Annotated in this window: 49 protein-coding genes (1 of these 49 only partly in view); 19 read left to right on the top strand and 30 right to left on the bottom strand. The window is 60.1% G+C overall.

Translation table 11 applies throughout. From position 1 onward, the window contains the following. Position 1 precedes the first annotated feature (1 nt). Positions 2-814: a tRNA cyclic N6-threonylcarbamoyladenosine(37) synthase TcdA gene (gene tcdA / locus ACWKV5_RS05075; protein ID WP_483840440.1), complete on the bottom strand. Its 813-nt coding sequence runs from the start codon at positions 812-814 to the stop codon at positions 2-4. A gap of 218 nt (positions 815-1,032) precedes the next feature. Here tcdA and ACWKV5_RS05070 point away from each other — a divergent pair, with 218 nt between their 5' ends. The 4 genes from ACWKV5_RS05070 (at position 1,033) to ACWKV5_RS05055 (ending at position 6,266) form a co-directional block, all read left to right on the top strand. After that, a complete protein-coding gene (locus ACWKV5_RS05070; protein WP_059181551.1) occupies positions 1,033-3,624 on the top strand; it encodes a glycosyltransferase in 2,592 nt (863 codons plus the stop codon). A 219-nt stretch (positions 3,625-3,843) separates the two neighbouring features. Continuing rightward, a complete protein-coding gene (gene dapE / locus ACWKV5_RS05065; RefSeq protein ID WP_027924964.1) occupies positions 3,844-4,995 on the top strand; it encodes a succinyl-diaminopimelate desuccinylase in 1,152 nt (383 codons plus the stop codon). Beyond that, on the top strand, positions 4,995-5,804 hold the full coding sequence (locus ACWKV5_RS05060) for a putative RNA methyltransferase (protein ID WP_483840439.1): 810 nt from the start codon (positions 4,995-4,997) through the stop codon (positions 5,802-5,804). The genes dapE and ACWKV5_RS05060 overlap by 1 nt, the downstream gene beginning before the upstream one ends. A gap of 84 nt (positions 5,805-5,888) precedes the next feature. Further along, the gene (locus ACWKV5_RS05055; protein WP_483840438.1) at positions 5,889-6,266 is read left to right on the top strand and encodes a hypothetical protein; all 378 of its coding nucleotides are present in this window, start codon (positions 5,889-5,891) and stop codon (positions 6,264-6,266) included. A 136-nt stretch (positions 6,267-6,402) separates the two neighbouring features. Here the strand turns inward: ACWKV5_RS05055 and ACWKV5_RS05050 are convergent, their stop codons facing one another. Further along, on the bottom strand, positions 6,403-6,612 hold the full coding sequence (locus ACWKV5_RS05050; RefSeq protein WP_483840437.1) for a cold-shock protein: 210 nt from the start codon (positions 6,610-6,612) through the stop codon (positions 6,403-6,405). A 165-nt stretch (positions 6,613-6,777) separates the two neighbouring features. Between ACWKV5_RS05050 and plsB the strand changes: the two genes are divergently transcribed. Further along, positions 6,778-9,282 (top strand): glycerol-3-phosphate 1-O-acyltransferase PlsB, encoded by a 2,505-nt coding sequence (gene plsB, locus ACWKV5_RS05045; protein ID WP_483840436.1) that lies wholly within the window; start codon positions 6,778-6,780, stop codon positions 9,280-9,282. A 56-nt stretch (positions 9,283-9,338) separates the two neighbouring features. Next, positions 9,339-10,028, top strand: a complete 690-nt coding sequence (locus ACWKV5_RS05040; protein WP_483840435.1) for a DUF4197 domain-containing protein — start codon at positions 9,339-9,341, stop codon at positions 10,026-10,028. A gap of 64 nt (positions 10,029-10,092) precedes the next feature. On the opposite strand, the gene ACWKV5_RS05035 is transcribed toward ACWKV5_RS05040, so the two are convergent. The 3 genes from ACWKV5_RS05035 to ACWKV5_RS05025 form a co-directional block, all read right to left on the bottom strand. Next, the gene (locus ACWKV5_RS05035; protein WP_483840434.1) at positions 10,093-11,460 is read right to left on the bottom strand and encodes a Fic family protein; all 1,368 of its coding nucleotides are present in this window, start codon (positions 11,458-11,460) and stop codon (positions 10,093-10,095) included. A gap of 95 nt (positions 11,461-11,555) precedes the next feature. Continuing rightward, positions 11,556-14,621: an efflux RND transporter permease subunit gene (locus ACWKV5_RS05030; protein ID WP_483840433.1), complete on the bottom strand. Its 3,066-nt coding sequence runs from the start codon at positions 14,619-14,621 to the stop codon at positions 11,556-11,558. 6 nt (positions 14,622-14,627) lie between these two features. Further along, a complete protein-coding gene (locus ACWKV5_RS05025; RefSeq protein ID WP_483840432.1) occupies positions 14,628-15,728 on the bottom strand; it encodes an efflux RND transporter periplasmic adaptor subunit in 1,101 nt (366 codons plus the stop codon). A 93-nt stretch (positions 15,729-15,821) separates the two neighbouring features. Here ACWKV5_RS05025 and ACWKV5_RS05020 point away from each other — a divergent pair, with 93 nt between their 5' ends. Further along, positions 15,822-16,466, top strand: coding sequence for a TetR/AcrR family transcriptional regulator (locus ACWKV5_RS05020; RefSeq protein ID WP_483840431.1), 645 nt, complete (start codon positions 15,822-15,824; stop codon positions 16,464-16,466). Between the two features lie 97 nt (positions 16,467-16,563). Here ACWKV5_RS05020 and ACWKV5_RS05015 read toward each other — a convergent pair whose 3' ends face one another. Next, positions 16,564-17,346, bottom strand: a complete 783-nt coding sequence (locus ACWKV5_RS05015) for a class I SAM-dependent methyltransferase (protein WP_483840430.1) — start codon at positions 17,344-17,346, stop codon at positions 16,564-16,566. A 93-nt stretch (positions 17,347-17,439) separates the two neighbouring features. Here ACWKV5_RS05015 and ACWKV5_RS05010 point away from each other — a divergent pair, with 93 nt between their 5' ends. Beyond that, positions 17,440-18,060, top strand: coding sequence for an energy transducer TonB (locus ACWKV5_RS05010; RefSeq protein ID WP_483840429.1), 621 nt, complete (start codon positions 17,440-17,442; stop codon positions 18,058-18,060). A gap of 17 nt (positions 18,061-18,077) precedes the next feature. On the opposite strand, the gene ACWKV5_RS05005 is transcribed toward ACWKV5_RS05010, so the two are convergent. The 7 genes from ACWKV5_RS05005 to ppc all read right to left on the bottom strand — a co-directional run bounded on the left by ACWKV5_RS05005 (position 18,078) and on the right by ppc (position 25,364). Further along, the gene (locus ACWKV5_RS05005) at positions 18,078-18,767 is read right to left on the bottom strand and encodes an extensin-like domain-containing protein (protein WP_483840428.1); all 690 of its coding nucleotides are present in this window, start codon (positions 18,765-18,767) and stop codon (positions 18,078-18,080) included. A 2-nt stretch (positions 18,768-18,769) separates the two neighbouring features. Then, the gene (locus tag ACWKV5_RS05000; RefSeq protein ID WP_483840427.1) at positions 18,770-19,591 is read right to left on the bottom strand and encodes an isocitrate lyase/PEP mutase family protein; all 822 of its coding nucleotides are present in this window, start codon (positions 19,589-19,591) and stop codon (positions 18,770-18,772) included. A gap of 34 nt (positions 19,592-19,625) precedes the next feature. Next, complete coding sequence (locus ACWKV5_RS04995; protein ID WP_483840426.1) at positions 19,626-20,486, bottom strand: DUF72 domain-containing protein; 861 nt, start codon at positions 20,484-20,486, stop codon at positions 19,626-19,628. Beyond that, positions 20,486-20,791: a hypothetical protein gene (locus ACWKV5_RS04990; RefSeq protein ID WP_123433679.1), complete on the bottom strand. Its 306-nt coding sequence runs from the start codon at positions 20,789-20,791 to the stop codon at positions 20,486-20,488. Before ACWKV5_RS04990 ends, ACWKV5_RS04995 begins: the two co-directional genes overlap by 1 nt. Positions 20,792-21,035: 244 nt before the next feature. Continuing rightward, entirely contained in the window at positions 21,036-21,710 is a 675-nt protein-coding gene (tsaB, locus tag ACWKV5_RS04985) for a tRNA (adenosine(37)-N6)-threonylcarbamoyltransferase complex dimerization subunit type 1 TsaB (protein ID WP_483840425.1), read from the bottom strand. 87 nt (positions 21,711-21,797) lie between these two features. Then, positions 21,798-22,445 carry an adenylate kinase gene (gene adk / locus ACWKV5_RS04980; RefSeq protein WP_027924949.1) on the bottom strand — a complete coding sequence of 216 codons (648 nt, stop codon included), beginning with the start codon at positions 22,443-22,445 and terminating at the stop codon, positions 21,798-21,800. Positions 22,446-22,733: 288 nt separating this feature from the next. Continuing rightward, positions 22,734-25,364: a phosphoenolpyruvate carboxylase gene (gene ppc / locus ACWKV5_RS04975; RefSeq protein ID WP_483840424.1), complete on the bottom strand. Its 2,631-nt coding sequence runs from the start codon at positions 25,362-25,364 to the stop codon at positions 22,734-22,736. A 214-nt stretch (positions 25,365-25,578) separates the two neighbouring features. On the opposite strand from ppc, the gene ACWKV5_RS04970 reads away from it, so the two are divergent. From ACWKV5_RS04970 to lptF, 3 genes are all read left to right on the top strand, one after another. Then, positions 25,579-25,923 (top strand): pilin assembly protein, encoded by a 345-nt coding sequence (locus ACWKV5_RS04970; protein ID WP_123433675.1) that lies wholly within the window; start codon positions 25,579-25,581, stop codon positions 25,921-25,923. A gap of 367 nt (positions 25,924-26,290) precedes the next feature. Beyond that, on the top strand, positions 26,291-26,692 hold the full coding sequence (locus tag ACWKV5_RS04965; RefSeq protein ID WP_123433674.1) for a DUF4398 domain-containing protein: 402 nt from the start codon (positions 26,291-26,293) through the stop codon (positions 26,690-26,692). A 55-nt stretch (positions 26,693-26,747) separates the two neighbouring features. Continuing rightward, positions 26,748-27,536, top strand: a complete 789-nt coding sequence (gene lptF, locus ACWKV5_RS04960; protein WP_483840423.1) for a lipotoxin F family OmpA-related lipoprotein LptF — start codon at positions 26,748-26,750, stop codon at positions 27,534-27,536. Positions 27,537-27,732: 196 nt separating this feature from the next. Here lptF and ACWKV5_RS04955 read toward each other — a convergent pair whose 3' ends face one another. The 16 genes from ACWKV5_RS04955 to ACWKV5_RS04880 form a co-directional block, all read right to left on the bottom strand. After that, a complete protein-coding gene (locus tag ACWKV5_RS04955; RefSeq protein WP_483840422.1) occupies positions 27,733-28,062 on the bottom strand; it encodes a PA3694 family proteiin in 330 nt (109 codons plus the stop codon). Next, positions 28,059-28,973: an alpha/beta hydrolase gene (locus tag ACWKV5_RS04950; protein WP_483840421.1), complete on the bottom strand. Its 915-nt coding sequence runs from the start codon at positions 28,971-28,973 to the stop codon at positions 28,059-28,061. The genes ACWKV5_RS04955 and ACWKV5_RS04950 overlap by 4 nt, the downstream gene beginning before the upstream one ends. Before the next feature lie 147 nt (positions 28,974-29,120). Then, entirely contained in the window at positions 29,121-30,398 is a 1,278-nt protein-coding gene (locus tag ACWKV5_RS04945; RefSeq protein ID WP_483840420.1) for a flavohemoglobin expression-modulating QEGLA motif protein, read from the bottom strand. Between the two features lie 36 nt (positions 30,399-30,434). After that, the gene (locus tag ACWKV5_RS04940; RefSeq protein ID WP_483840419.1) at positions 30,435-30,989 is read right to left on the bottom strand and encodes a hypothetical protein; all 555 of its coding nucleotides are present in this window, start codon (positions 30,987-30,989) and stop codon (positions 30,435-30,437) included. A gap of 99 nt (positions 30,990-31,088) precedes the next feature. Beyond that, positions 31,089-31,805 (bottom strand): TetR/AcrR family transcriptional regulator, encoded by a 717-nt coding sequence (locus ACWKV5_RS04935; RefSeq protein ID WP_027924940.1) that lies wholly within the window; start codon positions 31,803-31,805, stop codon positions 31,089-31,091. Positions 31,806-31,904: 99 nt separating this feature from the next. Then, positions 31,905-33,407 carry a lysine--tRNA ligase gene (lysS, locus tag ACWKV5_RS04930; RefSeq protein WP_483840418.1) on the bottom strand — a complete coding sequence of 501 codons (1,503 nt, stop codon included), beginning with the start codon at positions 33,405-33,407 and terminating at the stop codon, positions 31,905-31,907. Positions 33,408-33,521: 114 nt separating this feature from the next. Continuing rightward, positions 33,522-34,617 (bottom strand): peptide chain release factor 2 gene (gene prfB / locus ACWKV5_RS04925; protein ID WP_111451403.1). Its coding sequence is split into 2 segments (ribosomal slippage): positions 33,522-34,544 and positions 34,546-34,617, totalling 1,095 coding nucleotides; the frame shifts between segments, so codons are not numbered across the junction. A 216-nt stretch (positions 34,618-34,833) separates the two neighbouring features. Further along, positions 34,834-35,835 carry a diguanylate cyclase domain-containing protein gene (locus ACWKV5_RS04920; RefSeq protein WP_483840417.1) on the bottom strand — a complete coding sequence of 334 codons (1,002 nt, stop codon included), beginning with the start codon at positions 35,833-35,835 and terminating at the stop codon, positions 34,834-34,836. 48 nt (positions 35,836-35,883) lie between these two features. Then, on the bottom strand, positions 35,884-36,894 hold the full coding sequence (gene cheB, locus ACWKV5_RS04915; RefSeq protein ID WP_483840416.1) for a chemotaxis-specific protein-glutamate methyltransferase CheB: 1,011 nt from the start codon (positions 36,892-36,894) through the stop codon (positions 35,884-35,886). After that, positions 36,891-39,161 carry a response regulator gene (locus ACWKV5_RS04910; RefSeq protein ID WP_483840415.1) on the bottom strand — a complete coding sequence of 757 codons (2,271 nt, stop codon included), beginning with the start codon at positions 39,159-39,161 and terminating at the stop codon, positions 36,891-36,893. Before ACWKV5_RS04910 ends, cheB begins: the two co-directional genes overlap by 4 nt. Beyond that, entirely contained in the window at positions 39,158-39,841 is a 684-nt protein-coding gene (locus tag ACWKV5_RS04905; protein ID WP_483840414.1) for a chemotaxis protein CheW, read from the bottom strand. Before ACWKV5_RS04905 ends, ACWKV5_RS04910 begins: the two co-directional genes overlap by 4 nt. Then, positions 39,838-41,100: a CheR family methyltransferase gene (locus ACWKV5_RS04900; protein WP_483840413.1), complete on the bottom strand. Its 1,263-nt coding sequence runs from the start codon at positions 41,098-41,100 to the stop codon at positions 39,838-39,840. The genes ACWKV5_RS04905 and ACWKV5_RS04900 overlap by 4 nt, the downstream gene beginning before the upstream one ends. Next, a complete protein-coding gene (locus ACWKV5_RS04895) occupies positions 41,097-41,633 on the bottom strand; it encodes a chemotaxis protein CheW (protein WP_483840412.1) in 537 nt (178 codons plus the stop codon). The genes ACWKV5_RS04900 and ACWKV5_RS04895 overlap by 4 nt, the downstream gene beginning before the upstream one ends. After that, on the bottom strand, positions 41,633-43,255 hold the full coding sequence (locus tag ACWKV5_RS04890) for a methyl-accepting chemotaxis protein (protein ID WP_483840411.1): 1,623 nt from the start codon (positions 43,253-43,255) through the stop codon (positions 41,633-41,635). Before ACWKV5_RS04890 ends, ACWKV5_RS04895 begins: the two co-directional genes overlap by 1 nt. A 297-nt stretch (positions 43,256-43,552) precedes the next feature. Further along, positions 43,553-46,240: a YncE family protein gene (locus tag ACWKV5_RS04885; RefSeq protein ID WP_483840410.1), complete on the bottom strand. Its 2,688-nt coding sequence runs from the start codon at positions 46,238-46,240 to the stop codon at positions 43,553-43,555. A 326-nt stretch (positions 46,241-46,566) separates the two neighbouring features. Further along, positions 46,567-47,250, bottom strand: coding sequence for a tellurite resistance TerB family protein (locus ACWKV5_RS04880; RefSeq protein WP_483840409.1), 684 nt, complete (start codon positions 47,248-47,250; stop codon positions 46,567-46,569). Between the two features lie 176 nt (positions 47,251-47,426). Here ACWKV5_RS04880 and ACWKV5_RS04875 point away from each other — a divergent pair, with 176 nt between their 5' ends. From ACWKV5_RS04875 to ACWKV5_RS04840, 8 genes are all read left to right on the top strand, one after another. Next, complete coding sequence (locus ACWKV5_RS04875; RefSeq protein ID WP_473655765.1) at positions 47,427-48,341, top strand: LysR family transcriptional regulator; 915 nt, start codon at positions 47,427-47,429, stop codon at positions 48,339-48,341. 100 nt (positions 48,342-48,441) lie between these two features. Further along, positions 48,442-49,929 (top strand): gamma-aminobutyraldehyde dehydrogenase, encoded by a 1,488-nt coding sequence (locus ACWKV5_RS04870; RefSeq protein ID WP_483840408.1) that lies wholly within the window; start codon positions 48,442-48,444, stop codon positions 49,927-49,929. 82 nt (positions 49,930-50,011) lie between these two features. Further along, positions 50,012-51,163 (top strand): putative ABC transporter substrate-binding protein YdcS, encoded by a 1,152-nt coding sequence (gene ydcS / locus ACWKV5_RS04865; RefSeq protein ID WP_483840407.1) that lies wholly within the window; start codon positions 50,012-50,014, stop codon positions 51,161-51,163. Positions 51,164-51,411: 248 nt separating this feature from the next. Next, complete coding sequence (locus ACWKV5_RS04860) at positions 51,412-52,449, top strand: ABC transporter ATP-binding protein (RefSeq protein ID WP_483840406.1); 1,038 nt, start codon at positions 51,412-51,414, stop codon at positions 52,447-52,449. A 1-nt stretch (position 52,450) separates the two neighbouring features. Further along, entirely contained in the window at positions 52,451-53,398 is a 948-nt protein-coding gene (locus ACWKV5_RS04855) for an ABC transporter permease (RefSeq protein ID WP_483840405.1), read from the top strand. Further along, complete coding sequence (locus ACWKV5_RS04850) at positions 53,388-54,197, top strand: ABC transporter permease (protein ID WP_483840404.1); 810 nt, start codon at positions 53,388-53,390, stop codon at positions 54,195-54,197. The genes ACWKV5_RS04855 and ACWKV5_RS04850 overlap by 11 nt, the downstream gene beginning before the upstream one ends. A gap of 78 nt (positions 54,198-54,275) precedes the next feature. Then, positions 54,276-55,700, top strand: a complete 1,425-nt coding sequence (locus ACWKV5_RS04845; RefSeq protein ID WP_483840403.1) for a gamma-aminobutyraldehyde dehydrogenase — start codon at positions 54,276-54,278, stop codon at positions 55,698-55,700. A gap of 226 nt (positions 55,701-55,926) precedes the next feature. Further along, positions 55,927-57,411 (top strand): APC family permease, encoded by a 1,485-nt coding sequence (locus tag ACWKV5_RS04840; protein ID WP_483840402.1) that lies wholly within the window; start codon positions 55,927-55,929, stop codon positions 57,409-57,411. Positions 57,412-57,455: 44 nt separating this feature from the next. Here the strand turns inward: ACWKV5_RS04840 and ACWKV5_RS04835 are convergent, their stop codons facing one another. Further along, positions 57,456-57,671: the final stretch of an RloB family protein gene (locus ACWKV5_RS04835; RefSeq protein ID WP_483840401.1), read on the bottom strand. 411 nt of this gene lie beyond the right edge of the window; the window shows 216 of its 627 coding nt (coding positions 412-627); the start codon falls outside the window, past its right edge; the stop codon is at positions 57,456-57,458.

Raw genomic sequence — 57,671 nt, 5'->3', positions numbered from 1 at the left:
CTTAAACCTCAGGCTTGACCCGATCAGCAGGGCGCCGAACCCCGGCAACGATCTTATCCACAGCCTTGGTCGCCGCGACCATCCCGAACGTAGCCGTCACCATCATCACCGCACCAAACCCGCCCGCACAGTCCAGCTTCACGCCATCGCCGACAAAACTCTTCTGCAAACAGATGCTGCCATCCGGTTTCGGATAGCGCAGTTGTTCCGTGGAAAACACACACGGCACGCTGTAATGGCGAGTCACGGTGCGCGAGAAACCGTAGTCGCGACGCAAGGTCGAGCGCACTTTCGACGCCAGCGGATCATTGAACGTCCGATTCAAGTCGCACACCTGAATCAGCGTCGGATCAATCTGCCCACCCGCGCCGCCAGTGGTGATGATCTGGATCTTGCGCCGCTTGCACCAGGCGATCAGCGCTGCCTTGGCGTTGACGCTGTCGATGCAATCGATCACGCAGTCAATGTTCGGCGTGATGTACTCGGCCATGGTCTCGCGGGTGACGAAGTCCGCCACCGCGTGCACCGTGCAGTCCGGGTTGATCCCGCGCAGGCGCTCGGCCATCACCTCGACCTTGGGTTTGCCGACAGTGCTGTCCAGCGCGTGCAACTGACGATTGGCGTTGCTGACGCAGACGTCGTCGAGGTCAAACAGCGAAATCTCGCCCACGCCACACCGGGCGACGGCTTCCGCTGCCCACGAACCCACGCCGCCGACGCCAACGATCGCCACATGCGCCGCGCGCAGGCGCTCCAGCCCCTCGATGCCATACAAACGGGCGATGCCTGCAAACCGCGGATCTTCTGTACTCATGACCAATACCCCAAAAACCGGCGCGCATTATAGGGCTTCGCTGCGCCAAGTTTTGAATTTCAATCTACAAGTGTAAGAACTTATGTGAAAGCAAATTGCCCAATGTCCGGCAATTCCCTGTCTGCTGTACGTAAAGAGAATGCCCGGTGTAGGATGCGCGCCCCTTGGCGACCGCCAACCGTTCCTTCGTTCCACAGTCTTTGGAACCTGAAATAGCTATGTCATCCCGCAAATTTGGACTCAACCTGGTCGTGGTGCTCGCCATCGCAGCCTTGTTTACCGGCTTCTGGGCGCTGATCAACCGCCCGGTCACCGCCCCCAACTGGCCTGAACAGATCTCCGGCTTTTCGTACTCACCGTTCCAGCAGGGCCAGTACCCGCAGAAAGAGCAGTACCCGACCGACGATCAAATGCGTCGCGACCTGGAGATCATGAGCAAGCTGACGGACAACATCCGTACTTACTCGGTCGACGGCACCCTGGAAGACATTCCCAAGCTCGCAGAAGAATTCGGCCTGCGCGTGACCCTAGGGATCTGGATCAGCCCGGACCAGGAACGCAATGAGCGCGAAATCACCCGTGCCATCGAAATTGCCAACACCTCACGCAGCGTGGTTCGCGTGGTTGTAGGCAACGAGGCAATCTTCCGTAAGGAAATTACCGCTGCGGAACTGAGCGTGATCCTCGATCGCGTGCGCGCCGCCGTGAAAGTGCCGGTGACCACGTCCGAGCAGTGGCACGTCTGGGAAGAACACCCGGAACTGGCCAAGCACGTCGACCTGATCGCCGCCCACGTTCTGCCTTACTGGGAATTCATCCCGGTGGACAAGGCCGGCCAGTTCGTCCTCGACCGCGCCCGAGACCTGAAAAAGATGTTCCCGAAAAAACCGCTGCTGCTCTCGGAGGTTGGCTGGCCGAGCAACGGCCGTATGCGTGGCGGCACCGATGCGAGCCCGGCGGATCAGGCGATCTACTTGCGCACCCTGGTCAACAAACTCAACCGCCAGGGCTTCAACTACTTCGTGATCGAAGCGTTTGACCAGCCGTGGAAGGCCAGCGACGAAGGTTCGGTGGGCGCCTATTGGGGTGTGTTCAACGCCGCGCGGCAGCAGAAATTCAACTTCGAAGGCCCGGTCGTTGCGATCCCGCAGTGGCGCGTGCTGGCGATCGGCTCGGCCGTGTTGGCGTTGTTGTCGCTGACCTTGCTGATGATCGACGGCTCGGCCCTTCGCCAGCGCGGCCGCACCTTCCTGACCTTTATCGCGTTCCTGTGTGGTTCGGTGTTGGTGTGGATCGGTTACGACTACAGCCAGCAATACAGCACCTGGTTCAGCCTGACGGTCGGATTCCTCCTGGCGCTCGGTGCGCTCGGGGTCTTTATTGTTCTGCTGACCGAGGCACATGAACTGGCCGAAGCGGTCTGGACCCACAAGCGTCGTCGTGAATTCCTGCCGGTGGTGGGCGATTCGGACTACAGACCGAAAGTCTCGATCCATGTGCCCTGCTACAACGAGCCACCGGAGATGGTCAAACAGACCCTCAACGCCTTGGCCAACCTCGACTATCCGGACTTCGAAGTCCTGATCATCGACAACAACACCAAGGACCCGGCGGTCTGGGAACCGGTGCGCGATTACTGCGAAACCCTCGGCCCGCGCTTCAAGTTCTTCCACGTTGCACCGCTGGCCGGCTTCAAGGGCGGCGCGCTGAATTACCTGATCCCGCACACCGCCAAGGATGCCGAAGTCATCGCGGTGATCGACTCGGACTACTGCGTCGACCCGAACTGGCTCAAGCACATGGTGCCGCACTTCGCCGATCCGAAAATCGCTGTGGTGCAGTCGCCGCAGGACTATCGCGACCAGAACGAAAGCACCTTCAAAAAGCTCTGCTACGCGGAGTACAAAGGCTTCTTCCACATCGGCATGGTTACCCGTAACGACCGTGACGCGATCATCCAGCACGGCACCATGACCATGACCCGACGCTCGGTGCTCGAAGAGCTCGGCTGGGCTGACTGGTGCATTTGTGAAGACGCCGAGTTGGGTCTGCGTGTATTCGAAAAAGGCTTGTCAGCGGCGTATTACCACACCAGCTACGGCAAAGGCCTGATGCCCGATACCTTTATCGACTTCAAGAAACAGCGTTTCCGCTGGGCTTACGGTGCGATTCAGATCATCAAGCGTCACACCGCCAGTTTGCTGCGCGGCAAGGACACCGAACTGACCCGTGGCCAGCGTTACCACTTCCTCGCGGGCTGGTTGCCGTGGGTCGCGGATGGCATGAACATCTTCTTCACCGTCGGCGCGTTGTTGTGGTCGGCGGCGATGATCATCGTGCCGCAGCGGGTCGATCCGCCGTTGCTGATTTTCGCAATCCCGCCGTTGGCGCTGTTCGTGTTCAAGGTCGGCAAGATCATCTTCCTGTATCGCCGCGCCGTCGGCGTGAACCTCAAAGATGCGTTCTGCGCGGCACTGGCCGGGCTGGCGTTGTCGCACACCATCGCCAAAGCGGTGCTGTACGGCTTCTTCACCAGCAGCATTCCATTCTTCCGCACGCCGAAAAACGCCGATAACCACGGCTTCTGGGTGGCGATTTCGGAGGCCCGTGAAGAAGTGTTCATCATGCTGCTGTTGTGGGGCGCGGCGCTGGGGATCTTCCTGGTCAACGGCTTGCCGAGCAACGACATGCGCTTCTGGGTGACCATGTTGCTGGTGCAATCGCTGCCGTACCTGGCGGCGCTGATCATGGCGTTCTTGTCTTCGCTGCCGAAACCGGCCGCCGAGCCGGAGCCGGCACCGGCGGTCTAAATCTGTACGGATGCACTAAACGGCGGCCAATGGTCGCCGTTTTGCTTTAAGATAACCGCCATTTTGCAGGGCTTGGCGTGATGTCCATCCCTGTGGGAGCGAGCCTGCTCGCGAAGGTGTTGTCACATTCAAGGGTTATGTTGACTGACATGCCGCATTCGCGAGCAGGCTCGCTCCCACATTTAGTCCGTGCCCACATTCATGATTCCGGAGTTTTCCATGACGGCCCACGCCGACCTTTCGCCGACCCTTCAACTCGCCATCGACCTGATCCGCCGTCCGTCCGTGACGCCGGTCGACGCCGATTGCCAGAAGCAGATGATGCAGCGCCTGGGCGATGCCGGTTTCATGCTGGAACCGATGCGCATCGAAGATGTGGATAACTTCTGGGCGACCCACGGTAAACACGACGGCCCGGTGCTGTGCTTCGCCGGACACACCGACGTGGTGCCGACCGGTCCGGTCACCGCGTGGCAGATCGACCCGTTCAATGCGTTGATCGACGAACACGGCATGCTCTGCGGCCGTGGTGCGGCGGACATGAAAGGCAGCCTGGCGTCGATGACCGTGGCCGCCGAGCGCTTCGTCGCCGATTACCCGGATCACAAGGGCAAGGTCGCTTTCCTGATCACCAGCGACGAAGAAGGCCCGGCGCACCACGGCACCAAGGCTGTGGTTGAACGCCTCGCCGCGCGCAAGGAACGTCTGGACTGGTGCATCGTCGGCGAACCGTCGAGCACCACGTTGGTAGGCGACGTGGTCAAGAACGGCCGTCGCGGCTCCCTCGGTGCCAAGCTGACCGTTCGCGGTGTGCAGGGCCACGTGGCCTATCCGCACCTCGCCAAGAACCCGATCCACCTCGCGGCCCCGGCCCTGGCCGAACTGGCCGCCGAGCATTGGGACCACGGCAACGATTTCTTCCCGCCGACCAGCTTCCAGATCTCCAACGTCAATTCCGGCACTGGCGCGACCAACGTGATCCCGGGCGATCTGGTGGCGGTGTTCAACTTCCGCTTCTCCACCGAGTCCACCGTCGAAGGCCTGCAAAAGCGCGTCGCCGACATTCTCGACAAGCATGGCCTGGACTGGCACATCGACTGGGCGCTGTCCGGCCTGCCGTTCCTGACCGAGCCGGGTGCCTTGCTGGATGCCGTGGCGTCGAGCATCAAGGACATCACCGGTCGCGACACCAAGGCGTCCACCAGCGGTGGCACCTCTGACGGTCGTTTCATCGCGACCATGGGCACGCAAGTGGTTGAACTCGGTCCGGTCAACGCGACGATCCACCAGGTCAACGAGCGTGTACTGGCCGCCGACCTCGACGTGCTGACCGAAATCTACTACCAGACCCTGATCAAGTTGCTCGCCTGATGCTCGCTTGCCCGATCTGCAGTGAACCGCTGAATGCGGTGGACAACGGCGTGGCCTGCCCCGCCGGGCATCGTTTCGACCGCGCGCGCCAGGGTTACCTGAACCTGTTGCCGGTGCAGCACAAAAACAGCCGCGACCCAGGGGATAACCTGGCCATGGTCGAAGCCCGCCGCGACTTCTTGAACGCCGGCCATTACGCGCCGGTGGCCAAGCGTCTGGCGGAACTGGCGGCGCAATACGCGCCACAGCGCTGGCTCGACATCGGCTGTGGCGAGGGTTACTACACCGCGCAAATCGCCGAGGCCTTGCCGAACGCCGACGGTTACGCGCTGGACATCTCCCGCGAAGCGGTCAAACGCGCCTGCAAACGCAACCCGCAGCTGACCTGGTTAATCGCCAGCATGGCGCGGGTGCCGTTGGCTTCCGGCAGTTGCCAGTTTCTCGCCAGCGTCTTCAGCCCATTGGATTGGGAAGAAGCCAAACGCCTGCTCAGCCCCGGTGGCGGCTTGATGAAAGTCGGGCCGACCAGCGGCCATCTGATGGAGTTGCGCGAGCGGCTGTACGACGAAGTCCGCGAATACACCGACGACAAGCACCTGGCCCTGGTGCCGGACGGCATGGCGTTGGCGCACAGTGAAACCCTGGAATTCAAACTGACGCTTGCAGAGGGTCAGGACCGTGCGAACCTGTTGGCCATGACTCCCCATGGCTGGCGTGCCAGTGCCGAACGCCGCGCAGCGGTCATCGAACAGGCCGAGCCGTTCGAGGTCACTGTGTCGATGCGCTACGATTACTTCGTTCTTCAATAAACCCTTAATTTTTTGGTCTTGAGCAATGGCTTGAGGCCGGCTAAATCCGCGAATGGATTTTTCAGACCCGCAGTGAGGACATCCATGCGCCAACCCGATATCGAGATTTACCTGAAAGACGCCGACGTCGACTACAAGGCCATCGCGGCCTGGCTCGGCACTGCGTTAGGCCCGTGCACCGACTGGGTCCAGAAAGGCCAGACGTACAAGTGCAAGGCCGGCACCGTGCCGGTCACCTGGCTGCCGAAAGCCGTGGGCAAGTGGAACAGCCTGTTCCTGGACAGCGACCAGACCCCGTGGGAAGACGACATCGCCTGCGCCCGCGCAGCCTTTGCTGCGCTGAACGTCGAAGTGCGTTGCGCACCGGGGACGTGGGTCGAGGAAGAAGGCGAAGAGACAGCGGATCGCTGGATGCGTATCAGTGCTGACGGTGAAGAAGAGATCACCTGGAAAACTGTTTAAAACCCATACAGGGACCCAATGTGGGAGCGAGCCTGCTCGCGAATGCGGTGTGTCATTCAACTTAGATGCTGACTGATAGACCGCATTCGCGAGCAGGCTCGCTCCCACAGTGGTTTGTGGCGACTGAAGATCCGGTTTACAAGCCTACAACGTCTTCAGCCTGCAAGCCCTTCTCGCCGGTCATCACGGCATATTCAACCTGCTGGCCTTCCGCCAGCGAACGGTGCCCTTCGCCGCGAATCGCGCGGTAGTGCACGAACACGTCCACCCCGTCCTCGCGTTGAATAAAGCCGTAGCCCTTGGCGTCGTTGAACCACTTCACGTTGCCGGTTTCGCGCGTAGCCATGAATCAGTACCCCCTTGTTTTTATTTTGAACGGCCGAGTATATGACAGCCGCCAAAACTCTCAACTCACTTTACTTAGGTGCTTTTTTGCCGATTTTCGGTGAATACGGCACACTATCGACCGCCCGAGCATTTGCTCGGTTTTACTCACTCACGCAGAAGCCGTATGACCCGCTCCCCGTTCCGCCGTCTTGTGTTTGGCACCCTGCGCCGACTGTTGTATATCTGGGTTCGCTCGGAGACGATCAACCAGTCGTCGTTCACCCTCAACCTCGACCGCAGTCGTCCGGTGTTCTACGTCCTGCAAAACCCTTCGCTGACCGACCTCGCCGTGGTCGACACCGAATGCAGCAAGGCTGGCCTGCCCCGCCCGGTGTTGCCGGTTTCAGTGGGTAACCTGCTGGAACCCGCAGCGTTCTTCTACCTGACGCCAGAGCCCGACTGGCTCGGCCGTCAGGACAAACGCGGCGCACCGCCAACCCTGACCCGCCTGGTCAGCGCCCTGAGCCAGAATGCCGCCGAAGACGCGCAAATCATTCCGGTCAGCGTGTTCTGGGGCCAGTCGCCGGACAGCGAATCGAGCCCTTGGAAATTGCTCTTCGCCGACAGCTGGGCGGTTACCGGGCGTCTGCGCCGCTTGCTGAGCATCATCGTGTTGGGGCGCAAGACCCGCGTGCAGTTCTCCGCGCCGATCCACTTGCGCGAGCTGATCGATCACAACAAAGGCCACGAGCGCACCGTGCGCATGGCCCAGCGGATCCTGCGGGTGCACTTCCGCAACCTCAAAGCCGCGGTCATCGGCCCGGACATTTCCCACCGGCGCAATCTGGTCAAGGGCTTGCTCAACCAGCCACTGGTCAAGCAAGCGATCCTCGACGAAGCCGAGCGCGAGAACATCTCCCCGGAGAAAGCCAAGGCCCAGGCCCTGCGCTACGGCAACGAGATCGCCTCCGACTACACCTACACCGCGATCCGCTTCATGGAAGTGGTGCTGAGCTGGTTCTGGAACAAGATCTACGACGGCATCAAGGTCAATAACATCGAAGGCGTGCAAAAGGTCGCGCCGGGTTACGAAGTGATCTACGTACCCTGCCACCGCAGCCACATCGACTACCTGCTGCTGTCCTATCTGCTGTTCCGCAATGGCCTGACCCCGCCGCACATCGCCGCCGGGATCAACCTCAACATGCCGGGGATCGGCGGCTTGCTGCGTCGCGGCGGTGCGTTCTTCATGCGCCGCACGTTCAAGGGCAACCCGCTGTACACCTCGGTGTTCAACGAATACCTGCACACCTTGTTTACCAAAGGCTTCCCGGTCGAATACTTCGTCGAGGGCGGCCGTTCGCGCACCGGGCGCATGCTGCAACCGAAAACCGGGATGCTCGCGATTACCCTGCGCAGCTTCCTGCGTTCGTCGCGCATGCCCATCGTGTTTGTGCCGGTGTACATCGGCTACGAGCGCGTACTGGAAGGCCGGACCTACCTCGGCGAACTGCGTGGGGCGACCAAGAAAAAAGAGTCGATCTTCGATATTTTCAAAGTCATCGGCGCGCTCAAGCAGCGCTTCGGCCAGGTGGCGGTGAACTTCGGCGAGCCGATTAAACTGGCGGAGTTCCTCGACAGCGAACAGCCGGACTGGCGCCAACAGGAACTCGGCCCGCAATTCAAACCGGCCTGGCTCACCGAAACGACTAACCGTCTCGGCGAAAAAGTCGCACAGCATCTGAACGAAGCGGCAGCGATCAACCCGGTGAACCTGGTGGCCCTGGCGTTACTGTCCACCAGCCGTCTGGCGCTGGATGATCGCGCCATGGCGCGAGTGCTCGATCTGTACCTGGCGCTGTTGCGCAAGGTTCCGTATTCGCCGCACACCACGCTGCCGGAAGGTGATGGTCGTGCGCTGATCGAGCACGTAAAGGACATGGACCTGCTGTCCGAGCAGAGCGATGCCCTGGGCAAGATTCTGTACCTGGATGAGCAGAACGCCGTCCTGATGACCTACTACCGCAACAACGTGCTGCACATTTTTGCGTTGCCGGCGCTGCTCGCGAGTTTCTTCCAGAGCGCGTCGCGCATGAACCGCGACCAGATCCTGCGTTACACCCGCGCACTTTATCCGTACCTGCAGTCGGAACTGTTCATTCGCTGGTCCATGGACGAACTGGACGCCGTGATCGACCAATGGCTGGAAGCGTTCGTCGAGCAAGGCCTGTTGCGTTTCGAAAACGATGTCTACCTGCGCCCGGCACCCAGCTCACGGCATTTCGTGTTGCTGACCTTGCTGTCGAAGAGCATCGCCCAGACTTTGCAGCGCTTCTACATGACCGTGTCCTTGCTGCTCAACAGCGGCCAGAACAGCATCAGCGCCGAAGAGCTGGAAGACTTGTGCACAGTCATGGCCCAGCGCCTGTCGATTCTCCATGGCCTGAACGCCCCGGAATTCTTCGACAAGAGCCTGTTCCGTCACTTCATCCAGACAATGCTCGATCTCGAGGTGCTCAAGCGCGACGAAGCCGGCAAGTTGAGCTACCACGAACTGCTCGGCGAGCTGGCCGAAGGCGCGGCCAAACGGGTATTGCCGGCGGAGATTCGCTTGTCGATCCGTCAGGTGGCGTTGCATCGCAGTGAAGATGCGGCGGACCAGGTCGTACCTGCGGCGCCGGCCGACTGAATCCATCTGCTTTGACGTAGTCCGCTAATTTCCATTTTTTGAACAAGGAAGCTGTCATGTTCCGCCCTACCCTTCGCTTCGCCGGCCTCTGCGCAGGCTTGATGATCTCCGCCAGCGCACTGGCGCTGTCGCTCAACGACCTGTCGCAAAAGGACGCCACTGGCGGCCTCAAGGATGCCCTGACCCAAGGTGCACAACTGGCGGTCAAACAACTTGGCACACCGGGTGGCTTCAGCAACAACCCGGAGGTGAAAATCGGTTTGCCGGGCAAACTCGGCAAGGTCGCCGGCAAAATGAAGCAGTTCGGCATGGGCGATCAGGTCGACGAACTGGAAGCCAGCATGAACAAAGCAGCTGAAACCGCCGTGACCCAGGCCCAGCCGATCCTCGTGGAGGCGGTGAAGAAGATGAGTGTGGAAGATGCCAAGGGCATCCTCAGCGGCGGCAACGACTCGGCCACTCAGTACCTGAACAAAACCAGTCGCGAACAGATCCGCGTGAAGTTCCTGCCGATTGTGAAGCAGGCCACCGATCAGGTCGGTCTGGCCAAGCAATACAACACGTTCGCCGGTCAGGCGGCGACCATGGGCGTGCTGGATGCCAAGAACGCCAACGTCGAAAACTATGTCACCGAACAGGCCTTGAACGGTTTGTTTGAGATGATCGGCAAACAGGAAGAAACCATCCGCCAGAACCCTGCTGCGGCGGCGACCAGCCTGGCGAAGAAGGTGTTTGGGACGTTGTAATTCCGAGCAACTGAACCCTGTAAAAAAGCCCGCTGACCTTTACTGGTTCAGCGGGTTTTTTTATTTAAACGGCTTCCATGATGGATGAGGCAACGGGCGCCGTCCGTAAAAAGAACACCCACTCGCGCCCCATCTTGCGTTTCTCGAACACCTTCAAGTCAACCAACCCATTCAAGGTCGACGAAGCCGTGTTGTAAGAGCAGTCGAGGTTTTCCTTCACATTGACGGCTGTGAACTCCTTGGCCATCCCGCTCTTGGCCACTTGATAGACGGCGCGCTGCTTCTCGGTGAGCTGGTCGAAAAAACCGGACGCCATCAACCAACGATCAAAGTGCTCGGCGTGGGCCAGACTCTTGCGATAGACCTCGGTAAAACCGCTGACGGCCCGCAGGATCACCGAACACTGGAAATCAATGAAGTAAGTCAGGTCCAGTTCATCGGCCTCGGTATTCAAATACGACCGCCCGTATTTCACGGGTGCGTTGCGCAGCAACACGCTGATAGCAATGTAGCGAAACGCCGAGAAATCATTCTTGAACATGAACCAGTAAAACAGTGCCCGCGCGACACGACCATTGCCATCGCGGAAAGGATGCTCGTAACCCAAGGCAAAATGCAGCGCGATGCCTTTCACCAGCGGATGGAGGTAGTCCTCACGGTTGATATCGTTGTGGGACCGATTGATCCACTTCGACAGCACCTGCAAGCGTGACACCAGCCCTGCCGCGGGCGGCGGTGTATGCACGGTGTTGCCCTCGCCGTCCTGCACCACTACATCATCGTTGCCTCTGAATTCGCCCGGCGAATACTGCGCGTCATCAATACCCTCGACGCCGACACGGTGCATCGCGGTGATGAGTTCCACACTCAGTGGTTCATAACGTTGTTCCCAGGCAAAGTTCATCATCTGGTAGTTGCCAATGACCATTCGCTCGTCAGGCGTACGCGGCAGGCGATGGCGCTTGAGCATGTCCTTGGCCGCCCGCGTGGTGGTTGCAGCGCCTTCGAGTTGGCTGCTGCTGATGGCTTCGTCTTCGATCAGGTCATTGAGCAGATAGCTGAAATGCGCACGCTCACCGATCTGGCTGGTCATGTATTCCAGCGCGGCGGTGGTGGTTTGCCGATCGACTGCCGAAATGGCTTTCTGCGCCAACGGCGTCAGCAAAAAATTGCCCCACTGGACTGGTTCGCCCAAGGGCAGAAGGCAGGAATACTGTGCCGTCCGGGCCTTTTTGACCAAGGCCCAACACACTCTTGAATCCAGACCCGGCGCCCAGCGGTAACGCAATTCATTAAATGGGAGGTAACGCCCCTGATCATCCAGCGGTTTCAGCAGGGCCAGATAGTCCGGGAGTCGTTCCTTGTGGGGAGATTTCATCAACAGGTCGAACACCGGATCGGTCCTGCCCGTTACAACCGGTGGCTTCTTCATGATGACTGTCTCAAAACTCGTAAAACTGAGTCGTGAGTACAGCATTCAGAGTCCTCTGACTCAATATCAGAGGATTCTGAAATACATGTAGGAAGTCAGACCGGCTCTTTCTTCACCCTGAACCAAGCCGCATACAGCGCCGGCAAGAACAGTAACGTCAGCGCCGTCGCCACAATCAACCCGCCCATGATCGCCACCGCCATCGGCCCGAAGAACACGCTGCGTGACAATGGGATCATCGCCAGCACCGCCGCCAGTGCGGTCAATACAATCGGGCGGAAGCGGCGCACGGTCGCCTCGATAATCGCCTGCCAGGGTTTGAGACCCGCCGCGATGTCTTGTTCGATCTGGTCGACCAGAATCACCGAATTGCGCATGATCATCCCGGACAGCGCGATGGTCCCGAGCATCGCGACAAAACCGAACGGCTGCCGGAACACCAACAGGAACAAGGTCACGCCGATCAACCCCAGCGGCGCGGTGAGGAACACCATCACCGTGCGCGAGAAGCTGCGCAGTTGCAGCATCAGTAACGTCAACACCACCACGATGAACAACGGCACACCGGCCTTCACCGAGTTCTGTCCACGGGCGGAATCCTCGACCGTGCCGCCAACGTCCAGCAAGTAACCGTCCGGCAGTTCGGCGCGAATCGGATCAAGCGTCGGCATGATCTGCTGCACCAGCGTGGCCGGTTGTTCCTTGCCGTAGATGTCGGCGCGAACGGTGACGTTCGGCAGGCGATTACGGTGCCAGATGATGCCTTCTTCGAAGCCATATTCCAGCGTCGCGATCTGCGACAGTGCCACGCTGCGGCCATTGTCGGTCGGCACGGCCAGGCTCGGCAGCAACGACAGTTCGGTGCGTTCGTGCAGGGTGCCGCGCAGCAGGATTTCGATCAACTCATTGTCTTCGCGGTACTGGCTGACGCTGGAACCGGTCAGCGAGCTTTGCAGGAACTTCGACAGGTTCGCCGTGCTCACACCCAGCGCTCGGGCGCGGTCCTGATCGACGTTCAGGTACACCACTTTGCTCGGCTCTTCCCAGTCGAGGTGGACGTTGACCACGTGCGGATTCTCGCGAACCTTGGCCGCCACTTTACGCGCCATTGCGCGGACCTCGTCGATGTGCTCGCCGGTCACCCGGAACTGCACGGGATAGCCCACGGGCGGTCCGTTTTCAAGACGCGTGACCCGCCCACGCAGGGCCGGGAATTGTTCGTTGAGAGTTTCGATCAGCCAGGTCCGCAGGCTTTCGCGATCCTCGATGGTCTTGGCCAGGACCACCACCTGCGCGAAACTCGCCGCCGGCAGTTGTTGATCCAGCGGCAGGTAGAAACGCGGTGAGCCGGTGCCGACGTAGGCCACGTAATTGTCGATACCGGCACGGTCCTTCAGCAAGGCTTCCAGGCGTTTGACTTCGTCGGCGGTGTTGCTCAGGGAGGCGCCTTCAGCCAGTTTCAAATCGATCATCAGCTCCAGCCGCCCCGACGCCGGGAAGAACTGTTGCGGCACGAAACGGAACAGCATGACCGAGCCAATGAACATCATGATCGTCAGCACGATCACCGTTTTGCGCCGCCGTACGCACCACTCCACCAGACGTCTGACACGCTCATAGAACGGTGTGCCGTAAGGGTCGGGCTGATCGGTGCCGTGTTTCGCCGCATGAATTTTCGCCAGATCCGGCAGGAGTTTTTCCCCCAGGTACGGCACAAACACCACCGCAGCGACCCACGAGGCCAGCAGCGCGATGGTCACCACCTGGAAGATCGAGCGGGTGTATTCGCCGGTGCTCGATTGCGCGGTGGCAATCGGCAGGAAGCCGGCAGCGGTGATCAGCGTGCCAGTGAGCATCGGGAACGCCGTACTGGTCCAGGCATAACTGGCTGCTTTTACACGATCGAAGCCCTGCTCCATTTTGATCGCCATCATTTCCACGGCGATGATCGCGTCGTCCACCAGCAAGCCCAGCGCCAGCACCAGCGCGCCAAGGGAGATTTTGTGCAGGCCGATGCCGAGGTAATACATGCAGGCAAAAGTCATTGCCAGCACCAGCGGAATCGCCAGCGCCACCACCATGCCGGTGCGCACGCCAAGAGAGAAGAAGCTCACCAGCAACACAATCGCCAAGGCTTCAACCAACACCTGAACGAATTCGCCGACCCCGGTTTTCACCGCGGCGGGCTGGTCCGAGACCTTGCGCAATTGCATCCCGGCCGGGAGGTTGTTCTGGATGCGGTCGAACTCGACTTCCAGCGCCTTGCCCAGCACCAGAATGTCGCCGCCGTCCTTCATCGCCACGGCCAGACCGATGGCGTTTTCGGCCATGAAGCGCATGCGCGGTGCGGGAGGATCGTTAAAACCACGGCGAACGTCGGCCACATCGGAAATGCGGAACGTGCGATCACCGACACGGATCGGGAAGTTCTTGATCTCATCGACCGTCTGAAAATTCCCCGAAACCCGTAGCTGCAAGCGTTCACTGGTGGTTTCGAAGAACCCGGCTGTCGACACGGCGTTCTGCTCTTCAAGCGCTTGCTGCACGGCGGCCAACGGCAAGCCAAGGGTGGCGAGTTTGACGTTGGACAGCTCGATCCAGATTTTCTCGTCCTGCAGTCCGAGCAAGTCGACCTTGCCAACATCCTTGACCCGTTGCAGCTGGATCTGGATGCGGTCGGCGTAGTCCTTCAACACCGCGTAATCAAAACCGTCGCCGGTCAGGGCGTAAATGTTGCCGAACGTAGTGCCGAACTCATCGTTGAAAAACGGCCCCTGAATACCCGGCGGCAAGGTGTAGCGGATGTCGCTGATCTTCTTGCGGACCTGATACCAGAGCTCGGGAATGTCCTGCGAGTGCATGGCATCGCGCGCGATAAAGGTGACCTGGGACTCACCCGGACGGGAGAACGAGACGATGCGCTCGTACTCTCCGGTTTCCATCAGTTTTTTCTCGATGCGTTCGGTGACTTGGCGCGACACTTCCTGAGCCGTGGCCCCCGGCCAATTGGTGCGAATCACCATGGCCTTGAAGGTAAACGGCGGGTCTTCGCTTTGGCCGAGCTTGGTGTAGGAAAGCGCACCGACGACGGCCAGCAAGAGCATCAGGAACAGTACGATCTGGCGATTACGCAGCGCCCATTCGGAAAGGTTGAAGCGCATCGGGAATTACTCCTTGTCCGCCAGATTGACCACGCGGTTGGAGCGATCCACCGGACGCACTTGTTGCCCGTCGTGAAGCACATGAACACCTGCAGCCACCACCCAGTCGCTGGCATTCAGGCCTTCGAGCACCGGCACGGTTTTCTCGCCGAACGGGCCAACGCGCACCGGGGCTTTTTTCAAGGTGTTGTTGGCGCCGAGCACCCACACGTAGGTCGCGCCGTTTTCTGCGGTGACCGCCGATAACGGTACCGACAGCGCAATGGTTTCTGCCGTCTGGATGAACACCCGGGCGCTTTGGCCGAGCTCTGCCGGGACTTTGCCTGCGGTAAACGCAATGCGGGCGGCGAAGGTGCGCGATTTTGGATCGGCGGCAGGCGACAGTTCGCGGATGCGGCCGGCGAAGCGTTGATCCGGTTGGGTCCAGAGCTCTACCGACACCGGCTGACCGACCTTGAAGCGACCGAAACTCTGTTCCGGCAGGCTGATCAACACTTCACGTTCGCCATCGGTGGCGATGGTGAACACGGTTTGCCCCGCAGCCACCACTTGCCCGACTTCCACGGCCCGCTTGGCCACCACGCCATCCTGAGGCGCGCGCAGCACCGCGTAGCTCGCCTGATTGGTCGAGACATTGAATTCGGCTTTGATTTGCTTGAGGCGGGCTTCACCGGATCGGTAAAGGTTTTCGGCATTGTCGTACTGCGAATGGCTGACCATCTGACGGTCCATCAGGGTCTTGTAGCGATCCCGCTCGGTGCGCACCAGGCTCAGGTTGGCCTCGGCGGCGGCGACTTGGGCGCGGGTGGCTTCCAGTTGCAGGCGAACGTCTTGAGGGTCGAGCTCTGCCAGCGGCTGGTCAGCCTTGACGCGCTGCCCTTCCTCGACCAGTCGTCGGCTGACTTTGCCGCCAATGCGAAACGCCAGGTCCGGCTCATAGCGCGCCCGCACTTCACCGGGATAGCTTTCCATCGCCTGCGCCGAAGGCTCTGGCTGAACCACCATGGCCGGGCGAATGGTGACTTGCGGCGCCTCTTCGTGACCACACGCCGTCAATAAAAACGCCAGACTGACTGGCAACGCGAGGGGCAAGGCATAGCGGAACATGGTGAACGACCTTTCGCTAATGGTGCTTGGAATAATTATACTGAGCAGTATGGTATTAATAGCAAACTCACCAGTCCAGTAATAAAAGCGAATATGTCGAACAATCTTTCAGCACCCAGCGGTCCGGGCCGCCCCAAGGATCTGGCCAAGCGCCAGGCCATCCTCGATGCGGCGAAAATTCTGTTTGTGAGCAAGGGTTACGCGAACACCAGCATGGATGCCGTGGCGGCTGAGGCTGGCGTGTCCAAGCTGACCGTCTATAGCCACTTCAACGACAAGGAGACGCTGTTCTCCGCCGCCGTGGTCGCCAAATGCGAAGAGCAACTGCCGCCGCTGTTTTTCGAACTGGCGGACGGGGTCGCCGTGGAAACCGTGCTGCTGAACATCGCGCACGGCTTTCACCAGCTGATCAATAGCGACGAATCAGTAAACCTGCACCGCCTGATGATTACCCTCGGCAGCCAGGACCCGAAACTCTCGCTGATCTTTTTCGAGGCCGGCCCGCAACGCATGCTGGATGGCATGGAGCGGTTGCTGACCCAGGTGGATCAAAGCGGTGTGTTGAGCATTGATAAACCGCGTAATGCGGCTGAGCATTTCTTCTGCTTGCTCAAGGGCGGGGGCAATTTTCGGTTGTTGTACGGCTGCGGCGGGCCGGTGACCGGGGTTGCGGCCGAGGAGCATGTGCAGGAAGTGGTGGGGTTGTTTATGCGGGCTTATCGGCCAGAGACAAGCTGATAGGTTTGGGGTGCTAATTCTGGCCCCTTCGCGAGCAGGCTCGCTCCCACAAGGGATCTCTGGTGTTGCACAGATCCAATGTGGGAGCGACGCGGTATCAGGGTTTAAGTGCTTTCTTCGGATAAATGTCATACCGGCTGGATTTCCCGTCCAGCGCATGACTCGGCTTCGGTCCCGCAATACACGGCGCCTTGCGCGGCCGCTTCACTACAACCCGGTGACTGGCCAACGCCAATGCCGCCTCAAGCAACGCCGGCGCGTCCGGGTCATCGCCCACCAACGGCCGGAACAAGCGCATTTCCTTCTTCACCAACGCGGTTTTCTCACGATGGGGAAACATCGGGTCGAGGTAGATCACCTGCGGCGGTTCACCTTCCCAATTGCGCATCACTTCAATCGAATTGCCCTTGAGCAACCGCATGCGCGCCACGATGGGTGCCACGTCGAAATCTTCCGCGCCGCGCGCCAGGCCATCCTCCAGCAAGGCGCCGATCAGCGGCTGACGCTCGATCAGGCTCATCTCGCAGCCCAGGCTCGCCAGCACGAACGCATCCTTGCCCAGCCCCGCCGTGGCATCCAGAACACGCGGACGCACGCCCTGCGCGATGCCAACGGCCTTGGCGATCATCTGCCCCGTGCCGCCACCGAACAACCGGCGATGCGCCGCCCCGCCTTCGACGAAGTCCACCCGCACCGGCCCCGGCGCATCCGCGCCGAGTTGTTGCAGCTGTAAACCCTGCTCGCCGACCTGCAAGGCAAACTCGCCATCATCCACCTGCAACGGCAAGCCCAGGCGCTCGGCCCATTGCTCGGCCTTGGGCTGAAAGGTCGTGCCCAGGGCCTCGACATGGATGCGGCAAACCGCCGGTTGATCAATCATCGGAAAACACGCTCAAAAAATTAATGATCGGCAAAAACGGCCGATAACAAAACTAACGGGCATTTTGCCAGAGCTGAGCGTCGACCGAGAGAAATGTCAGACTTTCAACCCACAATCACAGGTTTTATCTCGCCCTACGGCGATTACAACCTGCGAAACACCCAAGCGTTGGGCGGTGTCAGTCACCTGTGGCAAGATTTTTTTGCCCGGGCGCTGGCCGATCAGCCGGGTGACGGGGTTCCTGAGTCGCTCAAGTTTCTACCGGTCGATCTCGACAGCCCGGTCGAGCCTACCGTCGGCAGCGACCTGCTGGCGCACATCGTCTCCCAGCGCGAATGCAACGTGACGGACACCGTGGTCCGCCCGCCGGAGCCACTGTTTTTGCCGATTGCCGAGTTCGAAATGGACCTGGCCGACAAACCGGCCCCACCGTTCCCGCCGGAAGAAATCGTCGCTCAGCAGAAACAACAGGACTTCGAAAGCGGCTGGGTCCGTCCTATCGTGCTCACCGCCGGTCAACCCGTGCCGGAAGCCGGCCCGGCGCCACAACCACGTCCGCTGCACCTGCCGATCGCCGAATTCGAGATGGACCTGCTGGACAAGCCGTTCCCGCCGTTCTCCCCCGAAGAACTGGTGGAACAACAAAAACAGCTCGATTTCGATAACGGCTGGGCTCGCCCGATCGTACTGCAAAACCTGCGCATCGCCGCCTGACCTTCTGTAACAGGCCCTCAGCGACACACCCACCACGGCCCGACATCCACATGAAAATGATTGCGATGGGCGGCGTTGTAATCCGGGCTCAACACCACGCTGAACATGTCGCACGCACCGTCGCGGACCTGACGTAGAAACCGCGTGTCCTGATTATCCTTTGGCCAATCCTTGAGCACGCTGATGGTTCGCCCATCCGCCAGACGGAAACCGGCAATGTCCAGCGCATTGGCTGACGCGTGCTGACTGAGCCTGCCGTTGTTGCGGTTGTAAACGTTGCGACAGGCAAAACTGCCGAGATGGTCAACCCGCGTCACCGCCAGCCCGTAGACCGTCTGCGCCGCGGGTTGCAGGACATGCCGGTCAAACAGCGCGAACGACACCGCCAACCGGCAACTGGCGAGGAAGCTGCTGCTCAGGGCCACTTCACCGCCCTGCACACGCAACGTGTTGATCAGCGGGCACGTGGCGTCGGGGCTGTCGGCCTGGCGGGTCACGCGCAATCCGGAACTGCTCAAGGCCTGGTCGCACAACTGTGGATCATCGCCCAAGCGCATCAACTTGTAGCGGGTCAACAGGTTCGGTTCGGCCTTCACGTCCAGTGGCGCCCAAGGGTTCCACTGCGGTGGGAGGGAGATCCAGCCGCGCCAGACACCCAGGCCCAACGCGCCAATGAGCAACAGGATCAACAACAGCCACCACCGCATCGTCAGCCTTTGAACAGTTGATTGGCCTTCGCGTACGGCATGGAGCGCGAGGTAAACCCGAACGTGCCCGAAGTCTTGATCTCTTCAGCCGCACGGAAAAATTCGCCATACGCCGCCAAGGCCAGCGCCGATCCGACGCTGATGCGTTTGACGCCCATTTCGCTCAACTGCTCGACCGTCAACTTGAGCCCGCCAGACATCAACACATTGACCGGTTTGGGCGCCACGGCACGGACCACCGCCAACACATCTTCGGCACTGCGCAACCCCGGCGCATAGAGCACGTCGGCACCGGCCTCGGCGAACGCCTGCAAGCGGCGAATGGTGTCGGCGAGATCGGGATTGCCGTGCAGAAAGTTCTCGGCACGCGCGGTCAGCATGAAGGGGAACGGCAAGCTGCGCGCCGCTGCCACCGCCGCTGCAACCCGCGCCACGGCATGTTCGAAGCAGTAGATCGGCGCCGCTTCACGGCCCGTGGCGTCTTCGATCGAGCCGCCGACCGCACCGGCCTCAGCCGCGCGCAAAATGCTCTGGGCGCATTGCGCGGGGTCATCGGCAAAACCGTTTTCCAGATCCACCGCCACCGGCAGATCAGTGGCCGCGACAATCGCCCGAACATTAGCCAGCGTATCGTCGAGGGTCAGCGCGCCATCCGGGCGTGCATTGGAAAAAGCGTAACCGGCACTGGTGGTTGCCAGCGCCTCGAAACCGAGGCTGGCGAGCATCTTCGCCGAGCCGGCGTCCCACGGGTTGGGAATGACGAAAGCCCCATCGCGTTCGTGCAGCGCTTTGAACGCCTGGGCTCGAAGGGTTTGCGCATCCATTGGGCAGGCTCCTGAATAGGGGGACGAATCCGCCTCAGAGCAATCCAAGTTGCTCCGCTGCGGGTTCTCTGTATAGCTCAGGCAGCGGCGGCAGGCCAGGTAAACGCACCATCAGTTGTGCGTGAAAACGTTGCGCCAGCCGGGCGGCCAGCAGGTTGTCGGCGGTGTGCAGGAAGATGTAGGGCGTGCGCCCCTCTTCGATCCACGCGGCGATTTTCTCGACCCACGGAAGCAGAAACGGATCGTTGGCTTCCAGCTGTGGATGGCCGATGAAACGCACCTGCGGAAACTGGGTGAACGCCGCCGGACGTGGCGGTACCTTGGGCTTTTTCGACTGGGCGTGAAGCACCGAGGGATCGGTCGAGATGCAACTGAACAGCGCACGCGGATCGAGGCAGATGCGTTCGACACCGCGATCCAGTAGCAGGCGATTGAGCATGCGCTCGGCATCGCCCTTGGCGAAGAACGCATCGTGGCGCACCTCGACGGCCAGCGGGCGTTCCAGTGCATCAATGAACGCGGCCAGTTCGGGCAATCGCTGCGGCGTAAAGCTTTTCGACAATTGCAGCCACAACGGCGAAACCCGCTCACCCAAGGGGCTAAGCAATTGCACGAAGGTTTCGGCGGCGGTCAGTTGCTCGCGCAGGTCGCCGCCGTGGCTGATATCGCCAGGAAACTTGGCGGTGAAACGAAAGTGTTCGGGCATGGCCTCGGCCCAGCGTTCGACAGTGGTGGCAGCCGGGCTCGCGTAGAAGGTCGTATTGCCTTCTACGGCGTTGAATACTTGGGTATAGAGATTTAGAAACTCGGAGGCTTTCGCGTCTGGCGGATAAAGATAATCGCGCCAGGCGTTTTCACTCCAGGACGGGCAGCCGAGGTAGTAAGGCTGAACCATCAGATGTACAGGTCGAGACCCAGCACATCCGTATCCCAATCGACAAAAGTGGCCGTGCTCAGGTAGCTGGCGAGCGCGGTGGCGACGCTTTTGCTCATGGCGCGGTGGTAGATCATGTCTTGCTGACGCGCCGGCAGATTGCTCAGGCGTTGCGCCGAGGCTTTGGCGGCACGGGCAGCCATTTGCTCTTCGGACGGAATTTCCAGCTCGCCGTCGATATCGACGTAATCGTCTTCTGCCACAGGGCCTTTGCGAGCCTTGCGCTTGATGGGGTAGGACTGAGAGGAAAGGCCGTCTATACGCATGAGTACATGTCCGGTATCAATGATGGCAGTTTAGTGGCGCATTGGCCGCTTCGCAAACCGCTTGGTGATAACTAGAACACAGAATCGGGAAAAGGTTTAAAAGCTGGGGGTATAAATCGACGATTGGCTGCGTTACACAAAATGCCTTCGCGAGCAGGCTCGCTCCCACACTGGATCTGCGGCGTTCACCAATCCCCTGTGGGAGCGAGCTTGCTCGCGATAGGACCTACTCGATACAGAGAAATCAACGCGCCTTGGGTGTCGCCACTTTATCGCGCAAGTAAACCGGCTGCGCTTCATCCGCCACAATCGCCTCACCCCGTTCCCAGGCAAACCGTGCCAGCGTCAGGAGATCTTCGGCATGCGGCAACATGCCCGCGTCCTGCCCGGTCAGGTTCACGGCAATGCGCTCGGCATAACCCCAACCCGTGCCCGCGCCAAACCACTCGCCACTGGCATCCGCCGGCAACGCCGCCACTTCCGGCGGCAACACGGCTTCATTGCCTGCCAGGCGCATCTCCCCCGCCGTTTCGCGGTAGCAGCCCCAATACACTTCATCCATCCGCGCATCGATGGCGGACGCGACCTGGCTCACGCCGTGTTCGCGATATGCGCGTTGCGCCAGCACGGCCAGGTTCGACACCGGCAAGACCGGGCGATCCAGCGCAAACGCCAAGCCTTGCACCACCCCGATGGCAATCCGCACACCGGTAAACGCGCCCGGCCCACGGCCAAACGCGATGGCATCGACCGCTTGCAGCGTGGTCCCCGCATCGGCGAGCAGTTGCTGGATCATCGGCAACAGCTTCTGCGCATGCAGGCGCGGGATCACCTCGTAATGGCTCGTGACTTTGCCGTCATGCAGCAAGGCAACGGAGCAAGCTTCAGTCGCGGTGTCCAGGGCCAGCAAGGTGCTCATCGATGTTTCCGTAAGAGAGGTCAGAAAAAGTGCGCCAGTATAAACAACTACGGCCCGCAAGCGGGCCGTAGAAGATGAAGCGTTTTTTTAGCTCAGTGCTTCAAGCACTTTGCCGGTGATCGCTTCAACCGAGCCAACACCTTCAACGTGGCTGTACTTCGGTTTGCCTTGAGCGGCGGACAGCTCCTGGTAAAACTTCACCAGAGGCTCGGTCTGGGCGTGGTAGACCGACAGGCGATGACGCACGGTTTCTTCAGTATCGTCTTTGCGCTGTACCAGCTCGTCGCCGGTGATGTCGTCTTTACCGGCAATTTTCGGCGGGTTGTAGACGATGTGGTACACGCGGCCGCTGGCCTCGTGAACACGACGGCCGGCGATACGCTGGACGATGTCTTCGTCTTTGACGTCGATTTCCAGCACGTGGTCCAGCTCGACGCCGGCCTTCACCAGGGCTTCAGCCTGAGGAATGGTGCGCGGGAAACCGTCGAACAGGAAACCGTTGGCGCAATCCGCCTGACTGATGCGTTCCTTGACCAGGTTGATGATCAGGTCATCGGAGACCAGACCGCCGCTGTCCATGACGCTCTTGGCGATCAGGCCCAGCTCGGTGCCGGCCTTGACGGCTGCACGCAACATGTCGCCAGTGGAGATTTGCGGAATGCCGAATTTCTCGGTGATGAACTTAGCCTGAGTACCTTTACCGGCCCCGGGAGCTCCCAGCAGAATGACGCGCATCGATGTGCTCCTCAATTTTTTATATGGATAACGTCAGATTCGCCTCGTGGGGCCAATCTCAAAAATAGGGTCGTGACCGCCCAAACGGCCAAAGGCTGATCAAGATACACAGCAGGCCCGGACCACACAAGCCGCCGAAAGTCGGAGAAACCGCTGCCTGATGTGACCTTTTGATGGAGTGCCCCAAGTCGCAACCCCATCATTAACTGTCGCCTGACCGACCTTTTCCAGCCCTCGCCCAACGGCACCCGACGCCCGCGCCGAGTGCCTCGCCCCACGGCAAAAACCTTAGCCGGTATTTCGCAAACCGGCGGCAATCCCCGCCACAGACACCAGCAACGCCTGTTCTACCGGGCTGCCCTGCGCCACATCCTGTTGCCGCGAACGGGCCAGCAACTCCGCCTGCAATAGATGAAGCGGGTCGAGGTAGGTGTTGCGCAACCGGATGAATTCAAGGGTGTCTGGGCTATGTGCCAGTAGCTGCGACTGACCGGTCAGCCCAAGGACCACGGCACACGCCTGCGACAATAGGTCGCGTAAGTGCACACCTAAAGGAAGCAATTCCGGCTCGACCAGACGCTCATCGTAGGATTGGGCGATGTCCGCGTCCGCTTTGGCCAGGACCATTTCCAGCATGTCGATGCGGGTGCGGAAGAACGGCCATTGCTCGCGCATCTGCCCCAACAGCTCGCCTTCACCGCGCTCCAGCGCCTTGCTCAACGCGGCTTCCCAGCCCAGCCAGGCCGGCAACATCAAGCGCGTTTGCGTCCAGCCGAAGATCCACGGAATCGCGCGCAGGCTTTCGATCCCGCCGGCGCGGCGTTTGGCCGGGCGACTGCCCAGCGGCAAGCGTCCCAGTTCCTGTTCCGGCGTCGACTGGCGGAAATACTCGACGAATTGCGGGTTCTCGCGCACCACGGCGCGGTACGCCTTGACCCCATCAGCGGCCAATTCGTCCATCAAATGGCGCCACGCAGGCTCTGGTGGCGGCGGTGGCAGCAGGGTCGCTTCCAGCACTGCGGCCAGGTACAGATTGAGGTTTTGCTCGGCGATGTCCGGCAGGCCGAATTTGAAACGAATCATTTCCCCTTGCTCGGTGGTACGGAAACGCCCGGCGACCGAACCCGGCGGCTGCGACAGAATCGCCGCGTGCGCCGGACCGCCACCACGCCCCACAGTGCCGCCGCGACCATGGAACAACAGCAGTTCCACTTGCTGCTCGCGGCAGATGTCGACCAAGCGTTCCTGCGCTCGATACTGCGCCCAGGCCGCTGCCGTCGTGCCGGCATCCTTGGCCGAGTCGGAGTAGCCGATCATCACTTCCTGCGGGCCTTGCAAGCGCGAACGATAGCCTGGCAGCAGCAACAGTTTTTCGATCACCGGGCCGGCGTTGTCGAGGTCGGCAAGGGTTTCGAACAGCGGCACCACGCGCATCGGCCGCAGCACGCCCGCCTCTTTGAGCAGCAATTGCACCGCGAGCACGTCGGAGGCGGCACCGGCCATTGAGATCACATACGAACCCAGCGAAGCGCCAGGGGCGGCGGCGATTTCCCGGCAGGTCGCCAGCACTTCGGCAGTATCGGCCGACGGTTTGAAGTACGCCGGCAACAATGGTCGACGGTTGTTCTGCTCGCGCATCAGGAAGGCGATGCGCTCGTCCTCGCTCCAGTCTTCGTAGCGACCGAGGCCCAGGTAATCAGTGATTTCAGTCATGGCGGCGGTATGCCGCGACGAGTCCTGACGCACATCGAGGCGCACCAGGAACAGGCCGAACGTCACTGCCCGACGCAGGCAATCGAGCAACGGACCGTCGGCGATCACACCCATGCCGCACTCATGCAGCGACTGGTAGCAGAGCTCCAGTGGAGCGAGCAGATCACGGTTGTTTTGCAGCACATCGGCCGGTGCCGGGGTGGTCGTCGTCAGAGAGGCGTGCGCCCAATTGCGCGTGGCCCGCAGACGTTCGCGCAGTTGTTTGAGCACCGCGCGATACGGTTCGGCGCTGTCCCCGGCCTTGGCTTTCAAGGCCTCGCTGGCCTGCTGCATCGACAGTTCCGCCGCCAAATGGTCGACGTCGCGCACGTACAAATCGGCAGCCATCCAGCGCGCCAGCAGCAACACTTCACGGGTCACGGCAGCGGTCACGTTGGGGTTACCGTCGCGGTCGCCGCCCATCCACGAGGCGAAACGAATCGGCGCAGCCTCCAGCGGCAAGTGCAGGCCGGTGGCGTCAAACAGGGCTTTATCGGCCTTGCGCAGGTAATTGGGGATCGCCTGCCACAACGAATGCTCGATCACCGCGAAGCCCCATTTGGCTTCATCAACAGGTGTCGGGCGGGTGCGGCGGATTTCTTCGGTGTGCCAGGCTTCGGCGATCAGGCGCTGCAATTTCGCCTGTATCTGTTCGCGTTCGGCCGGGGTCAGGTCGCGGTGGTCTTGCGCGGCCAGTTGCGCGGCAATCGCGTCGTACTTCTGGATCAGCGTGCGGCGCGCCACTTCGGTCGGGTGCGCGGTCAGCACCAACTCGATCTCCAGTCGTCCCAGTTGCCGGGCCAGGGCGTCGGCGCTGTGGCCTTCGGCGCGCAGCCGTGCGAGCAGTTCCGGCAGCACGCGCGCTTCGAACGGTGCGGGCTGCGAGGCTTCGCGGCGGTGAATCAGCTGGTATTGCTCGGCGATGTTGGCCAGGTTGAGAAACTGGTTGAACGCCCGCGCAACCGGCAGCAACTCGTCATCGCTCAATTGGTTGAGGCTGGCGCTCAGTTCGGCGTCCATCGAACCGCGTCGGTCGGCCTTGGCGCCCTTGCGGATCTGCTCGATCTTGTCGAGAAAACCGTCCCCGTACTGTTCACGAATGGTGTAGCCCAACAACTCACCCAACAGGTGAACGTCTTCGCGCAAGCGTGCATCAATATCGGTCATCAGCAGTTCTCCAGCAAAAAATCCGGGCGGCCATGAACATCATGCTTTGACCCCAAGAGTGCCGCCGTAAGGCCGTTCTTACAAGCAAACGACGAAGGGACTTTAAACCCGGCGCGCAGAAGCTAGTCTGAAGAGGAAGCCGCACAACGGCTTTCGCCGGCCACTGCCGGACACTGAAACGGCCTGCCACGAGCAGGAACGCATTGAGGTCACTATGAAAATTCGCGAGCTTGCCCAGCATTGGGAAGAAAACGCCAAGGGTCGCCTGACCGAGACGGGCTACACGATTCACCTGGACGTGGAAGCCGCCGCGCGGCTGGCGGCCATTACCGAAATGTACCCCAAACGCCAACCTGAAGAGCTGCTCGGCGAGCTGATCGGCGCTGCCCTGGAAGAGCTGGAAAAAAGCTTTCCCTACGTGAAGGGCTCGACCGTTGTGGCCACTGACGAAGAAGGTGATCCACTGTACGAAGACGTCGGTCCTACACCGCGTTTTCTCGCGTTGTCGCGACGGCATTTGCATGATTTGTCGGGCGGCAGTGACAAGCAAAAACACTGATCCGGCCTATGTAAAACTGTGGGAGCGAGCCTGCTCGCGAATGCGGTACAACATTCAACATTACGGTTGACTGACTCACTGCATTCGCGAGCAGGCTCGCTCCCACAAAGGGATGTAATACCCATCAAAAAACGAGTGTTCCCGAGGGCAAAAAAGCCTGGGAATACCGCCTCTCGCCGCCAAAGTTCCCGATTTAGAGCCTTTCGTGCTTTTTCGCAGGCTCGGTGAATTTCTCTGAACTTTTAAAAAACGCCTCCGGTCGTAACCAGTAACCACGCCTGGTACGGTCGTTTCATTTCGCACAGCACGTCGGTCGGTTACGGCTCCATACCAGGATGGATATTCAAGTTTTACAGGAGTTATTCCAATGGAGTTGAAGACGATGAAAACCACCTCATCCACACACTTGCGCGGCCTGAAACTGGCTGCCCTGGCAATCGGCAGCAGTTTCATTCTGGCCGGTTGCGCCGGTAATCCGCCGACCGAGCAATACGCAGTCACCCAATCCGCCGTCAATGACGCGGTCAGTGCCGGCGGCACCGAGTTTGCCGCTGTGGAAATGAAGTCCGCGCAGGACAAATTCAAACAAGCCGAAATCGCCATGCACGACAAAAAGTATGACGAGGCGCGGATGCTCGCCGAGCAAGCCGAGTGGGACGCTCGTGTGGCCGAACGCAAGGCTCAGGCGGCGAAAGCTCAACAGACGCTGAAGGACTCTCAGCAAGGTGTTCAGGAACTGCGTCAGGAAAGTCAGCGCACCGTGCAGTAAGCGCGCATCCAGACCCCGGACCTGAAGCTCTTACCGATTAAAAGGACGAATGATTATGCGTACACAATTGATGATCCCCGCTCTCCTTGCCGCCAGCGTTGCCCTGGCTGCCTGCTCCACCCCGCCTAACGCGAACCTGGAACAGGCGCGCACCAACTACAGCGGTCTGCAAGCCAACCCGCAAGCGAGCAAAGTCGCGGCGCTGGAAACCAAAGACGCCAGTGATTACCTGGACAAAGCCGATCAGGCGTACCGCGACAAGCAAGACCCGGCCAAGGTCGATCAACTGGCATACCTGACCAACCAGCGCGTTGAAGTGGCCAAGCAGACCATCGCTCTGCGCACCGCTGAAGCCAACCTGAAAAACGCCTCGGCCCAACGTGCGCAGGCGCGACTGGATGCGCGCGATACGCAGATCAAACAGCTGCAGGCCAGCCTGAACGCCAAGCAAACCGATCGCGGCACTCTGGTGACGTTTGGTGATGTGTTGTTTGCCACCGACCGCGCAGACCTGAAGTCCAGCGGTCTGGCGAACATCAACAAACTGTCGCAGTTCCTCTCGGAAAACCCGGATCGCAAAGTGATCGTCGAGGGTTACACCGACAGCACCGGCACCGAGAGCCACAACCAGTCGCTGTCGGAGCGTCGGGCCGGTTCCGTGCGCACGGCGCTGGTGAAGATGGGCGTTGATCCGGCGCGAATCGTTGCTCAGGGTTATGGCAAGGAATACCCGGTCGCGGAGAATTCCAGCGTGTCGGGCCGGGCGATGAACCGTCGGGTGGAAGTGACCATTTCCAATGATAATCAGCCGGTGATTCCGCGTTCGGCTGTCAGTTCGAACTAAGCAACATCTGCTTAAACAAAAAGCCCCGGCTGATCTGATCAGACGGGGCTTTTTATCTTTGCGGATCACTCAAAACCCTGTGGGAGCGAGCCTGCTCGCGAAAGCGGTGGGTCAGGCAATATTAATGTTGAATGTTAAATCGCATTCGCGAGCAGGCTCGCTCCCACAGTGGATCTTTGGTGAATGCAGGACAGGGTTACTGCTCCAGCTTCTGTGGCGTTTCCTGCCCCATGCAGCGCACCGCTTTTTTCTTGCTGTCGATCAGCACACCGGTCAGGCCTTTTTGCTCGGTATCAAACAGCACCAGCACGCCGTCAATGCACTGCGCCACTTGCGCGGCGGGTTCCAAGGAGACTTTGTAGTCTTCGCCCGGCACGGTCTTGAGCATGGTGAATTCGTTGAGCAGCAACGCATCCTCAGGCTTGGCGAAATGCAGGTAGCCGTAGTACCACAAGGCACCCACGGTGCCGAGGATGCTGCAGATACCGGTGATGATCAGCGGGATGGCGTTACGTTCTTCACTCATTGCGGGCTCTCTGGTGGTTCATCTTCTGAATTCGGGGGTGCCGGATAATTGGGGATTTCACCCAGGCGGCGCAGGCCGTTGAAATGCTGCGGGTCGTCGAGGTAACGCAGCATGACTTTTCGCCAGACCGGGTCGGCGAACGTCTGCACATGACCGCCTCGGGTCAGTTGCAGCACACGCGGCGGCGGCGCAGCTTGATACAGACGGATGCCGTTGGAAAGGGGCACGATCGGATCGTCGATGCTGTGATAGAGCAGTTTCGGCACGCTTTTTAGCTGCGGCATCGAGTGGATCGCGCTGTCGCCATCCGGCACCAGCCAGGACAACGGCACCTGGAACGGCCAGGTCAGCCATGAAGTGCTCAAGGCAAATTGGCCGACACTGCGATAGCTCGCCGGTGCTCCGTCGAGGACCAGCGCCGTGAGCTGTTTCTCGCGCTCCGGGTGTTGAACCAGATAGTGCACGGCCATCGAGCCACCGAGACTTTGGCCAAGCAGGATCAGCGGTTTGCCTTTGACTTCGGGGGCCTGGTCGAGCCATTTGAACGCGGCGTCGATGTCCTGATAGATCGCCGGCAGGCTTGGCTTTCCTTCAGATAAACCGTAGCCGCGATAGTCGATCAGCAGCACTTGATAACCGGCCTTGGGCAGCCACCAGCTCCCGCCCAGGTGCATCGGCAGATTGCCGCCGTTGCCGTGCAAATGCAGCACCGTGCCTTTGACCTCGACGCCTTTTTGGGCCGGCAACCACCAGGCGTTGAGCTTGAGGCCGTCGGCAGTGACGAGGGTGACCTCGCGGTATTCCAGATGAGCTTTTTCCGGGGTGAACAACTGGCCGGGCTCGGGGTAGAACAGCAGGGAGCTGCAGCCGCCGAGGGTCAGGAGCAGGCAAACCATGCCGAGGAATCTCATCCGTTGAAACCTCGCAGTAATGGGTTGAAATAGAGATCAAATGTGGGAGCGAGCCTGCTCGCGAAAGCGGTGTGCCAGACAACATCAAAGTTGAATATTAAATCGCATTCGCGAGCAGGCTCGCTCCCACAGGGGATTTCACTCGGACTAGAGGATGTTGGAGTAATCCGCTTCGATCCGGTCCAGGCTCAAATGGTTGAGGAAGTTGGAGAAGCACATCCATGCCGACAGCGCGTTCAAATCGCGGAACTGATCCGGCAAATACTTCGGCGGCACCACCAACCCTTCATCAACCAACTGGCGCAGCGTGCGCATGTCTTCCAGCGTGGTCTTGCCGCAAAACAGCAGTGGAATCTGCTCAAGCTTGCCTTTACGCACGGCCAACTGAATGTAGTTGTAAACCATGATGAAGCCCTTGAGGTAGGACAAGTCTTTGGTAAATGGCAGACCGTTTGGCACCGAACCACGGAATACCCGACTGGCGTTGCCGTAGCTTTCCGCCATTTCGAAGCCTTGCTCGCGGAAGAACTCGTAGATCTGCAGGAAATCTGCGCCCTCCTCCACCATGTGGATGGCGCGGGTGCGGTTGGTCAGTTTGCGCAGGCGACTCGGGTAGGACGCGAAGGTGATGATTTCCATCAGGATCGCCAGGCCTTCCTGGGTCACCGTCGACGACGGCGGCCCCTTGGACAGGAAGGTGCAGATCGGCTGGTTCAACCCGTTGAGCGTGGTGCCGACATGCACCAGCCCTTCGTGAACTTCGAGGGCGCGCACGTCACGGTCGTTGAACATCGCATCGGCGCGGATCTTGATGTAGTCAGCGCCGGCCGCCGCATCGGCGACGATCCCGTCGGACTCGAACACCCGAATGGTTTCTTCGGCCTCGCCAAATACCTTGTTCAAGCGGGTTTGCAGCAGGTGCACGGCTTCCTTGGCCGTGAGGATTTTTGGCTCATCCTTGAGGTCGCCACGGCCGTCGATGTTGTTCAGGTAATCGGAGAGCATCAGCCCCAGGTCCGCCAGGGTCGGGTCGCCGGCGTGGAACGCGTCGGACGCGGCGCCGTACAGCTCCTGGGAAATCAGGCCGAAATCCTCGGTGCCGCGCGCTTCCAGCATGCGCACCACCATCCGGTATTCCTTGCACATGCGGCGCATGATCTGGCCGACCGGGTTGAACTGGCCGAGCTGTCGAGTGATGTCGCGCTCGATGTTCTGGAATTCCAGTTTCACTTTGCTGGAGTCGAATGTCAGTGGCCGATTGAGGTAGTAATCGCGGTCCACTGCCGGCATTTCCTTGCCCTTGGCCTTGAGGAATCCCTTGCGGATGCTGTCGTCCCACTTGACCGCATCGAGGACGCGAATCGGCGTCTGTGCCAGCACAATGCGATCGGACAAAATGCGTATCGTCTGCTGGTAATCGTCCACCCGAAACTCCTGTAGAAAAACCGTTATGTGCTGAGTCTATTTACTTTTGGCCAGGCGCTGATAGCGCACCGCCTCGACGAAGACATCGGAATTGGCCGGATCGTCGAGGTAGCTGAAGACCTGATCCATTGCGTTGTCGACCAGTACGCCGTCGCCGTCATGGGTCTGGAAACCTTCGCCGCTCAGGACTTTTTGTCCGAGGGCCTGGTTGATCTGATCGAGGTCGAGGTTATAGACCACCAATTCATGCTTGTCCGTGAGCTCGAACCCGGCAATGGTGAAGTGGCCGCCGTATTTGGCTGGCACCTTCGCTGACAGGTACCAGCGGCTGCCATGGCGCGAGACGGTGAAGGGATAGGCTTCGCGTTCGCCGGGTTTGGCCTTGAAGTAGCTGACCGCCTGATAGCGATGGTCGCCGATGCGCGTCAGCTCCAGGTTCATCGGCTCGCCCCAGGCGTTGGTGCTGGTCCATTTGCCGAGCAAACCTTTGGGCGCGGGGTCGCTCGCGGGCAGCGGTTCCTTGAAGGTCACCAGACAGCCACTGAGCAGCAGGAACGACAAGGCGATCACGATGACGCGCCAGGCTTTCATTCAACACTCCCTATGAACACACGCAGCCCTGAACTGAACACCTGCCCCTGTGGGAGCGAGCAAGCTCGCTCCCACAGGGTTTTGTGGCGCCCTCAGGGATTACACCGACGCGAGTACCAAGTGCATGTAGCGATTGAGGATACCGAGCATTTCTTCTTCACCCACAGGCTCGGCGTCGTTGAGCAGGCCCTGATATTCCATCCGTCCGATAATCGCCGTCAACACCTTGGCATCCTCTCGTGGCTCACGCGAACCCAACACTTCGAAAAGCTGGCAGGTGCCTTGGAGGAGAATCTGCTGATGTGAGCGCACCAGTTCCGCCAGGCGCGGGTTCAACAAGGCCTCCTGACGGAACGCCTGTTCAGCCATCAAGTGTTCGCGACGGTTGATCAATTGCCGGTGAACGTAGTCCGTCATCAACCGTGCAATGTCGTCCGCCAGCTGCGAACGCGCCTCGGGGCTGCCGTCACCGCTGATCACCATCTCGCGCAGCAAGCCCTCATTGTTCACCCACAACTTCGCCATGAACGCCGCGCTGCGTTCTACGTATTGGGCGAAGGTATCGGTGAGCAAGTCATCGATGTCCTTGAAATAGTAGGTGGTGGCCGACAACGGCACACCGGCCTCGGCTGCCACCGCGCGGTGACGCACGGCCCGCACGCCATCGCGCACGACAATGCGCATCGCCGCATCGAGAATGTCCTGTCGACGCTGCTCGCTGCCCTGTCGGCTGGCCTTGCGGCCCTGGTACTGAACACTTTCAGCGACCGCAGTGGCGATACCCGCTGCACCTTCTTGAGCCATTGCACGATTCACGACAGGTCTTTCCTCTCAGATGAAAGCAATAAATTGATACGTTTGTACCAGACAGGCAATAAAAAGCCGCCTGAAAAGGCGGCTTTTTAATTGAAACACTTACGCTTGCGGCCGCATGTGCGGGAACAAGATCACGTCGCGGATCGACGGGGAGTTGGTCAGCAGCATCACCAGACGGTCGATACCGATACCCTCACCCGCCGTTGGCGGCATGCCGTACTCCAGCGCGCGAACGAAGTCGGCGTCGTAGTGCATGGCTTCGTCGTCGCCCGCGTCCTTGTCGGCTACCTGAGCCATGAAGCGCTCGGCCTGGTCTTCCGCGTCGTTCAACTCGGAGTAGGCGTTGGCGATTTCACGGCCGCCGATGAACAGTTCGAAACGGTCGGTGACGTTCGGGTTGTCATCGTTGCGACGGGCCAGCGGCGAGACTTCGAACGGGTACTGGGTAATGAAGTGCGGCTGTTCCAGCTTGTGCTCGACCAGCTCTTCGAAAATCATCACCTGCAGCTTGCCCAGACCTTCGAAGCCCAGCACCTTGGCGCCGGCTTTCTTGGCGATGGCGCGGGCCTTGTCGATGTCGTTCAGGTCGTCTGCGGTCAGCTCAGGGTTGTACTTGAGGATCGAATCGAACACCGACAGACGTACGAACGGTTCGCCGAAGTGGAACACTTTGTCGCCGTAAGGCACGTCGGTGCTGCCCAGAACCAGCTGCGCCAGTTCGCGGAACAGTTCTTCGGTCAGGTCCATGTTGTCTTCGTAGTCGGCGTACGCCTGGTAGAACTCCAACATGGTGAATTCAGGGTTGTGACGAGTCGAAACGCCTTCGTTACGGAAGTTGCGGTTGATCTCGAACACTTTTTCGAAACCGCCGACAACGAGGCGCTTGAGGTACAACTCAGGCGCGATACGCAGGAACATTTCCATGTCCAGCGCGTTGTGGTGAGTCTCGAACGGCTTGGCTGCCGCACCGCCAGGAATGGTTTGCAGCATCGGTGTTTCGACTTCAAGGAAGTCACGCTGCATCAGGAAGCTGCGGATGTGCGCAATGACTTGCGAACGGACGCGGAACGTCTGGCGCACTTCTTCGTTGACGATCAGGTCAACGTAACGCTGACGGTAGCGCTGTTCGGTGTCGGTCAGGCCGTGGTGCTTGTCCGGCAGCGGGCGCAGTGACTTGGTCAGCAGGCGCACGGTGGTCATTTCAACGTACAGGTCGCCCTTGCCGGAACGGGCCAGGGTGCCTTCGGCGGCAATGATGTCGCCCATGTCCCAGGTTTTCACCGAGGCCAGGGTGTCTTCGGACAGGGTTTTACGGTTGACGTAAACCTGAATCCGCCCGGTCATGTCCTGGATCACCATGAACGAACCACGGTTGAGCATGATGCGACCGGCAACCTTGACCGGGATTGCAGCCTCTGCCAGCTCTTCCTTGGTCTTGTCCGCGTACTTCTTCTGCAGATCTTCGCAGTAGTTTTCGCGGCGGAAGTCGTTCGGGAAGGCATTGCCCTTGGCGCGCTCGGCAGCAAGCTTTTCCTTGCGCAGGGCGATCAGGGAGTTTTCTTCCTGTTGCAGGGCTTGCGGGTCGAGTTCTAGGTCGCTCATGTCTTTAAATATTCCATCACGGGTTCGTTGCCCCCAGGCCTGCGGCCTGGGGATCGCCGGCAAGCCGGCTCCTACAGGGGATCGCGTGGGTCAGGCGATCCGGTATTGCATGGCTTACAAGCCTTGTTTAAGGCTGGCCACCAGGTATTCGTCGATGTCGCCGTCGAGCACCTTGTCGCAGTCGCTGCGTTCGATGTTAGTGCGCAAATCCTTGATTCGCGACGCATCGAGTACATACGAGCGGATCTGGTGACCCCAGCCGATGTCGGACTTGGTGTCTTCCAGGGCCTGGGAGGCGGCATTGCGTTTCTGCACTTCCTGCTCGTACAAGCGCGCCCGCAACATTTTCATCGCGGTGTCTTTGTTGGCGTGCTGGGAGCGTTCGTTCTGGCAGCTGACCACGGTGTTGGTCGGTACGTGGGTGATACGTACGGCCGAGTCGGTGGTGTTTACGTGCTGACCACCGGCACCGGAGGAGCGGTAGGTGTCGATGCGCAGGTCCGACGGGTTGATGTCGATTTCGATGTTGTCATCGATTTCCGGCGACACAAACACAGCCGAGAACGAGGTGTGGCGGCGGTTGCCAGAGTCGAACGGGCTCTTGCGCACCAGACGGTGCACGCCGATCTCGGTCCGCAACCAGCCAAAGGCGTATTCGCCCTTGATGTGCACGGTCGCGCCCTTGATCCCGGCGACTTCACCGGCGGACAGTTCCATGATGGTCGCGTCGAAACCGCGTTTGTCAGCCCAGCGCAGGTACATGCGCAGCAGGATGTTGGCCCAGTCCTGAGCCTCGGTGCCACCGGAGCCGGCCTGGATGTCCAGGTAGGCGTTGTTGGCATCCATTTCACCGCTGAACATGCGACGGAATTCGAGTTTTTCCAGCGACTCGCGCAGGCGCTCGACTTCGGCGGCGACGTCATCGACGGCGGCCTGGTCTTCTTCTTCGGCGGACATCAGCAGCAGGTCTTTGGCGTCGGCCAGGCCGGTGTGCATTTCGTCGAGGGTTTCGACGATCTGCGCCAGCAGGGACCGCTCGCGGCCCAGTTCCTGAGCGTACGTCGGGTTGTTCCAGACAGACGGATCTTCAAGCTCGCGATTGACTTCAGTCAGACGCTCATGCTTTTGATCGTAGTCAAAGATACCCCCGAATAGTTTCGGAGCGCTCGGACAGGTCCTTGATACTGTTAAGGATCGGGTTGATTTCCATGGCGGGCAGCACTCGTTGGCGAACTTTTGAAAGCCGGCGAGTATAACGTAAACAGGCCTCCACGGCAGCCCGCCTGGCGGCTTTAGGGGTGAATGGTTTTGGTGTGGCGAGGGAGCTTGCTCCCGCTGGGGCGTGAAGCGCCCCCAACAAATGGGACTGCTGCGCAGTCCAGCGGGAGCAAGCTCCCTCGCCACAGGGGCCCGTCAGGCAGGAAAACTACTCGATCCCGACCTGATTGCGCCCATTGTTCTTCGCCAGGTACAGCCCCTTGTCCGCCGCCGAGATCAATTGCCGGCAATCGCTGCCCGGCTGTGGGACCAACGTGGACAGGCCAATGCTGATGGTCAGGCATGAACCTTCGGTCGGTGAAATGTGCGGAATCTTCAGCGCCGCCACGGTTTGGCGCAATTTTTCCGCCACCAGACGCGCACCGCCCGGCGTGGTGTTGGGCAGCACCAACGCAAACTCTTCGCCACCGTAACGGGCCGGCAGGTCTGACGGGCGAGCGCTGGCCTCGCGAATCGCCGTCGCCACCTTGCGCAAGGCTTCATCGCCCTCCAGATGACCGAAGCTGTCGTTATAGTCTTTGAAATAATCCACATCGATCATCAGCAGCGACAATTGGCTCTGGTCACGCAACGATCGGCGCCATTCCAGTTCCAGGTATTCATCGAAATGTCGGCGGTTCGACAGCCCGGTCAGGCCATCGGAGTTCATCAGCCGCTGCAGCACCAGATTGGTGTCGAGCAATTGCTGCTGGCTGACCCGCAACGCGCGGTACGCCGCATCGCGCTGCAACAGCGTCATGTAGGAGCGCGAGTGATAACGGATGCGCGCCACCAGTTCGATGTTGTCCGGCAGCTTGACCAGATAATCATTGGCCCCGGCTGCAAACGCCGCGCTCTTGATCAGCGGGTCTTCCTTGGTCGACAGGACAATGATCGGAATGTCCTTGGTCGCCGGATGATTGCGGTACTCGCGCACCAGGCTCAAGCCGTCCAGACCGGGCATTACCAGGTCCTGCAGGATCACCGTCGGCTTGATGCGGATCGCCTGGGCGATGGCCTGGTGCGGGTCGGCGCAGAAGTGGAAGTCGATATTGTCTTCGTTCGACAACCCGCGACGCACCGCTTCACCGATCATCGCCTGATCGTCCACCAACAACACCATGGCGGCGTTTTCGTCGGTTTTGAAGCCGTCGAGCTGTAATTCAGTCATGTGCGGTCACCTGAGTTCTACCTGGGCCAGGATTGCTGCTAATGGCGGTCATTTGGCGAATATCTCCAGCAATCGTGGCGCTATCTTGTCCAGTGGGCGAATCTCCATGGCGGCGCCGATGGCCGCGGCCGCTTTGGGCATTCCATATACCGCACTGCTTTTCTGGTCCTGAGCGATGGTCAGGTAACCTTGTTGGCGCATGAGTTTAAGCCCCTGCGCGCCATCGCGCCCCATGCCCGTCAACAAAACCCCTACGGCGTCACCGTTCCAGTAATTGGCCACGCTCTCGAAAAACACATCGATCGAGGGCCGGTAGATTTCGTTCACTGGTTCGGCGGTGTAGGCCAGCGTGCCGTTTTTCAATAATCGAATATGGTGGTTGGTGCCGGCCAGCAATACGGTTCCGGCCTGAGGCGCTTCGCCCTCGACCGCCAGACGCACGTTCAAGCCACTGGCACTGCCGAGCCATTCGGCCATGCCGGCGGCGAACACCTGATCGACATGCTGCACCAGCACGATGGCCGCCGAAAAATCCCGCGGCAGGCCCTTGAGCAGGATTTCCAGGGCTGCCGGCCCGCCGGCGGACGAACCGATGGCAATCAGGCGCTGGCGCGAGGCAGCACTGCGCAGCGGGCTCGGCATCGATCGCTCGCGGCTGCCCCGCTCGCCGATCAACCAGCCAATGTTCATGATCTTGCGCAACAACGGCGCCGCCGCTTCCTGGGCGTTGCCGGCACCGAGCGCCGGGGTATCGACCACGTCCAGTGCGCCGTGGCCCATGGCTTCGAACACCCGGTGCACGTTCTGCTGGCGATCGACGGTGACGATCACAATGGCACACGGCGTTTCGGCCATGATCCGCCGAGTGGCCTCGACCCCGTCCATCACCGGCATGATCAAATCCATCAGGATCAGGTCCGGCGTCTGTTCGGCGCACTTTTGCACCGCTTCCTTGCCATCGCTGGCGACCCAGATGACCTGGTGCGCCGGCTGAAACGCCAAGGCGCGGCGCAAGGCCTCCACCGCCATGGGCATGTCGTTGACGATTGCGATTTTCATGCCCGTGCTCCTCCGATGAGCTCAGCCACCGCATCAAGCAGGGCATCGTCATGAAAACTGGCTTTGGCTAGATAATAGTCGGCCCCGGCGTCCAGTCCACGACGACGGTCCTCTTCACGATCCTTGTACGACACCACCATCACCGGCAGCGATTGCAGGCGGTTGTCGCGGCGCAACAATGACACCAATTCGATGCCATCCATGCGCGGCATATCAATGTCGGTGATCAGCAGATCGAAATCCTCCGAACGCAGGGCGTTCCAGCCATCCATACCATCAACCGCCACCGCCACCTCGTAGCCACGATTGAGCAGCAGCTTGCGTTGCAACTCGCGAACCGTCAGCGAGTCATCGACCACCAGAATCCGCTTGCGTGCCGCTTCGACCGCCTGATTGCTGTGGCGGGCAATGCGTTCCAGGCGCCCGGTATTGAGCAGTTTATCCACCGAGCGCAGCATGTCTTCGACGTCGACGATCAGCACCACCGAACCGTCATCGAGCAAGGCCCCGGCGGAGATGTCCTGCACCTTGCCCAGACGTTCGTCCAGCGGCAATACGACCAAGGTCCGCTCGCCGATAAAACGCTCGACCGCTACGCCGTAAATCGCGTCGCGCTCGCGGATGACCACGACCTTGAGGGTTTGCTGGCTGTTCGGGTTGATCGGGCGGTGCAACAGCTGACTGGCCGCCACCAACCCGACATGCCGCCCTTCGTGCCAGAAGTGCTGACGTCCTTCGACCTGCACGATGTCTTCCGGCTCCAGGTCGCACATGCGTTCGATGTGGGCCAGCGGAAACGCATAAGCCTCGTCACCGACCTCCACCACCAGGCTGCGGACCACCGACAGCGTCAGCGGCACTTCGAGGTGGAAACGACTGCCTTCGCCCGCCGTCTGCTCCAGCACCACCGCACCGCGCAACTGGCGGACCATGTGCTGCACCGCATCCAGCCCAACGCCGCGCCCGGACACTTCGGTGACTGTGTCGCGCAGGCTGAAACCCGGCAAGAATAAAAACGTCAGCAGCTCTTCTTCACTGAGTTGAGCGGCGGTCTCGGCTGGGGATAACTGTCGCTCGATGACGGTGCGGCGGACCTTTTCCAGATCGACGCCATGGCCATCATCACTCAATTCCAGCACCAGCAATCCGGCCTGATGCGAGGCGCGCAGACGAATCACACCCTCCGCCGGTTTACCGGCCAGCAGCCGTTGTTCCGGGGATTCGATGCCGTGATCCACGGCGTTGCGCAGCAGGTGCGTCAACGGCGCTTCGAGCTTTTCCAGGACGTCGCGGTCAACCTGGGTTTTATCGCCCTCGATTTCCAGCCGAACCTGTTTGCCCAGGTCACGGCCCAGATCGCGAACCATGCGCACCTGCCCTGTCAACACATCGGCAAACGGGCGCATGCGACAGGCCAGCGCGGTGTCGTACAACACTTGCGCGCGCTGACTGGCCTGCCACGCAAATTCATCCAGCTCGGCGTTTTTCTCGATCAGCAGTTGCTGGGATTCCGCCAGCAACCGCCGCGCATCTTCGAGCGCTTCCTGGGCTTCCAGGCTCAAGGCGTGATCCTTGAGATGGACGTTGAGGTTTTCCAGGGCCCGCAGACCGTTATTCTGCATGCGCTTGAGGCGCTGCATGGTCGCCAGGTGCGGCTTGAGGCGCTGGGTTTCCACCAGGGATTTGCTCGACAGGTCGAGCAGGCTGTTCAGGCGTTCGGCCGTTACGCGCAGCACGCGCTCACCGTTTTCGGTGGTGCGTTTGGTCTTTTGGGGAGCATCAACAGGCGCGGCGGGCGGCAGTTCAACCACCGGAACCGGCAGCTCGACGCGGGGTTGTACGGATTGACGCTCAGTCACCAGCGGCGCGGCGGGCGCCAGCGGATCGAGCAACTGCGTCATCAACCCCACATAGGTTTCGATATCCGCCGGCGTCACGTTGTTATTGGGCGTGGCGATGCGCATCAGCAGGTCGGTGCCTCGCAACAACGCATCAATGTGCTCGGGCCGCAGGTGCAGGCGCCCTTCCTGAGCACTGACCAAACAGTCTTCCATCACGTGCGCGACGCTGACCCCTGCGTCGACACCGACGATCCGCGCCGCGCCCTTGAGCGAATGCGCCGCGCGCATGCAGGATTCGAGTTGATCGGCCTGGGTCGGATTGCGTTCCAGTGCCAACAGACCTGCGCTCAGGACCTGGGTCTGGGCCTCGGCTTCAAGGCTGAACAGCTCCAGCAACGAGGCGTCGCGCATTTGCTCGGGGGTCATGTGAGGCTCCGGGTCACAGCGGACAGCAATTGTTCTTCATCCAGCCAGCGCAGGCTACGACCTTTGAAGGGCAACACACCTCGGGTGTACTTGCCGCTGGCCTGTGTGCCGGATTGCGAGGCGGCCTCGAGAATTCGCTCGTCGATGGCATGAATCCCGTCGACCTCGTCCACCGGCACCACCACCGGCCCACCGTGGGCGGCGATGATCAACAGGCGCGGCATGACTCGCGTGCTGGACGCCGCATTATTGGTGGCGTCGAGCCCGAGCAACTCCACCAGCGACAGGCACGCGACCAATGCGCCGCGCACATTCGCCACGCCGAGCAAGGCCCGGGAGCGCTGATGTGGCAAGGAATGAATGGCTTGCAGCGGCGCCACTTCCACGAGGCTTCGAGTGGCCAGCGCCAGCCATTCTTCGCCGAGCCGGAACATCAACAGCGATCGGGTTTTTATGTCCGTTTCGACCGTCGCCGAGTGTTGCACGCGGTCGTCCTGCTGCAACGCATAGCGATCGAGCAAGCGCGTGGCAGCGGCTGAGTACACCGCGCAGTTGCGGCAGTGAATGTGCTCGGCCAGCAGCGGGCAGGACTTGTCGCCGTGGATACCGATGCGGTTCCAGCAATCGTCGATGGCCTGGGCATCTTCATGGGTAACGTTCAAGGTGTCGGAGGCAATCATCGTTTACGCTCACTGTCGGCGCGTTCGCTGCGGGCGGCGCGGTCCTGCAATCGTCTGGCACCCGCCGCATCGCCCCGCGATTGCAGCAAGGCTGCCAGGTGCATCAACGCGTCGGGATGTTGCGGTTCAAGGTACAACGCCTTGCGATAAAAGCCTTGGGCTTCGAGGGCGTTGCCGCCGACATCACTGAGCAGTCCCAGCCAATAAAACACCTGCGCGACCGGTTCATGACTGCGCAAATACTGTTCGCACGCGAGGCGCGCTTCAACACTTTTGCCTTCGTTGGCCAGCACGGCAATGTTCGCGAGTAATGCGGCAGCGTCCGAGGTTTTCGTGATGGCGGGTAGCGGCGTGACGCTGGCGAACGGGCGATTGCGCACCGGCGGCGGTGGCACGCTGCGCGCCGGTTGTCGCAACGGCAACGGGGCTGGCACGAACACGGGAAACGGCTCGGGCTCCGGAACACTCTGGCGGCTGAACGCAAATGACTGCGCAATGCCAATCGAACGCATGCCAAAACGCCCGAGCAAACCGCCCTCGGCCGGGCCGATAAACAGCACGCCGTCGACATGGGTCAGGCGCTTGAGCACCTCGAAAACCTGCTGCTGGGTCGGCTGGTCGAAATAGATCAGCAAGTTGCGGCAGAACACAAAATCATATGGCGGCTCGCTGGCCAGCAACGCCGGATCGAGCAAGTTGCCGACCTGCAACCGCACCTGATCCAGCACGCGATCACTGAGACGATAGACGTCGCCTTCGGCGCTGAAATGCCGGTCACGAAAGGCAATGTCCTGACCACGAAACGAGTTTTTGCCGTACAGCGCACGCCGGGCTTTTTCCACCGACAGCGGGCTGACGTCCATGCCTTCCACCTTGAACTGATGGGGCTTGAGCCCGGCATCGAGCAAGGCCATGGCGATGGAATAAGGTTCTTCCCCGGTGGAACACGGCAGGCTGAGAATCCGCAGCGCGCGCATGTTGTTGATCTCGGCCAGGCGTTTGCCGGCCAGTTTCGCCAGCGTCGCGAAGGATTCCGGGTAACGGAAAAACCAGGTCTCGGGCACGATCACCGCTTCGATCAACGCCTGCTGCTCATCCTGCGAACCTTGCAGCGTGTGCCAATACTCGTCAGCCGTCAGCGCACGGGAGGCGATGCTGCGCTGGCGCACCGCGCGCTCGATGATTGCCGGGCCGACCGACGTCACGTCGAGGCCGATACGCTCCTTGAGGAAATCGAAAAACCGTTGATCGCTGCTCATGGCCGCTCCTCAAGCAGCGCCGGATCGAGAGGCGGCGACGGGAACAACAGCGCGCGAACCTGATCATCGAGCAAATCGGCGACCCGCACCCATTGCAGTAAACCTTGGGTATCTTCGCGCACCGGCCCGAGGTAAGGCGCCTGGCGATTGTCCAGGCCATAGGGCTTGAATTCCGCCGGGTTGCAACGCAGCGTGTCAGTCGCCTGCTCCAGGATCAGCCCCAGCCATTGCGTCGGGGTTGATTCATTCGGGCGGTAATTGACCAGCACCAGCCTCGTGCTGGTACGGGCCTGCGCCGGTTGGCCGAAGGTCAGCGCACTGAGGTCGATCACCGGCACCACCGCGCCACGATAGGCAAACACCCCGGCAACCCAATGCGGCGCCTGGGCAATCGGTTTCAACGGCAACCGCGGCAGCACTTCCGCCACTTCGATAGCCTGCAAGGCAAAGCGCTCACCGCCGATGCGAAACACCAGGTACAACGATTGCTTGACCGGCACCCCGGCCCCGCGTTTGGCCGCGAGTTCGTTCATCAGACTTTGAATCGCGAAACGCCACTGCGCAGGCCTACAGCCACCTGGCTCAGTTCGTCGATGGCAAAACTGGCCTGGCGCAACGACTCGACGGTCTGGCTGCTGGCATCACCCAACTGCACCAGCGCGTGGTTGATCTGTTCGGCGCCGGTGGCTTGGGCCTGCATGCCTTCGTTGACCATCAACACCCGCGGCGCCAGCGCCTGAACCTGATGGATGATCTGCGACAACTGCTCGCCGACCTGCTGCACTTCGGACATGCCACGGCGCACTTCTTCCGAGAATTTGTCCATGCCCATGACCCCGGCCGATACCGCCGACTGGATCTCGCGCACCATCTGCTCGATGTCGTAGGTGGCGACTGCCGTCTGGTCCGCCAGACGCCGCACTTCGGTGGCAACCACAGCAAAACCGCGCCCGTACTCGCCGGCTTTCTCGGCCTCGATGGCAGCGTTCAGCGACAGCAAATTGGTCTGGTCGGCAACTTTGACGATGGTCACCACCACCTGGTTAATATTGCCGGCCTTCTCGTTGAGAATCGCCAGCTTGGCGTTGACCAGATCGGCCGCGCCCATCACCGAGTGCATGGTGTCTTCCATGCGCGCCAGGCCTTGCTGCCCGGAACCGGCGAGCACCGAGGCCTGGTCGGCCGCGGTGGACACTTCAGTCATGGTGCGCACCAGATCACGAGACGTCGCGGCGATCTCACGGGAGGTCGCGCCGATTTCCGTGGTGGTGGCGGCGGTTTCGGTGGCGGTGGCTTGTTGTTGCTTGGACGTGGCAGCGATCTCGGTGACCGAAGTGGTGACTTGCACCGATGAGCGCTGGGCCTGAGACACCAGGGATGTCAGCTCGGTCATCATGTCGTTGAAGCCGGTTTCCACGGCGCCGAATTCGTCCTTGCGCTCCAGGTTCAAACGACCGCTGAGGTCGCCGGTGCGCATGATTTCGAGGATTTTCACGATCCGGTTCATCGGCGCCATGATCGCGCGCATCAGCAGCAAGCCACAGAAACCGGCGGCCAATACCGCCACGAGCAGGGAAATGCCCATGCTTATTTTTGCCGTCAGCACCGCGTCGTCGATGGCGGCGATGTCGTTGTCGGCCACGGCTTTGTTTTCGCGGATGATGTCATTGAGTTTCATCCGGCCGGCGGTCCACGCCGGGGTTAGCTGTTCGTTGAACAGCTTGATCGCGTCAGCTTCCTGATTGCTTTTATGCAGGTCGAGCACCTTCATCAGGATCTTCTGGAAATCCTCATGCAGTTTTTCGAAGGCGGCGATTTCGACCTTGTCCTCCTCCGTGGTCACCGTGCTGCGATAGTTATTGATCTGCTCCATCAGTCGCGCCTCGAACGCCTTGAAATCGGCGGCGTCTTCGGCACTGATGCCCTGACCTTCCTTGAGGCCGAGCATTTCCTGGGTCCGGAGGAAACTGTCGACCCAGGCGCTGCGAATCATCGAGCTGAAATACACCCCCGGAAGCGCATCATCGCGAACGCTTTCTTCACTGGCTTCGATCTTCAACAGCCGTGAATACGAGACGACGACCATCAACAGCATGATGGCGATGATCACCGCAAAACTCGCCAAAATGCGTTGGCGCAACGTCCAGTTCTTCACAGTCAGTCCTCGGGGTGGTTCAAGTGCTGCGGAGTATAGCCGAGGGTGTTTCATTTATAAGACGGAAAGTAGGCCCAGGCGGGAGGGCTTCTGCTGGATTGGTCGCTGGGGATGGGGGGTGTCTGAAGACGCCTTCGCGGGCAAGCCCGGCTCCCACGGGGACCGGATTGTCCGGATGGACGCGGTCCAATGTGGGAGCCAGCCTGCTCGCGAAGAACGATGGCGGGGTTTAACGGGAATGGACGGACCTACTTAAAAGATCCTTCACTCCAGCTTTCCTTATACCTGCCTCCAGAATTACTCGACTTGAATAACGGTGATAATCGATTTGTTTTTATAAACGACAAGCAGGCGGGAACTATCAAGGCTGAGCGTCAGGCTGCATGGATCGCCTGCAACAACAAAAGTCTTGACCTCCTTGCGGTTCACAGTATCAAGAGCTTTCACTTTGGATCCCTCACTGGAAAAATAGAGCAGTCGACCGTCCGGACTCAAAGTAATCACGCCCGGCTGAATAACGTCGACAGTGTGGATTACGAGCAGACTTGTGGAGTCAATGACCATTATCTTTTGTGCATTATAATCATTAGCGTAAATGTGCTTTCCATCCGGGCTTATTGCTAGTGAGTGTGCATGCCAGGGCAGCTTTGCTCGCTTAATTAATGAGTCGCTGCTTGTAGAAATACTGAATAATTCTGAACCATAAGTACGAAAAGTAAATATGGTTTTACCATCAGGAGCCATGACAATTAAATTAGCTTCCGGCAATCCTGTACTCTTATCACGCTTGAGCGCAATGTCTGTTTTCGTCATCCCGTGCGTGAAAAGAGTATATGCATGGGTACCCTCTAGGTTAAAAACACATTCCCCAGAATTAAAACCAGTCGTCTCAATCCGGGCTTGCTCTCCTGACGACAAGCTCATAGCTGAATGATAATAACCATAAGAGCTGCTCATAAAGACCTGGTCACTATCAGGAGCAATCGCAAAGTAATTCATGCCTAAATTTTCTATTCGCGCACCCACCATCTGCAGGGTTGCGGCATCAATGACTGCCAAAAAGCCATTACTTGGGTGCGGTTTACTCACTAAAATTTTCGTACCATCCGGACTAATTGCAACACTACCGAATTGCCAAGCTGGAGCGATACCGTTTGTGGTAAAACCAAAATCCATCTCACCAGTTTTCCCTCGACTTGTAACATCCAGCTTCGCGGTCACGACATTGCCATCATATTCCGCCTTGATGATGTAAGTCGTACCAGGTGCATCCGCCCCCGTCACGCCCAGGATTTCCAACACACCAAACAAACCGGTCTTAAACTCACGTCGCCCGGTAGTGCCGTCCGGGTATTTGAAATTGCTCGGAATAGTCACATACACCGATTTTTCTTTGATGAACTCTCCATTTTCGTCCACCAACTTGAGCTTAATACCAGTCAAGTGCCCCATTGGCGCAATGCGATAAGGCGCATTGAGAAACTCCAGCGTGGCTTTCATTCCCGCCGTGACCAGTGTGTAGCGTGCCAACGTAAAGGTCTTTTTTGTGCCGTCGACTTCATTGGGGTAGAAGTCCACTTGCAGCCGAACCCTCAACTCTTTACCCGGCGCGAACAACTCCAGGTCTTTGCGAAGCAATACATACTCGAGCCCCTTCTGGACCTGTTCCGGCGTCAAGGTTTTGCCCACTGCAATCGCGACGGTCTTGGGATTGCCATCTTTGCCGGTACCCAACACATGTACCCAGATTTTCTGCAGCAGCCCGATAAGCGGCCAAGGCGCACAAACGATGTGTGCATCATCGGTAAACGCCCGCAGATCCACGGCGTTCGTCCCATAGGCCTCAACAATTTCCGGCTTCGGAAAGTTCGGATCCGTCACGTTGACGCTCTCGATGGTCAGGGTCAACGGCTCGGACTCCGTCTCCACGCCACCACTCAACAGGATCCACGTGAACACCACCTCCCGACCCGCGTTGGCCAGGATGAACGCCGTAGTCAGCTGGAAGTTCGCGCGGAAGTTGGAATTGAGCGCGACAAAGGTGAATACCGGTGTCCCTGCTCCCGCGGCCCCGCCCTTCACCACCAGTTTGGCTTTATCGCCGGGTTTGAAGCCTTTGGCCCAATCCACCCGGACCACGAAACCCGTGGTGTATTTGATGGGAATGATCACTTTGCCTTCCAGCCCCGGTACAAAAGGAGCGGTCGGAAGTTCCACTTTGGGCGTCAGGTCGACCTTGATCGAGAGGGACGGCGATGGCAGTGAATTCTGGGTAGGGTTCTCCAGCTGGTCATATACCGTATAAGAAATCCCGACAGCGTTACCATTACCGGCCCCCATGAAAAAGGCTATCGGCAGAAGGATGTTGAACGCCCCCCCGACTAGATCCTTTTGAACCACGGTGTATTCGTACTCAAAGTAGTTGTCGCCGTTTCTGGCGGTCACTATCACCACGTCGTGCAATCTGATATTCGCGTAAGTGACGGCAAGCGGGACACCTGGACCGGCCGTTACCAGGTCGACGCCGTTTTGTATGACATATTCAGGCAACTTAATGCCCAACCCTTCGTGGATGTCCTTGCCGTCATTTATCGGGTCGTCGCCACCCGGCAGACTCTCGTTGTACAACACCCACTGCGTGGGGGACGTTTCGTCATTGTCACTAAAGCGCTTGGTTACGTAATGAAAAGCGTGCGCCCCCTCACGAAGCCGGGCCCTGGGCACTTCGAAAGTGGTGCGTTGAGTATTCGGGTCGACCGTGAAAGGGACTGTGATACGCACGCCGTTATGATGGAGTTCCAAAGAATCAGCCTCCGGATAGGGCGGGTCCGCAACCACTTTCAGATGCCTGCCTGCAGTGAGCACCAATGGCACCCCAACAGGATCCAGTACCTTGGGATCTTCCGATTTGACGCCTGGCTTTGAACCCGGAATTTTGAGTGGCGACAGCGCCAGGATTCCGGACGCACGTGAGATATCAGTCATGAAACGCGCTCCCATTCGACAGGCCGCGAAGAGCGGCATAGGTAGCGGTATCAAATCCCTGAAACGCTTTCCCGGCTACTGTCAGAAATAACAGGTATGCGGTGTTTCAAGACGAACGGTCACCGACAGATATTCATTTCATCCCCCAACATTTTGCCGGCGCGGCTACCTTCCAGATTTACTTGAGCTTGCGGGAGGGCTCTGTGGCTGCGTGCATTGGGTTAAACCGGTCGGCGCGTCAGACGATTCTGCGAGGTCATGCGATCTTCCCGAGCGGTAATCGGGGGCCGGTACAAGCGACTGATGGCCCGGTGATCCCACAAGAATTATGTCAACGCCTGGCGCACCTGTTTTTCCAGTTCGGCCTTCAACCCCGGCTCCAGCTTCAACTGCCGCGCCAGTTCATCGAGGTAGGATTTCTCCATGAAGTTCTGCTCATCCACCAGCATCACGCTGGCGATGTACATTTCGGCGGCCATTTCCGGGGTGCTGGCGGCGCGGGCAACTTCCGCAGGGTCCAGTGGCTTGCCGAGTTCGGCATGCAGCCATTGTTGTAATTCCTGATCGTTGTCGAGCTTGGTGAACTCACCTTCAATCAACGCTCGTTCGCGCTCATCGACGTGGCCATCGGCTTTGGCGGCAGCGACCAACGCCTTGAGAATCGCCTGGCTGTGCAGCTCGACCTGCGCCGGGGGCAAGCGGTCGAGTGTTTGCGGTTCAGTGTTCGGCGCGGTGCCTTGCTGCGCCTGCCAGTTGCCAAAGGCTTTGTAAGCCACTGCCCCGAGTGCCGCGAGGCCGCCATAGAGGGCGACTTTGCCGCCAACACTGCGGCCCGTTTTGCTGCCGAGCAACAACCCCATGGCGCCCGCCGCTATCGCACCGCCGCTGGCGCCCGAGAGCAAACCACCGAGCCCACCGCTGGACGCCTTGTTCTGAGTGCCTCCAGCCTTGTTCTGCAACAGATCTTGACCGGACTTGAGCAGTTGATCGAGCAAACCACGGGTATTCATTTTGCCGTCTCCACGAAAGGGGTAACCGGCCACCAGCCTAGATCGAAAGTGCCCGCCCCCTGCCGGCGAGAGTGCTTCCAGATGTTGCTCATATCTTGTAACGCCCACAGGCCCATCGATTAAAACGATATACACTCAAGCGAATCTATAAAAACCGCCCACCGGGTACCTTCCCCATGATGACCCTGCGTCAGATTCGTCATTTCATCGCAGTGGCCGAGACCGGCTCGATCTCCGCCGCCGCGCAAACCGCGTTCATTTCCCAATCGACCCTGACCCTGGCGATCCAGCAACTGGAGCAGGAAATTGGCGTCGGCCTGTTCAACCGTCACGCAAAAGGCATGACCCTGACCCACCAGGGGCATCAATTCCTGCGTCAGGCGCACCTGATTCTGGCCACGGTGGACAACGCCAAGCGCAGCCTGCAACAGAGCACCGATCAGGTTGCCGGGCAGTTGATCGTCGGCGTGACCAGCCTCGTTGCCGGTTATTACCTCGCCGATTTGCTCACCCGTTTTCAGCGCGCCTACCCCAACGTCGAGATCCGGGTGATGGAGGATGAACGCCCCTACATCGAGCATTTGCTGGTCAGCGGCGAAATCGATGTCGGCGTGCTGATCCTCTCCAACCTCGAGGACCGTCACGCCCTGCAAACCGAAGTCCTGACGCATTCGCCCCACCGGTTATGGCTGCCGGCGCAGCATCCGTTGCTGGAGCACGACAGCATCAACCTCGCCGACGTGGCGCGAGAGCCGCTGATTCAACTGAACGTCGATGAAATGGACCGCAATGCCCAGCGCATGTGGTCGGCCGCGTCTTTGCAACCGCGCATCACGCTGCGAACAGCGTCTACGGAAGCCGTGCGAAGCCTGGTGGCCGCCGGTTTGGGGGTTTCGATCCAGCCCGACATGACCTATCGCCCGTGGTCGCTGGAGGGCGACATCATCGAAGCGCGGCCCATCGCCGACCTGAGCCAGACCCTCGACGTCGGCCTGGCCTGGCGTCGCGGCACCGCGCGCCCGGCGCTGGTCGATCCGTTCCTGACCGTCGCCCGGGAGCAACCCCACGGCGGACGCAAGCCATCTATTTAATCGAACGCCACCTTCAGTATTTAGTATTTGTCGACCTCAGGTCCGCGCACTAGTCTTGTTGCATCTATAAGACGGCCGGGCCCCAGTCACTGGGAGCAGCATGGCCACACAAGAAAAGAGAACCCGAAAAATGGCTGGCGCGCAGACCCCGTTGTTTACCGCGTTGTTGATCGATGGCGAATTGGTCGCAGGCCAGGGTTTTGTCGAACCGATCCTCAACCCCGCCACCGGGGAAGTGCTGACGCACATCGCCGAAGCCAGCACCGAGCAAGTCGAAGCCGCCATCCTCGCCGCCCATCACGCCTTCGCCAGTTGGTCGCGGACCACACCGCAGCAACGCTCGAACCTGTTGCTGGACATCGCCAACGCCATCGAAAAACAAGCCGACCTCCTCGCCCGTCTCGAATCCCTGAACTGCGGCAAGCCGTTGCACCTGGCCCGTCAGGATGATTTGAGTGCGACGGTGGATGTGTTCCGTTTCTTCGCTGGCGCCGTGCGCTGCCAGACCGGCCAGCTCAGCGGCGAATACCTGCCGGGCTACACGAGCATGGTGCGCCGCGATCCAATCGGGGTCGTAGCGTCCATCGCGCCGTGGAATTACCCGATCATGATGGCCGCGTGGAAAATCGCCCCGGCCCTCGCCGCCGGCAACACGCTGGTGTTCAAGCCGTCCGAACACACGCCGCTGTCCATTCTGGCACTGGCGCCCGCCTTGGCCGAGATCCTGCCGCGCGGGGTGATCAACATTGTCTGCGGCGGCGGTGAAGGGGTCGGCAGCCACTTGGTCAGCCATCCTAAAGTGCGCATGGTGTCGTTGACCGGCGATATCGTCACCGGGCAAAAAATCCTCCAGGCCGCTGCGAAAACCCTGAAGCGCACGCACCTCGAACTCGGCGGCAAAGCGCCGGTGATCGTCTGCAACGATGCGGACATTCAAGCGGTGGTCGAAGGCGTGCGCACTTACGGTTATTACAACGCCGGTCAGGATTGCACCGCCGCGTGCCGGATTTATGCACAGGCCGGGATTCATGACCGTTTGGTGGCCGAGCTTGGCGCGGCGGTCAGCAGCCTGCGGTTCGCCGGCAAACGCGATGCCGATAACGAAATCGGCCCGCTGATCAGCACCCGTCAGCGCGACCGCGTGGCCAGTTTCGTCGAACGCGCCCTCGGCCAGCCGCACATCGAACGCGTGACCGGCGCGGCAGTGCATTCCGGTGCCGGCTTCTATTACCAGCCGACGTTGCTGGCCGGCTGCAAGCAGAGCGATGAGATCGTCCAGCGCGAAGTGTTCGGGCCGGTGGTCACCGTGACCCGTTTCGACGGGCTCGAACAAGCGGTGGACTGGGCTAACGACTCGGAATACGGCCTCGCCTCCTCGGTCTGGACCCAGAACCTCGACAAGGCGATGCAAGTCGCGGCGCGCTTGCAGTACGGCTGCACCTGGATCAACAGCCATTTCATGCTGGTCAGCGAAATGCCCCATGGCGGCTTGAAGCGTTCGGGCTACGGCAAAGACTTATCCAGCGATTCGCTTCAGGACTACAGCGTGGTGCGGCACATCATGGCGCGCCACGGCCAGCATCTCTGACTACGCTAATAACAAGCCGCTAACGGCATGCTTCACCACGTTCACAACTGCCCCGACCATAATTAAAGAAGAGGGAATTCCCATGTTCGTGCACAAGACCGCACTGTTCAGTGCAATCACCACCGCGCTGCTGGCGAGTGCCAGCCTCCAGGCCGCCGAACCGCTGAAAGCGGTGGGTGCCGGCGAAGGTCAGCTGGATATTGTGGCTTGGCCGGGCTACATCGAACGTGGCGAAAGCGACAAGGCCTACGACTGGGTGACCGGTTTCGAGAAGGAAACCGGTTGCAAGGTCAATGTGAAAACCGCCGCCACTTCCGATGAAATGGTCAGTTTGATGGCCAAGGGCGGTTACGACCTGGTCACCGCATCCGGCGATGCCTCGCTGCGGTTGATCGGTGGCAAGCGCGTGCAGCCGATCAACACGGCGTTGATTCCGAACTGGAAAAACATCGACCCGCGCCTGAAAGATGCGCCGTGGTACGTGGTCAACAAACAAACCTACGGCACCCCGTACCAGTGGGGCCCGAACGTGTTGATGTACAACACCAACGTATTCAAGACCGCGCCGACCAGCTGGGGCGTGGTGTTCAATGCCCAAGACCTGCCGGACGGCAAGCCGAACAAGGGACGCGTGCAGGCCTATGACGGCCCGATCTACATCGCTGACGCCGCGCTGTACCTGAAAACCGCCAAGCCGGAATTGGGTATCCAGAACCCGTATGAACTGACCGAAGCCCAGTACAAAGCCGTGCTCGATCTGCTGCGCGCCCAGCAGCCGCTGATCCACCGCTACTGGCATGACACCACCGTGCAGATGAGCGACTTCAAGAACGAAGGCGTGGTCGCCTCCGGTGCCTGGCCGTATCAGGTCAACGGCCTGATGAACGAGAAGCAGCCGATTGCTTCGACCATTCCAAAAGAAGGCGCCACCGGTTGGGCCGACACCACCATGTTGCACGCCGAGGCCAAGCACCCGAACTGCGCTTACAAGTGGATGGACTGGTCGCTGACCCCGAAAGTCCAGGGTGATGTGGCGGCGTGGTTCGGTTCGTTGCCAGCGGTACCGGCGGCGTGCACCGGCAGCGAGTTGCTTGGCGCTGAAGGCTGCAAGACCAACGGTTTCGACCAGTTCGAGAAAATCGCCTTCTGGAAAACCCCGCAGGCTGAAGGCGGCAAGTTCGTGCCGTACAGCCGCTGGACCCAGGACTACATCGCGATCATGGGCGGCCGCTAAAAGTCATTCCGGTAGCTACTGCGCGTCGACCAGCCGCGCCCGGGCAGTGCTCGCCTCCTCACGTACTAACGTACGCTCCGGGGGCTGCGCGCTGGCCGGACACGGCTAATCGCCGCTCGCTACGCTCCCGAAACGACTTTACGCAATCGACGATTTTCAAGAAGCAAAGCTGATTTACGAATTACTGTTTTTTCAGAAGTCCAGGCTGGGCCGCTGCGACGGCCCTCGCCTTTTTGGAGCACCGCACCATGACGCTTGCAGTCCAGTTCACCAACGTTTCCCGTCTGTTCGGCGAAGTGAAAGCCGTAGACCGGGTTTCCATCGACATTCAGGACGGCGAGTTTTTCTCCATGCTGGGCCCTTCCGGCTCGGGCAAAACCACCTGTTTGCGCCTGATCGCCGGTTTCGAACAACCGAGCGCAGGCTCGATCCGCATTCATGGCGAAGAAGCCGCCGGGCTGCCGCCGTATGAGCGTGACGTCAACACCGTGTTTCAGGATTACGCACTGTTCCCGCACATGAACGTCCTCGACAACGTCGCGTACGGTTTGAAAGTCAAAGGCGTTGGTAAAGCCGAGCGCCAGAAACGCGCCGAAGAAGCCCTCGACATGGTCGCCCTCGGTGGCTACGGCGAGCGCAAACCAGTGCAGCTGTCCGGCGGTCAACGCCAGCGTGTAGCCCTGGCCCGCGCCCTGGTCAATCGCCCGCGTGTGCTGCTGCTCGACGAGCCGCTGGGCGCCCTCGACTTGAAGCTGCGCGAGCAGATGCAAAGCGAGCTGAAGAAACTGCAACGCCAACTCGGCATCACCTTCATCTTCGTCACCCACGACCAGACCGAAGCGCTGTCGATGTCCGACCGCGTGGCCGTGTTCAACAAGGGCCGCATCGAGCAGGTCGACACCCCACGCAATCTCTACATGAAACCGGCAACGACCTTCGTCGCCGAATTCGTCGGCACCTCGAACGTGATTCGCGGCGATCTGGCCAGGCAGTTGAGTGGCAATCCACAGCCGTTTTCGATTCGTCCCGAACATGTGCGATTTGCTGAAGGCCCATTGGCCAGCCACGAGATCGAAGTCAGCGGTTTGCTCCACGACATTCAGTACCAGGGCAGCGCCACGCGCTACGAGATGAAACTGGAAAACGGCCAGACCCTGAACATCAGCCAGGCCAACAACCAATGGCTGGACGTCAGCGCCCAGCACCAGACCGGGCAACGCATCAGCGCTCGCTGGGCACGGGAAGCGATGATCCCGCTGCACGACACCGTTGTCGGCGGGGTGTGAGATGAACACCGTGGCTATCCCTCAAACCCCGGCCAACGGTTCGCCGTTGCGCAGGTTTTCCAACCTGTTGTACCGCCGGCCGAATTTTTACCTGTCGCTGCTGCTGGTGCCGCCGCTGCTGTGGTTCGGCGCGATTTATCTCGGCTCGTTGCTGGTGTTGCTGTGGCAAGGTTTCTACACCTTCGATGACTTCACCATGGCGGTCACACCCGACCTGACCCTGGCCAACTTTGCTGCGCTGTTTCAACCCTCGAACTTCGACATCATCCTGCGCACCTTGAGCATGGCGGTAGTCGTGTCCATCGCCAGCGCCATCGTTGCCTTCCCGATCGCCTACTACATGGCGCGCTACACCACCGGCAAGACCAAGGCGTTTTTCTACATCGCGGTGATGATGCCAATGTGGGCCAGTTACATCGTCAAGGCGTATGCCTGGACCTTGCTGCTGGCCAAGGGCGGCGTCGCGCAGTGGTTCGTTCAGCACATGGGGCTGGAGCCGGTGTTGCAGTTCGTGCTGGGTATTCCGGGCGTGGGCGGCAGCACCTTGTCGACCTCGCACCTGGGCCGTTTCATGGTGTTCGTCTACATCTGGCTGCCGTTCATGATCCTGCCGATCCAGGCCTCGCTGGAACGTCTGCCGCCATCACTGCTGCAAGCCTCGGCAGACCTCGGCGCCAAGCCGCGCCAGACCTTCATGCAAGTGATTCTGCCGCTGTCGATTCCGGGCATCGCCGCCGGTTCGATCTTCACCTTCTCGCTGACCCTGGGCGACTTCATCGTGCCGCAACTGGTCGGCCCGCCGGGCTACTTCGTCGGCAGCATGGTGTACGCCCAGCAAGGCGCAATCGGCAACATGCCGATGGCCGCGGCCTTCACGCTGGTGCCAATTGTGTTGATCGCTATCTACCTGACTATCGTCAAACGACTGGGGGCCTTCGATGCACTCTGAAAAGCCTTCATTAGGTTTAAAAATCGCAGCCTGGGGCGGGTTGGTGTTTCTGCACTTCCCGATCCTGATCATCTTCCTCTACGCCTTTAACACCGAAGACGCAGCGTTCAGCTTTCCACCCAAGGGGTTCACCCTGAAGTGGATCGGCGTGGCGTTCTCGCGGCCGGACGTGCTGGAAGCGATCAAGCTCTCGCTGCAGATCGCCACCGTCGCGACCTTGATCGCCATGGTCCTTGGCACCCTCGCCTCCGCGGCGTTGTACCGTCGGGAGTTCTTCGGCAAGCAAGGCATCTCGCTGATGCTGATCCTGCCGATTGCGTTGCCGGGGATCATCACCGGGATAGCCTTGCTGGCGACCTTCAAGACGCTGGGGATCGAGCCGGGGATGTTCACCATCATCGTCGGCCACGCGACCTTTTGCGTGGTGATCGTCTACAACAACGTCATCGCCCGTTTGCGCCGTACTTCGCACAGTTTGATCGAAGCCTCGATGGACCTCGGTGCCGATGGCTGGCAGACCTTCCGCTACATCGTCCTGCCGAACCTTGGCTCGGCGTTGCTGGCCGGCGGCATGCTCGCGTTTGCCCTGTCGTTCGACGAAATCATCGTCACCACCTTCACCGCCGGCCATGAACGCACCTTGCCGCTGTGGCTGCTCAACCAGCTCAGCCGCCCACGGGACGTGCCGGTGACCAACGTCGTCGCGATGCTGGTGATGATGGTGACCATGCTGCCGATCCTTGGCGCCTATTACCTGACCCGGGGTGGCGAGAGTGTGGCCGGTAGCGGCGGGAAATAACCGGATAACTGCAGGAACCCCATCCACTGTGGGAGCGGTTTCGACAGAACAATAAAAGCTGCAATGAGGACAAATGCCATGCAAACCAAACTCTTGATCAACGGCCAACTGATCGACGGCGAAGGCCCCGCCCAACCTGTGTTCAACCCGGCCCTGGGTCGCGTGTTGGTGGAGATCAACGAAGCCAGCGAAGCCCAGGTCGATGCCGCCGTGCGCGCCGCCGATGCTGCCTTCGACAGCTGGTCACAAACCCCGCCGAAAGAGCGCTCGTTGCTGCTGCTCAAACTCGCCGACGCCATCGAAGCCCATGGCGAAGAGCTGGCCAAACTGGAATCGGACAACTGCGGCAAACCTTACAGCGCCGCGCTGAACGACGAGATCCCGGCGATTGCCGACGTGTTCCGTTTCTTCGCCGGCGCCAGTCGTTGCATGAGCGGTTCGGCGGGCGGTGAATACTTGCCGGGCCACACCTCGATGATCCGCCGCGACCCGGTGGGCGTGATCGCCTCCATCGCACCGTGGAACTACCCGCTGATGATGGTCGCCTGGAAAATCGCCCCGGCCCTGGCTGCCGGTAATACCGTGGTGCTCAAGCCGTCGGAACAAACTCCACTGACCGCCCTGCGTCTGGCTCAACTGGCGTCGGACATTTTCCCCGCCGGCGTACTCAATCTGGTGTTTGGTCGTGGTCCTAGCGTGGGCAGCCCATTGGTCACCCACCCGAAGGTACGCATGGTCTCGCTGACCGGTTCGATTGCCACCGGCTCGAACATCATTTCCAGCACCGCCGACAGCGTCAAACGCATGCACATGGAACTGGGTGGTAAGGCCCCGGTGATCATCTTCGACGACGCCGACATCGACGCCGCCGTGGAAGGTATCCGCACCTTTGGTTTCTACAACGCCGGCCAGGACTGCACTGCCGCGTGCCGTATCTATGCGCAGGCCGGCATCTACGAAAAATTCGTCGAGAAACTCGGCGAGGCAGTCAGCAGCATCAAGTACGGTTTGCAGGATGATCCGTCGACCGAACTGGGCCCACTGATCACCGCGCAACACCGCGACCGTGTGGCCGGGTTTGTCGAGCGCGCTATCGCACAACCGCACATTCGCCTGATCACCGGCGGCAAGGCTGTGGAAGGCAACGGGTTCTTCTTCGAGCCGACCGTGTTGGCCGATGCGCAGCAGGATGACGAAATCGTTCGCCGCGAGGTGTTCGGGCCGGTGGTGTCGGTGACTCAATTCACCGACGAAGCGCAGGTGTTGGGCTGGGCCAACGATTCGGACTACGGCCTGGCGTCGTCGGTCTGGACCGCAGATGTCGGTCGCGCGCATCGGATGTCTGCTCGTTTGCAGTACGGCTGCACGTGGGTGAATACGCACTTCATGCTGGTCAGTGAAATGCCCCATGGCGGTCAGAAACTGTCCGGCTATGGGAAGGACATGTCGATGTATGGACTGGAGGATTACACCGTCGTTCGGCATGTGATGTTCAAGCACTAAAAGCTTCGCGAGCAGGCTCGCTCCCACAGTTGAATGCATTCCCCCTGTGGGAGCGAGCCTGCTCGCGAAGGCGCCACCTCGGTTTCAAGGCAGAAACCGGCAGTAAGCATCACCAGGTTCCACCCCAAAGAAGCCAAAACAATAACCACCGATCCGGGCAGCGCCTCACGGCCCCGCCACGGTTTCGGACATCCGAAATCTGCCGATTTTCCGGAGCTGACCCACTATGGATACAACACCCGAACTTGCTGTACCCGTCGCTGACAGCGATGCCGAACAGCTACGCAAACTGGGTTACACATCGAACTTCAATCGCAGCATGAGCCTGTGGGAAAACTTCGCCCTGGGCTTCACTTACCTCTCGCCGGTCGTAGGGGTTTACACCCTCTTCGGCCTCTGCCTCGCAGCAGGTGGTCCACCGATGTTCTGGGCCTATCTGCTGGTCGGGTGCGGCCAGTTGCTGGTGTGCCTGATCTTCGGTGAAGTGGTTTCGCAATTCCCGATTTCCGGTGGCGTGTACCCGTGGGCCCGCCGCTTGGTCGGCAAAAAGTGGGCGTGGATGGTCGGCTGGATTTACTCCATCGCCCTGTGCGTCACCATCGCCGCCGTTGCCGTCGGTGCCGGTCCGTACCTGGCCGCCATGATGGGCTTCGAGCCGAGCAACAACACCAACATCGTCATCGCCCTGTTCCTGACGTTGTTCGCCACCCTGGTCAACCTCAGTGGCACCAAGGTGCTGGCGCGCATCGCCATGTTCGGCTTCCTGTGCGAACTGGTCGGCGCGGTGATCGTCGGCGTTTACCTGCTGGTGTTCGAGCGTCATCAGCCGCTTAGCGTGTTGTTCAACACCTTCGACATCAGCGTCGACGGCTCGTACTTGCCAGCCTTCCTCACCGCTTCACTGGCGGGGATGTTCCTGTACTACGGCTTCGAGGCCTGCGGCGATGTGGCCGAAGAAACCCCGAACCCGAGCAAGAAAATTCCGGTGGCCATGCGCATGACCATCTACATCGGCGGCATCGCAGCGATGTTCGCCTGCCTGGCGCTGATCCTCGCCGTACCGGACATGCAAGCCGTGATCAACGGCACCGACAAGGACCCGGTCACCACCATCCTCAACAACGCCTTCGGCCCGGTCGGTTCGAAAGTGGTGATGGGCGTGGTGATGATTTCCTTCATCTCCTGCGTCATCAGCCTGCAAGCGGCGGCGAGCCGTCTGCTGTATTCCTACGCTCGCGATGAAATGGTCATCGGCAGCTCCTTGCTGAAGAAAATCTCGCCAACCACTCAGGTCCCGGTAGCGGCACTGTTCGTCTCCGGCGTCCTGCCGGCGTTGATCATCATCCTCGGCTTCTTCCTGCAGGATGCCGTGGCAACCATCGTCAGCTTCGCCGCCATCGGCATCTACCTGGCCTTCCAGATGATCGTGCTCGGGGCCCTCTATGCCCGCATGAAAGGCTGGAAACCGAGCGGCAAATTCACCCTCGGCGCCTGGGGTTGGGCCGTGAACATCGGCGCGCTGGTGTATGGCATCGGCGCAATCATCAATATGGCCTGGCCGCGCACACCGGATGCGGCGTGGTACATCAACTACGCCATGGTACTGAGCACGGCGATCGTGATTGGCCTGGGGTTGTTGTACATGTGGATTGCCAAGCCGTATGACCACGGGACTGCGCCTGCGGGGGATGCGTGGAAGGTTAGTCGGTAAACATACTTGCTCAGCCCGCAGCGATGCGGGCTGGGTGGGTGGTGCTAAATCGGTTGAGGTTTGGAGAGACTTTCAAACTCGTCCATCAGTAGATGAATTTCAGTGCTCGGGTTGGCTTCGCCGCTAATGGCGACATCCTCGATAATCTTTGGCGCTAAAGCTCTTGCCCTTTGAAATGGCTCCCCCAAGAGTTTGGCGAAATAGTTGATGTCTTCGCCCTTCGCATACTTATCCATGTTGGGCTTTTCTCTGAGGCTCTT

The sequence above is a fragment of the Pseudomonas oplopanacis genome (genome assembly GCF_057128725.1).
This window is presented reverse-complemented; position numbering and strand designations above follow the sequence as displayed.

Coding starts and splice junctions, on each gene's coding strand:
- tcdA (WP_483840440.1), bottom strand. CDS start 814: ATGAGTACAGAAGATCCGCGGTTTGCAGGCATCGCCCGTTTGTATGGC.
- ACWKV5_RS05070 (WP_059181551.1), top strand. CDS start 1,033: ATGTCATCCCGCAAATTTGGACTCAACCTGGTCGTGGTGCTCGCCATC.
- dapE (WP_027924964.1), top strand. CDS start 3,844: ATGACGGCCCACGCCGACCTTTCGCCGACCCTTCAACTCGCCATCGAC.
- ACWKV5_RS05060 (WP_483840439.1), top strand. CDS start 4,995: ATGCTCGCTTGCCCGATCTGCAGTGAACCGCTGAATGCGGTGGACAAC.
- ACWKV5_RS05055 (WP_483840438.1), top strand. CDS start 5,889: ATGCGCCAACCCGATATCGAGATTTACCTGAAAGACGCCGACGTCGAC.
- ACWKV5_RS05050 (WP_483840437.1), bottom strand. CDS start 6,612: ATGGCTACGCGCGAAACCGGCAACGTGAAGTGGTTCAACGACGCCAAG.
- plsB (WP_483840436.1), top strand. CDS start 6,778: ATGACCCGCTCCCCGTTCCGCCGTCTTGTGTTTGGCACCCTGCGCCGA.
- ACWKV5_RS05040 (WP_483840435.1), top strand. CDS start 9,339: ATGTTCCGCCCTACCCTTCGCTTCGCCGGCCTCTGCGCAGGCTTGATG.
- ACWKV5_RS05035 (WP_483840434.1), bottom strand. CDS start 11,460: ATGAAGAAGCCACCGGTTGTAACGGGCAGGACCGATCCGGTGTTCGAC.
- ACWKV5_RS05030 (WP_483840433.1), bottom strand. CDS start 14,621: ATGCGCTTCAACCTTTCCGAATGGGCGCTGCGTAATCGCCAGATCGTA.
- ACWKV5_RS05025 (WP_483840432.1), bottom strand. CDS start 15,728: ATGTTCCGCTATGCCTTGCCCCTCGCGTTGCCAGTCAGTCTGGCGTTT.
- ACWKV5_RS05020 (WP_483840431.1), top strand. CDS start 15,822: ATGTCGAACAATCTTTCAGCACCCAGCGGTCCGGGCCGCCCCAAGGAT.
- ACWKV5_RS05015 (WP_483840430.1), bottom strand. CDS start 17,346: ATGATTGATCAACCGGCGGTTTGCCGCATCCATGTCGAGGCCCTGGGC.
- ACWKV5_RS05010 (WP_483840429.1), top strand. CDS start 17,440: ATGTCAGACTTTCAACCCACAATCACAGGTTTTATCTCGCCCTACGGC.
- ACWKV5_RS05005 (WP_483840428.1), bottom strand. CDS start 18,767: ATGCGGTGGTGGCTGTTGTTGATCCTGTTGCTCATTGGCGCGTTGGGC.
- ACWKV5_RS05000 (WP_483840427.1), bottom strand. CDS start 19,591: ATGGATGCGCAAACCCTTCGAGCCCAGGCGTTCAAAGCGCTGCACGAA.
- ACWKV5_RS04995 (WP_483840426.1), bottom strand. CDS start 20,486: ATGGTTCAGCCTTACTACCTCGGCTGCCCGTCCTGGAGTGAAAACGCC.
- ACWKV5_RS04990 (WP_123433679.1), bottom strand. CDS start 20,791: ATGCGTATAGACGGCCTTTCCTCTCAGTCCTACCCCATCAAGCGCAAG.
- tsaB (WP_483840425.1), bottom strand. CDS start 21,710: ATGAGCACCTTGCTGGCCCTGGACACCGCGACTGAAGCTTGCTCCGTT.
- adk (WP_027924949.1), bottom strand. CDS start 22,445: ATGCGCGTCATTCTGCTGGGAGCTCCCGGGGCCGGTAAAGGTACTCAG.
- ppc (WP_483840424.1), bottom strand. CDS start 25,364: ATGACCGATATTGATGCACGCTTGCGCGAAGACGTTCACCTGTTGGGT.
- ACWKV5_RS04970 (WP_123433675.1), top strand. CDS start 25,579: ATGAAAATTCGCGAGCTTGCCCAGCATTGGGAAGAAAACGCCAAGGGT.
- ACWKV5_RS04965 (WP_123433674.1), top strand. CDS start 26,291: ATGGAGTTGAAGACGATGAAAACCACCTCATCCACACACTTGCGCGGC.
- lptF (WP_483840423.1), top strand. CDS start 26,748: ATGCGTACACAATTGATGATCCCCGCTCTCCTTGCCGCCAGCGTTGCC.
- ACWKV5_RS04955 (WP_483840422.1), bottom strand. CDS start 28,062: ATGAGTGAAGAACGTAACGCCATCCCGCTGATCATCACCGGTATCTGC.
- ACWKV5_RS04950 (WP_483840421.1), bottom strand. CDS start 28,973: ATGAGATTCCTCGGCATGGTTTGCCTGCTCCTGACCCTCGGCGGCTGC.
- ACWKV5_RS04940 (WP_483840419.1), bottom strand. CDS start 30,989: ATGAAAGCCTGGCGCGTCATCGTGATCGCCTTGTCGTTCCTGCTGCTC.
- lysS (WP_483840418.1), bottom strand. CDS start 33,407: ATGAGCGACCTAGAACTCGACCCGCAAGCCCTGCAACAGGAAGAAAAC.
- ACWKV5_RS04920 (WP_483840417.1), bottom strand. CDS start 35,835: ATGACTGAATTACAGCTCGACGGCTTCAAAACCGACGAAAACGCCGCC.
- cheB (WP_483840416.1), bottom strand. CDS start 36,894: ATGAAAATCGCAATCGTCAACGACATGCCCATGGCGGTGGAGGCCTTG.
- ACWKV5_RS04910 (WP_483840415.1), bottom strand. CDS start 39,161: ATGACCCCCGAGCAAATGCGCGACGCCTCGTTGCTGGAGCTGTTCAGC.
- ACWKV5_RS04905 (WP_483840414.1), bottom strand. CDS start 39,841: ATGATTGCCTCCGACACCTTGAACGTTACCCATGAAGATGCCCAGGCC.
- ACWKV5_RS04900 (WP_483840413.1), bottom strand. CDS start 41,100: ATGAGCAGCGATCAACGGTTTTTCGATTTCCTCAAGGAGCGTATCGGC.
- ACWKV5_RS04895 (WP_483840412.1), bottom strand. CDS start 41,633: ATGAACGAACTCGCGGCCAAACGCGGGGCCGGGGTGCCGGTCAAGCAA.
- ACWKV5_RS04885 (WP_483840410.1), bottom strand. CDS start 46,240: ATGACTGATATCTCACGTGCGTCCGGAATCCTGGCGCTGTCGCCACTC.
- ACWKV5_RS04880 (WP_483840409.1), bottom strand. CDS start 47,250: ATGAATACCCGTGGTTTGCTCGATCAACTGCTCAAGTCCGGTCAAGAT.
- ACWKV5_RS04875 (WP_473655765.1), top strand. CDS start 47,427: ATGATGACCCTGCGTCAGATTCGTCATTTCATCGCAGTGGCCGAGACC.
- ACWKV5_RS04870 (WP_483840408.1), top strand. CDS start 48,442: ATGGCCACACAAGAAAAGAGAACCCGAAAAATGGCTGGCGCGCAGACC.
- ydcS (WP_483840407.1), top strand. CDS start 50,012: ATGTTCGTGCACAAGACCGCACTGTTCAGTGCAATCACCACCGCGCTG.
- ACWKV5_RS04860 (WP_483840406.1), top strand. CDS start 51,412: ATGACGCTTGCAGTCCAGTTCACCAACGTTTCCCGTCTGTTCGGCGAA.
- ACWKV5_RS04855 (WP_483840405.1), top strand. CDS start 52,451: ATGAACACCGTGGCTATCCCTCAAACCCCGGCCAACGGTTCGCCGTTG.
- ACWKV5_RS04850 (WP_483840404.1), top strand. CDS start 53,388: ATGCACTCTGAAAAGCCTTCATTAGGTTTAAAAATCGCAGCCTGGGGC.
- ACWKV5_RS04845 (WP_483840403.1), top strand. CDS start 54,276: ATGCAAACCAAACTCTTGATCAACGGCCAACTGATCGACGGCGAAGGC.
- ACWKV5_RS04840 (WP_483840402.1), top strand. CDS start 55,927: ATGGATACAACACCCGAACTTGCTGTACCCGTCGCTGACAGCGATGCC.